At 46.9% G+C, this 57,671-nt stretch carries 52 protein-coding genes and 1 tRNA gene; 30 read left to right on the top strand and 23 right to left on the bottom strand.

Annotated elements, in window-relative coordinates; translation table 11 throughout:
- Positions 1–853 precede the first annotated feature (853 nt).
- On the top strand, positions 854–1,786 hold the full coding sequence (locus NDI48_19895) for a hypothetical protein (GenBank protein ID MEP0833432.1): 933 nt from the start codon (positions 854–856) through the stop codon (positions 1,784–1,786).
- A gap of 86 nt (positions 1,787–1,872) precedes the next feature.
- On the opposite strand, the gene NDI48_19890 is transcribed toward NDI48_19895, so the two are convergent.
- On the bottom strand, positions 1,873–2,799 hold the full coding sequence (locus tag NDI48_19890; protein ID MEP0833431.1) for an NAD(+) kinase: 927 nt from the start codon (positions 2,797–2,799) through the stop codon (positions 1,873–1,875).
- A gap of 91 nt (positions 2,800–2,890) precedes the next feature.
- Positions 2,891–3,730 carry a DNA/RNA nuclease SfsA gene (gene sfsA / locus NDI48_19885; protein MEP0833430.1) on the bottom strand — a complete coding sequence of 280 codons (840 nt, stop codon included), beginning with the start codon at positions 3,728–3,730 and terminating at the stop codon, positions 2,891–2,893.
- Positions 3,731–4,461: 731 nt separating this feature from the next.
- Between sfsA and NDI48_19880 the strand changes: the two genes are divergently transcribed.
- Positions 4,462–4,845: a hypothetical protein gene (locus NDI48_19880; GenBank protein MEP0833429.1), complete on the top strand. Its 384-nt coding sequence runs from the start codon at positions 4,462–4,464 to the stop codon at positions 4,843–4,845.
- 112 nt (positions 4,846–4,957) lie between these two features.
- On the opposite strand, the gene NDI48_19875 is transcribed toward NDI48_19880, so the two are convergent.
- Positions 4,958–7,972, bottom strand: coding sequence for a PAS domain S-box protein (locus NDI48_19875; protein ID MEP0833428.1), 3,015 nt, complete (start codon positions 7,970–7,972; stop codon positions 4,958–4,960).
- Positions 7,973–8,172: 200 nt separating this feature from the next.
- On the opposite strand from NDI48_19875, the gene murJ reads away from it, so the two are divergent.
- Positions 8,173–9,771: a murein biosynthesis integral membrane protein MurJ gene (murJ, locus tag NDI48_19870; GenBank protein ID MEP0833427.1), complete on the top strand. Its 1,599-nt coding sequence runs from the start codon at positions 8,173–8,175 to the stop codon at positions 9,769–9,771.
- 294 nt (positions 9,772–10,065) lie between these two features.
- Positions 10,066–10,500: a hypothetical protein gene (locus NDI48_19865; GenBank protein MEP0833426.1), complete on the top strand. Its 435-nt coding sequence runs from the start codon at positions 10,066–10,068 to the stop codon at positions 10,498–10,500.
- A gap of 214 nt (positions 10,501–10,714) precedes the next feature.
- On the opposite strand, the gene NDI48_19860 is transcribed toward NDI48_19865, so the two are convergent.
- From NDI48_19860 to moaC, 3 genes are all read right to left on the bottom strand, one after another.
- The gene (locus NDI48_19860; GenBank protein ID MEP0833425.1) at positions 10,715–11,023 is read right to left on the bottom strand and encodes a DUF3181 family protein; all 309 of its coding nucleotides are present in this window, start codon (positions 11,021–11,023) and stop codon (positions 10,715–10,717) included.
- Positions 11,024–11,100: 77 nt separating this feature from the next.
- Positions 11,101–11,373 carry a 2TM domain-containing protein gene (locus tag NDI48_19855; protein ID MEP0833424.1) on the bottom strand — a complete coding sequence of 91 codons (273 nt, stop codon included), beginning with the start codon at positions 11,371–11,373 and terminating at the stop codon, positions 11,101–11,103.
- Between the two features lie 63 nt (positions 11,374–11,436).
- Complete coding sequence (gene moaC / locus NDI48_19850) at positions 11,437–11,949, bottom strand: cyclic pyranopterin monophosphate synthase MoaC (protein MEP0833423.1); 513 nt, start codon at positions 11,947–11,949, stop codon at positions 11,437–11,439.
- A gap of 60 nt (positions 11,950–12,009) precedes the next feature.
- Here moaC and NDI48_19845 point away from each other — a divergent pair.
- The 7 genes from NDI48_19845 (at position 12,010) to NDI48_19815 (ending at position 19,056) form a co-directional block, all read left to right on the top strand.
- A tRNA-Arg gene (locus NDI48_19845) sits at positions 12,010–12,083 on the top strand.
- A gap of 348 nt (positions 12,084–12,431) precedes the next feature.
- Entirely contained in the window at positions 12,432–13,922 is a 1,491-nt protein-coding gene (locus NDI48_19840; protein ID MEP0833422.1) for a response regulator, read from the top strand.
- A 164-nt stretch (positions 13,923–14,086) separates the two neighbouring features.
- On the top strand, positions 14,087–15,163 hold the full coding sequence (hppD, locus tag NDI48_19835) for a 4-hydroxyphenylpyruvate dioxygenase (GenBank protein ID MEP0833421.1): 1,077 nt from the start codon (positions 14,087–14,089) through the stop codon (positions 15,161–15,163).
- A 147-nt stretch (positions 15,164–15,310) separates the two neighbouring features.
- The gene (locus NDI48_19830) at positions 15,311–16,933 is read left to right on the top strand and encodes an MFS transporter (GenBank protein ID MEP0833420.1); all 1,623 of its coding nucleotides are present in this window, start codon (positions 15,311–15,313) and stop codon (positions 16,931–16,933) included.
- Between the two features lie 71 nt (positions 16,934–17,004).
- The gene (locus NDI48_19825) at positions 17,005–17,640 is read left to right on the top strand and encodes a Uma2 family endonuclease (protein ID MEP0833419.1); all 636 of its coding nucleotides are present in this window, start codon (positions 17,005–17,007) and stop codon (positions 17,638–17,640) included.
- A gap of 183 nt (positions 17,641–17,823) precedes the next feature.
- Entirely contained in the window at positions 17,824–18,381 is a 558-nt protein-coding gene (locus NDI48_19820) for a Uma2 family endonuclease (GenBank protein MEP0833418.1), read from the top strand.
- Between the two features lie 222 nt (positions 18,382–18,603).
- The gene (locus NDI48_19815) at positions 18,604–19,056 is read left to right on the top strand and encodes a DUF4265 domain-containing protein (protein ID MEP0833417.1); all 453 of its coding nucleotides are present in this window, start codon (positions 18,604–18,606) and stop codon (positions 19,054–19,056) included.
- A gap of 52 nt (positions 19,057–19,108) precedes the next feature.
- Here the strand turns inward: NDI48_19815 and NDI48_19810 are convergent, their stop codons facing one another.
- Both NDI48_19810 and NDI48_19805 read right to left on the bottom strand, forming a co-directional pair.
- Positions 19,109–19,519: a hypothetical protein gene (locus NDI48_19810; protein MEP0833416.1), complete on the bottom strand. Its 411-nt coding sequence runs from the start codon at positions 19,517–19,519 to the stop codon at positions 19,109–19,111.
- Positions 19,497–19,892 (bottom strand): hypothetical protein, encoded by a 396-nt coding sequence (locus NDI48_19805; GenBank protein MEP0833415.1) that lies wholly within the window; start codon positions 19,890–19,892, stop codon positions 19,497–19,499. Before NDI48_19805 ends, NDI48_19810 begins: the two co-directional genes overlap by 23 nt.
- A 175-nt stretch (positions 19,893–20,067) precedes the next feature.
- On the opposite strand from NDI48_19805, the gene NDI48_19800 reads away from it, so the two are divergent.
- From NDI48_19800 to cax, 6 genes are all read left to right on the top strand, one after another.
- Positions 20,068–20,562: a hypothetical protein gene (locus NDI48_19800; protein ID MEP0833414.1), complete on the top strand. Its 495-nt coding sequence runs from the start codon at positions 20,068–20,070 to the stop codon at positions 20,560–20,562.
- 210 nt (positions 20,563–20,772) lie between these two features.
- On the top strand, positions 20,773–21,198 hold the full coding sequence (locus NDI48_19795) for a hypothetical protein (GenBank protein MEP0833413.1): 426 nt from the start codon (positions 20,773–20,775) through the stop codon (positions 21,196–21,198).
- A 181-nt stretch (positions 21,199–21,379) separates the two neighbouring features.
- Positions 21,380–22,702, top strand: coding sequence for a serine/threonine protein kinase (locus NDI48_19790; GenBank protein ID MEP0833412.1), 1,323 nt, complete (start codon positions 21,380–21,382; stop codon positions 22,700–22,702).
- 473 nt (positions 22,703–23,175) lie between these two features.
- Positions 23,176–23,961 carry a hypothetical protein gene (locus tag NDI48_19785; protein MEP0833411.1) on the top strand — a complete coding sequence of 262 codons (786 nt, stop codon included), beginning with the start codon at positions 23,176–23,178 and terminating at the stop codon, positions 23,959–23,961.
- Between the two features lie 360 nt (positions 23,962–24,321).
- On the top strand, positions 24,322–25,275 hold the full coding sequence (locus tag NDI48_19780) for a DUF1350 family protein (GenBank protein MEP0833410.1): 954 nt from the start codon (positions 24,322–24,324) through the stop codon (positions 25,273–25,275).
- 225 nt (positions 25,276–25,500) lie between these two features.
- Positions 25,501–26,607 (top strand): calcium/proton exchanger, encoded by a 1,107-nt coding sequence (gene cax / locus NDI48_19775; protein MEP0833409.1) that lies wholly within the window; start codon positions 25,501–25,503, stop codon positions 26,605–26,607.
- 19 nt (positions 26,608–26,626) lie between these two features.
- On the opposite strand, the gene NDI48_19770 is transcribed toward cax, so the two are convergent.
- From NDI48_19770 to NDI48_19760, 3 genes are all read right to left on the bottom strand, one after another.
- Positions 26,627–30,865 carry a PAS domain S-box protein gene (locus NDI48_19770; protein ID MEP0833408.1) on the bottom strand — a complete coding sequence of 1,413 codons (4,239 nt, stop codon included), beginning with the start codon at positions 30,863–30,865 and terminating at the stop codon, positions 26,627–26,629.
- A gap of 126 nt (positions 30,866–30,991) precedes the next feature.
- Entirely contained in the window at positions 30,992–31,858 is an 867-nt protein-coding gene (locus NDI48_19765; GenBank protein ID MEP0833407.1) for an aldo/keto reductase, read from the bottom strand.
- A gap of 98 nt (positions 31,859–31,956) precedes the next feature.
- Positions 31,957–32,739 (bottom strand): ABC transporter permease, encoded by a 783-nt coding sequence (locus NDI48_19760; GenBank protein ID MEP0833406.1) that lies wholly within the window; start codon positions 32,737–32,739, stop codon positions 31,957–31,959.
- A gap of 247 nt (positions 32,740–32,986) precedes the next feature.
- Between NDI48_19760 and NDI48_19755 the strand changes: the two genes are divergently transcribed.
- From NDI48_19755 to NDI48_19725, 7 genes are all read left to right on the top strand, one after another.
- Positions 32,987–33,352 (top strand): response regulator, encoded by a 366-nt coding sequence (locus NDI48_19755; protein ID MEP0833405.1) that lies wholly within the window; start codon positions 32,987–32,989, stop codon positions 33,350–33,352.
- 234 nt (positions 33,353–33,586) lie between these two features.
- Positions 33,587–34,189, top strand: a complete 603-nt coding sequence (locus tag NDI48_19750; GenBank protein MEP0833404.1) for a DUF1517 domain-containing protein — start codon at positions 33,587–33,589, stop codon at positions 34,187–34,189.
- Between the two features lie 132 nt (positions 34,190–34,321).
- Positions 34,322–35,197, top strand: coding sequence for a hypothetical protein (locus tag NDI48_19745; GenBank protein ID MEP0833403.1), 876 nt, complete (start codon positions 34,322–34,324; stop codon positions 35,195–35,197).
- 159 nt (positions 35,198–35,356) lie between these two features.
- A complete protein-coding gene (locus NDI48_19740; GenBank protein MEP0833402.1) occupies positions 35,357–36,457 on the top strand; it encodes a glycosyl transferase in 1,101 nt (366 codons plus the stop codon).
- Complete coding sequence (locus NDI48_19735; GenBank protein ID MEP0833401.1) at positions 36,454–37,092, top strand: hypothetical protein; 639 nt, start codon at positions 36,454–36,456, stop codon at positions 37,090–37,092. The genes NDI48_19740 and NDI48_19735 overlap by 4 nt, the downstream gene beginning before the upstream one ends.
- A 24-nt stretch (positions 37,093–37,116) precedes the next feature.
- Positions 37,117–37,701, top strand: coding sequence for a hypothetical protein (locus NDI48_19730; GenBank protein ID MEP0833400.1), 585 nt, complete (start codon positions 37,117–37,119; stop codon positions 37,699–37,701).
- Between the two features lie 53 nt (positions 37,702–37,754).
- Entirely contained in the window at positions 37,755–38,174 is a 420-nt protein-coding gene (locus tag NDI48_19725; protein MEP0833399.1) for a secondary thiamine-phosphate synthase enzyme YjbQ, read from the top strand.
- Between the two features lie 38 nt (positions 38,175–38,212).
- Here NDI48_19725 and NDI48_19720 read toward each other — a convergent pair whose 3' ends face one another.
- From NDI48_19720 to NDI48_19705, 4 genes are all read right to left on the bottom strand, one after another.
- Entirely contained in the window at positions 38,213–39,097 is an 885-nt protein-coding gene (locus tag NDI48_19720) for a WecB/TagA/CpsF family glycosyltransferase (protein ID MEP0833398.1), read from the bottom strand.
- The gene (locus NDI48_19715; GenBank protein MEP0833397.1) at positions 39,094–40,170 is read right to left on the bottom strand and encodes an NAD-dependent epimerase/dehydratase family protein; all 1,077 of its coding nucleotides are present in this window, start codon (positions 40,168–40,170) and stop codon (positions 39,094–39,096) included. The genes NDI48_19720 and NDI48_19715 overlap by 4 nt, the downstream gene beginning before the upstream one ends.
- Before the next feature lie 46 nt (positions 40,171–40,216).
- Entirely contained in the window at positions 40,217–41,377 is a 1,161-nt protein-coding gene (locus NDI48_19710; protein MEP0833396.1) for a glycosyltransferase family 4 protein, read from the bottom strand.
- Between the two features lie 174 nt (positions 41,378–41,551).
- The gene (locus NDI48_19705) at positions 41,552–42,448 is read right to left on the bottom strand and encodes a glycosyltransferase family 2 protein (GenBank protein MEP0833395.1); all 897 of its coding nucleotides are present in this window, start codon (positions 42,446–42,448) and stop codon (positions 41,552–41,554) included.
- 240 nt (positions 42,449–42,688) lie between these two features.
- Between NDI48_19705 and NDI48_19700 the strand changes: the two genes are divergently transcribed.
- Both NDI48_19700 and NDI48_19695 read left to right on the top strand, forming a co-directional pair.
- Positions 42,689–43,663 carry a hypothetical protein gene (locus tag NDI48_19700; protein ID MEP0833394.1) on the top strand — a complete coding sequence of 325 codons (975 nt, stop codon included), beginning with the start codon at positions 42,689–42,691 and terminating at the stop codon, positions 43,661–43,663.
- 386 nt (positions 43,664–44,049) lie between these two features.
- The gene (locus NDI48_19695) at positions 44,050–44,313 is read left to right on the top strand and encodes a DUF3146 family protein (GenBank protein ID MEP0833393.1); all 264 of its coding nucleotides are present in this window, start codon (positions 44,050–44,052) and stop codon (positions 44,311–44,313) included.
- A gap of 22 nt (positions 44,314–44,335) precedes the next feature.
- On the opposite strand, the gene NDI48_19690 is transcribed toward NDI48_19695, so the two are convergent.
- The 3 genes from NDI48_19690 to ntcA all read right to left on the bottom strand — a co-directional run bounded on the left by NDI48_19690 (position 44,336) and on the right by ntcA (position 47,132).
- Positions 44,336–44,752 carry a pre-16S rRNA-processing nuclease YqgF gene (locus NDI48_19690; protein ID MEP0833392.1) on the bottom strand — a complete coding sequence of 139 codons (417 nt, stop codon included), beginning with the start codon at positions 44,750–44,752 and terminating at the stop codon, positions 44,336–44,338.
- A gap of 24 nt (positions 44,753–44,776) precedes the next feature.
- Positions 44,777–46,351, bottom strand: a complete 1,575-nt coding sequence (locus NDI48_19685) for a DUF3084 domain-containing protein (GenBank protein ID MEP0833391.1) — start codon at positions 46,349–46,351, stop codon at positions 44,777–44,779.
- Positions 46,352–46,460: 109 nt separating this feature from the next.
- On the bottom strand, positions 46,461–47,132 hold the full coding sequence (ntcA, locus tag NDI48_19680; GenBank protein ID MEP0833390.1) for a global nitrogen regulator NtcA: 672 nt from the start codon (positions 47,130–47,132) through the stop codon (positions 46,461–46,463).
- Between the two features lie 580 nt (positions 47,133–47,712).
- On the opposite strand from ntcA, the gene fabI reads away from it, so the two are divergent.
- The 3 genes from fabI (at position 47,713) to NDI48_19665 (ending at position 52,929) form a co-directional block, all read left to right on the top strand.
- A complete protein-coding gene (gene fabI / locus NDI48_19675) occupies positions 47,713–48,489 on the top strand; it encodes an enoyl-ACP reductase FabI (GenBank protein ID MEP0833389.1) in 777 nt (258 codons plus the stop codon).
- A gap of 191 nt (positions 48,490–48,680) precedes the next feature.
- Positions 48,681–49,262, top strand: a complete 582-nt coding sequence (gene hisB / locus NDI48_19670; protein MEP0833388.1) for an imidazoleglycerol-phosphate dehydratase HisB — start codon at positions 48,681–48,683, stop codon at positions 49,260–49,262.
- A 226-nt stretch (positions 49,263–49,488) separates the two neighbouring features.
- The gene (locus NDI48_19665; GenBank protein MEP0833387.1) at positions 49,489–52,929 is read left to right on the top strand and encodes an NB-ARC domain-containing protein; all 3,441 of its coding nucleotides are present in this window, start codon (positions 49,489–49,491) and stop codon (positions 52,927–52,929) included.
- An 81-nt stretch (positions 52,930–53,010) separates the two neighbouring features.
- On the opposite strand, the gene NDI48_19660 is transcribed toward NDI48_19665, so the two are convergent.
- Positions 53,011–53,484: a GNAT family N-acetyltransferase gene (locus NDI48_19660; GenBank protein ID MEP0833386.1), complete on the bottom strand. Its 474-nt coding sequence runs from the start codon at positions 53,482–53,484 to the stop codon at positions 53,011–53,013.
- 7 nt (positions 53,485–53,491) lie between these two features.
- Entirely contained in the window at positions 53,492–53,761 is a 270-nt protein-coding gene (locus NDI48_19655) for a helix-turn-helix transcriptional regulator (protein MEP0833385.1), read from the bottom strand.
- A 21-nt stretch (positions 53,762–53,782) separates the two neighbouring features.
- Between NDI48_19655 and NDI48_19650 the strand changes: the two genes are divergently transcribed.
- A complete protein-coding gene (locus NDI48_19650) occupies positions 53,783–55,126 on the top strand; it encodes a damage-control phosphatase ARMT1 family protein (protein MEP0833384.1) in 1,344 nt (447 codons plus the stop codon).
- 22 nt (positions 55,127–55,148) lie between these two features.
- Here the strand turns inward: NDI48_19650 and NDI48_19645 are convergent, their stop codons facing one another.
- The 3 genes from NDI48_19645 to NDI48_19635 all read right to left on the bottom strand — a co-directional run bounded on the left by NDI48_19645 (position 55,149) and on the right by NDI48_19635 (position 57,485).
- Positions 55,149–55,712, bottom strand: a complete 564-nt coding sequence (locus tag NDI48_19645) for a Uma2 family endonuclease (GenBank protein MEP0833383.1) — start codon at positions 55,710–55,712, stop codon at positions 55,149–55,151.
- Between the two features lie 30 nt (positions 55,713–55,742).
- Positions 55,743–57,155 (bottom strand): ATP-binding protein, encoded by a 1,413-nt coding sequence (locus NDI48_19640; protein ID MEP0833382.1) that lies wholly within the window; start codon positions 57,153–57,155, stop codon positions 55,743–55,745.
- 132 nt (positions 57,156–57,287) lie between these two features.
- A complete protein-coding gene (locus tag NDI48_19635; protein ID MEP0833381.1) occupies positions 57,288–57,485 on the bottom strand; it encodes a hypothetical protein in 198 nt (65 codons plus the stop codon).
- Positions 57,486–57,671 lie beyond the last annotated feature (186 nt).

The following is a 57,671-nucleotide window of genomic DNA, read 5'->3' as shown; positions in this document are numbered from 1 at the left end:
CCTAAAGCAGCTTGCTTCTTTTTGCCATCTGCTTGTTTTTGCAAACGTGACACCTTAATCAAACCTTAAATTCATAAAATTTACTTTATCCGGAGTAATTTAATTTTAAATTAAAAAATCTTATATTGTGTTGGCTTTGGTGGATAGGCTAAATAGCCAAATCCCTGATGCCATCTGGCAAAAACCGTGAAACTCGCGAATTTTTCTAGGGGTAATCACCTATTTGGGGGTATGCGGATACCGTTGAGTTCAGTTAATATGCATAGGAGGGTTCAACAGAACGAACTAATGCAACAACCTCGCCATAAATTGCTAATTTTAGAAGTAGTTCCGAAACAATTTCCCCAAGGGTGGCGTCGGAGAGAGGAAAATACCTCCAATGTTTTTCGGAATCAAACTAGAATTTATCCTCTCATGAACACTCGTTTCAAGTATCTACCAACTGACTAACCCTTCTTACCTTCGACTCTTTCGTTCAACTCGGTGCTGTGGTTTTTGGGTTCAGTCGATTGTCCAAGCATGTTACTACCTTGTGAAAAACTAACTCTTTGTCAAGCATATTTAAGACCTGATTCTGCTTTTTGGCAGTTGTGTGTTGGATTAGATTAAGATTTCCAGCCAATGGTTACAGGCAACGCACAACAAGTACAGGTTTGGAAAAGATGAGTTCTGTCGGTAGTGTATGGCTAATAGTCCAATGGTGTAAGTCCTGACTCTTTCTTCTCAACGATTATTTGCGCTTAATTCACCAAATCCGGTTTTAAACCAGCACTGAAATTCATGGCTGGTAAGAATGTAGCGGCATGTTGTCTAGCAACAGTCAACCCTTACCCTAACAGGAGTATTTAGGATTATGACAGCTCTAACTCAAACGTCTCAAAATTTATGGGGCAAATTATTTGACTACTGCCAGAAAAGTTACCAGTGTCTGGTCTACAATCCTAAATTGTTTCTGATGCGGAAACTGGCTCGGCTTGAGGTCATTCGTAACTGGGTTAGCTCTTTGTATCAGTTCCGCCGTCCATCTTACGAGATGAGCCAGGAAACGCCTTCTATCCTAGATAACATCAATGTAGATACCCTGGTTTCAGGGATAAGAAGCGATAGCTATGCTCCAGGCATTAATCTTCCCCAAGCGGTGATTCAAGAAATACTGGAGTATGCACAATCGGCACCCTGTTATGCAGATAGAAACTCAGCCGCTAGCTTCTACTATTCACACAAAAAACAAGCCGAAACCTCACTGGGTAAAAAAATTCGCTTAGGTAGCTATTTCCATGCTCAGGGATGTGCAGCGGTAAGGAAGCTAGAAAACGATCCAACAATATTAGCGATCGCGGCTAAATATTTAGGAGCGCCTCCTGTACATGTAGCCAGTGAGCTTTGGTGGAGTTTTCCGGTTGGGGGAACACCCATGGAGCAACTCAAAGCAGCTCAGGTATTTCACTACGATCTAGACGATTATCGATTCATCAAATTCTTCTTTTACTTGACGGATGTTGACCTCTATAGTGGCCCTCATGTGTTGATTCGCGGGAGTCACAAAAACAAGAAGTTGTCCCATCAGCTTCTAGGTGTACGCTGCGCCAGTAAACCGGATGAAGATATTGTCGATTGTTATGGCGCTGAGAATTTGGTGACGATCTGCGGCCCAGCGGGTTTAGGATTTGCAGAAGATGCGACTTGTTTTCACAAAGGGACTCTTCCAACCCAGAAAGAACGCTTGCTGCTACAGATTGAATTTGCCATTAATAACTATGGCGATATCAGAGGCGCAGCATCCTAGAGTTGGGCAATGGGGCAATGGGGGATGGAAAACAAATGACTTTTGAGATAGACCTAACCCATTACCCATTACCCATTACCTATTACCTATTTCCCGTTGCGATGATTGTTACTATAAGGAATTCTGGCACCCGCCCATTGCAGCTTTTCTCGTAACGTCTGGTAATAGGAATAGTTCTCTCGCAAAATAATAAATTTTGCGTAACAATCCGCCATGCGAACATCTACGCGTTGTCCAGGCCAAATGGAAGTGCCTAAAACACCATCCGTCCAGAGTTTGGTATTGAGTTCGTAATCCCCTAGAGGCCAAATGCTAACCACAGAACCAGAGGGCAAAACAATAGAACGACTAGAAAGACTCAAGGGGCAAATTGGCGTCACCGTAAGAGCTTCCATACCATCGTGTAAAATTGGCCCATTGGCTGAAAGAGTGTAGCAAGTTGAGCCAGTGGGAGTGGCAACAATCAGTCCGTCACCTTGGTACTGATCGACGACTTCCCCGTCTATTTCCATCTCTAGAACAGAGGTAATCATCCGATCCGCTGAGGTGGGTTTAACGCACATTTCATTCAGTGCTAAAAAGCGATCGCTCATGGGTTCCAGGTTGGTGCGACTTCCCTCAAATACAGTCGCTTGAACCATCATCCGCCGCTGAATGGCGTAGCGATCTTCACTTAATCGATCCCAAATTTTCTCCGTCTCTTTAAATTCCTCAAACGGTTCAGTGAGAAACCCTAAGTGTCCACCCACATTGACGGCTAAAATCGGCACTCCTTCTGAGGCAAGATGTCTCGCGGCAGCGAGGGCTGTGCCGTCGCCGCCCAGTACTACAGCTAAATCGATCTGGCTCATGGCGGAGGCTAAAAACACAGGGTAGGGATTATCCTGTGCACCACTAGGGCCCATCAAAATATGGCACTGGCGTTTTTCCAATTGCCGAGCACATTTTTCTGCCCAACTGCGGCTGTTGGAGTCTTTGGCTTTATACGCAATGATCACCTGCTTTAGCTGCACGTTAACCTCATCTTCTCGCCCGTGTGATGATCGTCATTCTAGACTGCCAACTCAGTTATGAAATAGCGCGTTAAGAATCGGGTGTGAACCCCTATCCCAAATTTTTAGTCTGAGAACTCCTAAGAGGAACATCAGCTTTCGCCATCACTGGCGGTTGCATGGGCAGAAATTCAGCCAACCCCAAATAGCGAATTCCTTCAGGGGTAATTGCAAAACGGCAGGGTAACACTTCAACCCCCTGAAGTACGGCTTCTCGCAACAGTTGACCGTAGACAGGGTCATAACTATCAGCCGGAACACAGGAAAGACAGTCACCCCGATTAATAAAATAGAGCATTACTGCCCTTGATTGGGGCAGAAGTGCCATTAATTCTCGCAGGTGCTTTTGTCCGCGAGTGGTGACTGTATCGGGAAATAATGCCACATGCCCCTGAGATAAGGTGACACTCTTAACTTCTAAATAGATAGGAGGTTCAATGCGATCGCACAATGCGAGTTCTTCGGTGGCTGCCCTCAAGGGGGTGGGAGTAGTTTTGAGTAAAAAATCCACCCGACTTTTCAGTTCTTTGCCATAGGGAACCTCGCAGCAAATTTCGTTGTAGCTGCTGACTAACTCTGGAAATAAGCGTTGTTGCAAAGCTAACTTAATCACTCGATTGGGGAGTGCGGTGTTAACGCCAACCCAAGTTGGTTCGTTGTCCTCAACCTGAATCATTTCCCAGGTATAGGGTAACTTCCGCTTAGGACTATCGCTGCGGGAAACTTTGACTAAACTTCCAGGAGTGGAGACACCCGTCATGGGGCCGGTATTCGGGCAATGAGCGGTTATGACTTCCCCAGAGGTCAGTTGAATATCGGCAAAAAAGCGTTTGTAGCGCTTGAGTAAGACTCCGGTTTCTAGGGGCGGGTAACGATAAATCCAATTTTGCATGAGGATAATTTACCACCGAAGGCGCTGTTGTTGGCAAAGAGCGATCGCGCAAAGCCTATGGTTATTCAGAGCGACGCATTTTTCATTTTTGGTCTGAGTCTTGGTGGGAGGTGTGTTAACGTTGCTTCAAGCCGCCGTATTGTTGATGAGATGATGGGCGTCGCATCAGAAACTAGATTACTGTGAGATCGCATCCTGCTGATGGGTGAACCCGATGAATCAATCCCAATCATCCTCTGAGATTACTAGATTGGAGAACCTTCTTCTGGGTTGTCAACTATTAGGATGCGTATTACAAATTTATCAAGTAAGACAATAATCGTGATACTCTTACATAGGGTGCTAACTTGCTCTGATCTGCAATAAACGACCGACTACAGACGATGAGCAGGGAGTTACAAAACATAGGGCTTCCATTCAGCCACTTTGTGATTTGTCCTGTAAAACAGGCTGAAAATATCTCAAGCTATACGAGTCATTTAAAGGACTCAAATACAGGCACAAAAAAGGTTGAAAGCGCTAGAATTTGCTCCTAAACGGCTGGGGCTAATCGAGAAGTCTGAGCGTGGCAATCGCAAAAGCCTACTACAGTCTCCATAAGGGTTCCATCTACTCGTCTAAATTTGAAGCTAAGACAACAACAGAGGATATAACTTGTAGAGAACCTCCACAATATTCCTCTTCCTAAGTTTTATTGCAATTTGCAATGGCAGTCTAAAGGAACTTTTGCCATGAGTGTAAAATCAGACAAGTCTACACATGGAACTTCTATTAGCCACTTTCACGCTCTAGAAAGCCTGAGAGAAACGGAAAGCCAAATTTTCAGCAAGCTGTTGCTGGAAGAACTGCACAATGCACTATCCTGGCAAAAGCAAACTCTCGCCGAAGCGGCAATGGAAATTCAGAATTTGCTTAAGCAATTGCAGGAAACCCACCCAACTGCAACCGAAGCAGAACAAAAAGCGTTTGTCACAGCTGCTATTCCGCTAAAACGCCGAGAACGGTTTCTGAGTGCTTTGCAAGCTGGATGGAAGGAAGCGATGAGAGAGTTTTTGGATAAGTCCTACCTCCAGGTTGGCATTGCGACTCTTGAGGAATGGAAGCTCGCAGACTGATATCAAGTTGTAGTCAAAGATAGTAGATAGGGGAGACAAGGGGGAGGGAAAATACTACATATGAACGCAATTTGCTAGGATTAGCCCTGCGCGCTTCAAATATTGATAATAATTAGGATAACGGTAAAATGACGATAAATGTTGTCCCTTTGCCGACTTCACTGGTAAAGGTAATCTCACCTCGATGTAAATCCACGCATTGTTTAACAATCGCCAATCCTAATCCGGTTCCCTGAATTGTACCGACATTATTTGCACGATGAAAGGCTTCAAACAAGCGGGATTGATCGGCAGGGGGAATGCCAATTCCTTGGTCTTGAATTTGGAAGATTACTCGGTCATCCTTAGCCGTGAGGTCAAACTGAACCGTACTGCCTTCTGGAGAATACTTCAGGGCATTCGAGAGCAAATTGCCCAGAATCTGCCGTAGCAGTTTCTCATCCCATGCAGCCAAACCAGAGAGAAAATCGAATCTTTTCTGCTCGATTTCATCGGTATCTTGTCCGGCAAGAGTGCCATTGCTGCGATAAGTAAAATGAATCACCTGCTGTTCTTTGGCAGTGGGTTGCACATCTTCTACTAAATGGCGACAAAATTGTATTAAATTCAACGGTGTAGGGTTGAATTGAAGTTTCCCGGCTTCCGCTTCACTCATCAGAAGGATATCATTCAACATCTGAGTCATGCGTTGAACAGCCGATTTAATGCGATGAAGATGAGCTTGTTGTTTCTCTTCTGACAATCGGTTCCGGTAACGCTGCAACAAGTCAGTAGAAGAGGAAATCGCCGTTAGAGGAGTGCGGAACTCATGGGAAGTCATAGCGACAAAGCTGGACTTGAGCATACTTAGTTCCCTCTCGCGTTGGAGTACCTTATAACTTTCTATTTCCGCTTGTTTGCGGCAGGTAACATCCTCGGCAATTCCAGCGATGCGGTAAACTTGACCTTGTGCATCACGGATCGGAAAGCCGCGATCGCGTATCCAACGAATTGACCCATCCGGTCGCACAATCCGATACTCCACATCCGTAGATTCGCCACGAGACTCTTGCTCCACCTTGCCTATCAGGATCTCTCGATCTTCAGGATGAACCGCATCTCTCCAAGAATTAGACTGGTCATACAAACTCTGGCAAGAGCGACCCCATATCTCCTCATACGCACGGCTAACGTATAATCTTTTGCTGAAATCGGGGGTAACCATCCAGAATACTTCATTGATATGTTCGGTCAACTGGCGGAACCGCTGTTCACTCTCCCGCAGTGCCTCAATCGCCAGCTTATGGTCGGTGATGTCCCGCGTCATTCCCAACACAGAGATCAAATTGCCATCCGTCTCCATTTCGGGGACTAAGCGGGTTTGGTAGTACTTTAGTCCTTGGCTGGTGACTAAGCTAAACTCCAGTTGTTCTTCCTGTCCCGTCTCAAAAACCGTGCTTAACGCCTGCTCCCAAATCGATAAATTGGGTTCTGAGATGCCGAGTTCCCGATTGGTTTTACCAATAAACTCATTGGGTGATTTACCTGTAACGCTTTCAATGGCGGGGTTGACATAGAGATGACGTCCTTGTGGGTCAAACCGCTCAATAATATCAGGTGCGTGTTCCACCAAGGCTCGATATTCCTGTTCGCGTTGGTGGAGTGTGGCCTGAGCCAATATGCGTTCAGCAATCTCGCCAAAGAGTTGATTATTAAGCTGTTCTAACTCAGATGTGCGCTCTTTGACTCGATTTTCTAATTCTTCGTTCAGCCTGTGCAAAGATTCTTCGGCTAGCTTGCGCTCCGTGATGTCTGTGGTGTTGCCGTAGTAGTAGAGTACGCCCTCCTCATCAATCGGTCGCCCGATCACTTCAAACCATCGAGATCCTCGGTGAAGAGTGTGAAACCGATAAATAACTCGGTAGGGTTCGCCTTGGGTAATCGCTTGGCAAGCGATTCTGAGCGCCTCTTGCGACTCATGCCCCAAATCAACTCGATCATCCCAAATTTGAGGATTCTCCAAGAATGCCTTTGTGGAAATGCCACTGAGTTCAGCCATCATCTCGCTGACATAGACAAACTCGAAGCTGCTAGGGCAGAACTTCCAGACCAAACTGGGTAGCATATTAAAGATTTGACGAATCTCGGCAGCATTTCGCTGGGCTTGTTCTTCGGCTTGTTTGCGCTCGCTAATATTCAAGGTACTGCCGACTACACGCACAGCCCGCCCACTGGCATTTCTGATAATCTGTCCTCTATCCCAAATATGCAGGTACTGATGGTTTTTGTCGCGAATCCGATATTCAGTGGCAAAATCCCTGCTGTTGGCGAGGGCGTTGGAAATCTCCCGACGGACGCGTCGTCGATCATCGGGATGGATGAACTGAGTCCACCACTCCAGGGTCGGTTGGGCTTCTTCCGGAGGATAACCTAAAACCTCTACCAGACCCTGTGTCCTGTCAACGATGCCATTTTCCACGTTCCAGTCGTAGATAATGCCATCTAAAGCGTTGGCAGCCAGATGCAAGCGATCGTTGGCTTGCCGCAGTTCTAACTCTAGCCGCTTGCGTTCTGTAATGTCGCGCATCAGCCAACGTAAACCCATGAGCTGACCTTCCCAAGTGTGGATAGCCGCCACCCTCACGGCAGCAATCAGTGGTTTTTGATTGGGCGATCGCAGGCTCACCTCCCACTCCTGCACCCCCTCCACCTGACGCAGTTGATTGAGTTGATAACGAAAGGCTCGACGCTCTTCCTCAGCAACGTGACAGGCTAACGGATTGCCGACCAAGAACTGTTGCCCACACTTGAGTAGTGTGGCGGCAGCACGGTTGGCTTCTTGAATCACCCCATTGACATCGGTCACTAGGTAAGCATCAGGCGCAAACTCAAACAGTTGTTGATAGCGCCGGCGTTCTGCGATTAAAGCCTGTTGAGTAACTAATAACTCCTCATGTTGCTGATACAGTTCTTCGTTAGCGACTTGCAGTTCTGCAAAGGCGGTACTAAGTCCTTCAACGGCTGTTACGATAATTTCCTGCTGTTGTGGCGTTAAAGATGATTCATCCGTCAGTTGTTGCAGTTGGGCTAGGCGTTGGCACCAATCCTGTATTTGCTTGGCGAAGTCGTCCAGGTTTAAGCTAGTCATCTGATTGCGTTTTTAACTAGGGCTACCGCTTGCTATTGATCATAGTTAGTCGCTTGGATTGTGATCAGTATCCATTTGCAGCTAAGTAGTGCCTGCATGGGAGCGCAATGCGCCAATAAGCCCCAGGAAAAAAGACTCCAGATTGTTGGATAAAATTCAGAATTGAATATTATGATTCCTGAAGTAATTAATAATTATTTGTGTCGAAAACCCAGAAAACCGCTCGTTCCCTATCCGGAATTGCCGGCATCGTGGCGGTTGCCACACTGATTAGTAAAGTTTTTGGATTGGTGCGTCAGCAGGCGATCGCGGCGGCTTTTGGGGTCGGGCCAGCGGTTGATGCTTATAGCTACGCCTACGTGATTCCGGGCTTTTTGTTGATTTTACTGGGTGGGATCAATGGCCCATTTCACAGCGCGATCATCAGTGTCCTGGCTAAACGCGATCGCTCGGAAGCCGCTCCCATCGTAGAAACGATCACAACCTTTGTGGGAGCGATTTTACTGCTCGTCGTCCTGGTTCTGGTTCTATTTTCCGGCGTCTTCATCGACTTGATCGGGCCAGGGTTAACACCCCAAGTGCGTGCGATCGCCATTCAACAACTGCAAATTATGGCTCCGATGGCTGTCCTTGCCGGACTCATCGGGATTGGCTTCGGCACCCTCAACGCGGCTGACATGTACTGGCTCCCTTCAGTCAGTCCTTTATTTTCCAGTATCACCGTGATTGGGGGAATCGGGATTTTAGCTCTGCAACTAGGCAGTCAAATTACCGCCCCCAAATACGTCATGCTAGGCGGCATGGTTTTGGCATGGGGGACACTCAGTGGAGCCATCTTACAGTGGTTAGTCCAAGTGGTGGCTCAGTGGCGGGCGGGTTTAGGGACGTTACGCCTGCGGTTTAATTGGAAGCAACCCGGAGTGACTGACGTTCTCAAAATCATGGGGCCAGCCACCCTTTCCTCCGGGATGTTGCAGATTAACCTTTACACCGATTTGTTTTTCGCCTCTACCATCCCCGGCGCAGCGGCGGCTATCAGCTATGCAGGCTTATTAGTGCAAACGCCACTGGGAATTATTTCCAATATGATTTTAGTGCCGTTGATGCCAACATTTTCCCGACTTGCCGCTCCCGAAAATTGGCCTGAACTCAAGCAGCGCATTCGTCAGGGATTACTCCTTACCGCCATTACCATGTTGCCTTTGGGTGCCTTGATGATGACGTTGGCGGTTCCCATCGTACAAGTGGTTTATCAACGTGGAGCCTTCCAAAGCCAAGCTTCAGAACTCGTTGCTTCCTTGCTGGTAGCCTACGGGGTTGGGATGTTTGTCTACTTGGCACGCGATGTCTTAGTGCGAGTGTTTTATGCTTTGGGTGATGGTGACACACCTTTTCGCATCAGTATCGTCAATATCTTGCTCAATGCCGTGCTAGATTACGTTCTCGTGAAACGTTTCGGTGCTCCGGGTTTGATTTTGGCAACGGTGACAGTGAATTTTACTTCGACAATCGCGCTACTTTGGCTATTGAATCGCAAACTCCGAGGGTTACCGTTGCGAGAATGGAGCTTACCGCTCCTAAGTTTAATCGCTGGCAGTGTTTTGGCGGGGTTGGCTAGCTGGGGAGTCAATTGGGGTATTCAGCAAGTTTGGAGTGCTGAAGGATTGCTGGTTGGACTGGTGCAATTAAGTCTATCTGGTAGCGTGGGCTTAGGCATCTTTGCTCTGATTGCCACACGGCTCAACTTACCAGAAGTGGATATGTTTGCCTCTCGTATCCGCCGCAAGTTAGGGAGGTGATAAGCTCAGGACTTACGCAACTGGCTACGCTATCCGCTACATGTAGGGGCACGGCAATGCCGCGCCCCTAGAAGATGGTGTATTAACCCAGAAAATGCGTAAGTCCTGAAGCTGTGATGTATTTCTTTTAGCTGTTAAGGTCGCAGGGGAGCGGAGCCGGAACTCATACGAAGACGGGGGAGCGGAATTGACGCCTGTCCCATTCGTGATTCAAATCACATCTAAGGGTTGATCGGGTGCGCCCTAGCTTGTCCTGGAAATCACCTGTTTAGGTTTTAAATATCACCTAGTTTTATGACCTATTTCAAAGCATGTCTAGGGCTAAAAATTGTAGATTTAAACAGTCAAGCAATCCCGGTTAACGCCATGGCAGCTTTTGATTCCAGCAATTTTTATAACTCACAAATCTCTCCTGAAACCTTAGACAAAAAAAATTTCGGCACAAAAAAATACTTATTAAATCAACCCGATTTTAGAATATTTCCGAATTGGTCTTCCGAGAGTCGAACAGGGGATAAAAGTTGGTTGGATGACGAACACCTAGCCGATGAGCTCGCGCAACTGTTCATTAGAGATGAAATATTGGATGACGAGCAGTTAGCTGATGAACTAGCGAGTGTAGCGCAGTATTTGCTGGAAGCTCAAACGGTTTTAGTGGCTTGTCCCAAGAATATGCCCTCCTGGGAGAATGCTTGGTGGGGGGAAAATGTACTTAAAGAGTTAGGCTAATTTTCTCTAAGCGGCTTGTTAAAAAGTTTTGAACCAAACACGATAAAAGACAACTAAAAAATAGAGGCTAAAGCCTCTGTGAGTTGTAGGTTGTAACAAACAATGAAAGTTATTGTTGTTGAGGGTTGCTTCTTGCCTTTTACCTTTTGACTTTCCCGGCCGATGTCAGTCTAGGCGATTAGTGTCGTTTGCCTAACCCCTCATCCATTGGAGGTTAAAGGTTACGCTGATACTCTTCGAGTAAATCCATCAAATTAACCTGGCAACTGGTAGGGAGTAGGTCAAGTAACGAAACTTGTCGCTTACCACCACCCAACTGAACATGAATATCTTCTAGAATGCGGACGACTTCCCTTTCTTCTAGTGTGTTATTGGTTAGCAGGGGATAGACTCGTTCTGCCACAGTGGTATGCAGATGGGCATCCCTCAAGTAAAGGTGCCATTTGGCAATGTCGATGTAAATGTTTTCCCCAATCTCAGCCGCGAGGGCTTCGATGGATTCTGTGGTGTTGGTTCGACGCATAGGAATTAACCAATTTTACGGGTGTCGATGCCTGTGTGATCCATATTAATGGGGCATTTGGCGAGGTTGGTTGAACTTTAGGAAGATTTTGTGGGGCTATCCTTGGACGGTACGAGGGAATAATTGGCGATCGCAAAGATATAAATTGCATGTGCTAGCAAAATCAATGCCCAGGTTCCAGTCACCCAGGCCGCCCAACTCCAGTTGGTATGATATAGGGTTCTAAAAAACCAAATCCCAGAGTTAAAAGCCGCAAAAAGAGCCACATGTACGGCAAAGTTCATCCGGTCATCTAAGCGGCGATAGTCTGGGTCATTGCGATCGGGTTTGCGAGGCCAACGAGGAGGCATAGTATAGCTGTCAGTGGTCAGGGTTCAGTGGTCATTTCTAGCCACTAGCTTAATTCTAAGCCTCTAATTGACAACATCCTCCTCAAGGAGGTAATCCCCTGACTTGCCGCCTGTCTTGCTCAATAGGCGAATCGATTCAATCTGGATAGACTTTTCCAGGGCTTTGGCCATGTCATAGAGAGTGAGGGCTGCAACAGAAACGGCTGTCAGCGCTTCCATTTCCACACCGGTTTCGGCTTTGGTGGTGACAGACGCCTGAATCTGATATCCGGGTAACTGAGGATCGGGAGTGAGTTGCACTTCTACTTTGTGCAGGGGCAAGGGATGGCACAGGGGAATCAACTGGGAGGTTTGTTTAGCCGCCATAATACCCGCCAGTCTTGCTGTTCCCAATACATCTCCTTTGGGAGCATTACCCGCTTCAATCGCCTCAAACGTAGCGGTTTGCATCCTAACTTGGGCGGCGGCGATCGCCTGACGTCGGGTAGCTACCTTGCTGGAAACATCCACCATCTGGGCTTGACCCTGAGGATCTAAATGAGTCAGGGGTTGAGTTGAAAAATTTTCTTGCTGCATTTGAGTTAGGTGTGTTATTGTTATTAATCGGTGGGTGACTTAAACAAGTGACTCCATCAGGGGCTTGTAGCTCAGTGGACTAGAGCACGTGGCTACGGACCACGGTGTCGGGGGTTCGAATCCCTCCTAGCCCGTCCCAGAAGGCAGAAGATCCAGAATCTTCTGCCTTTTTTTGTTGTCAATTGACTCATTATCTGTCGCTTGGGAGACTTGTCTCAAGGGGAAACGCCAGCGTCAGCAGTTGGCTGAAAGTAATTTTGACAAAACTGGCAACCATAAATAGGGGGTGGGGGTTTACCTCCCCTCAGGTTGAGCTAGCTATCATAGATCCTATCAGGGAGCTTTTCTTGAACCTGTCGCTTTCCGAGTGCAGTTGGATACAAGATTTATGCCTTTGGTTCTGGAGTACGCTGTTGCGAGTGTCAGCGTCTCAGGAAACAAGAATCTGTTAGGTTGTCCAAAGATTATAGAGGAACTGATAAATGAGCCTTGGTAGTGACGAAAAAGGCGTCATTTTAATTGTTGACGACAACCCAGATACTTTGGATTTGCTATTCTTTGTTTTGAGTGATTCTGATTTTACCGTCTTATTAGCGAATAATGGCAAAATTGCTCTCCAGACCGTCGAAGAGGCTCATCCCGATCTGATTCTTTTAGATGTGATGATGCCGGGAATTGATGGGTTTGAAATCTGCCGCCGTCTGAAAGCGAATGAGTCAAGCCAAGACATTCCAGTCATTTTTATGACAGCGCTTTCCGATACAGAAGATAAGGTCAAAGGTTTTGGTGTCGGGGCAGTAGACTATATCACTAAGCCAATTCAGGAAGAAGTCCTGAAAGCGCGGATTACGACTCACTTAACGATCCGGAACCTAAATCGTAGCCTGGTTGAGCAGAATAAAAGACTGCAAGCGGAGATTAGGGAACGTCAGAAAAAAGAAGAGGAACTGCGACTCTCGAACCAAGCGATCGCCGCGAGTAGTGATGGTATTGTCATCGCTGATGCCAGAAAACCTGACATGCCCATCACCTATGTCAATCCGGCATTTGAACGACTAACCGGCTACCAAGCTGAAGAGGTGATAGGACGAAACTGTCGTTTTCTGCAAGGCAATGACACCGATCAACCGGCCCTCAATGAACTCCGCGAGGCAATCCGAGAAGGGAGGGGCTGCAAGGTTATATTATCCAATTATCGCAAAGATAAGACCCTTTTCTGGAATGAATTAAGTGTTTCACCGATCTATGATACAGAGGGCAACCTCACTCATTTTGTAGGGATTCAATCGGATATTACTGAGCGCAAGGTAGCGCAAGAAGCACTGCACTACCAACAGGAACAAACAGAGAATTTGTTGCTCAATATTTTGCCTAAGCCAATTGCCGAACGGTTGAAACTGGAGCCAATCACGATCGCTGATAGTTTTGAAGAAGTTAGTGTTCTATTTGCTGACCTTGTTGGCTTTACTGAGTTCTCAAATCGGCGCTCGGCAAAAGAATTGGTTGAGGTTTTGAATGTGATTTTCTCAGGGTTCGATCAACTCGCCGACAAACATGGTTTAGAGAAAATTAAAACCATTGGTGATGCCTATATGGTAGTCGCAGGTCTCCCCATGCCCCGACCGGATCATACCAGTGCGATCGCCCATATGGCTCTCGATATGCAACAATCACTGATTCAGGTCAATGCTAAAACGGGTGAATCCTTTAGTATGCGAATTGGCATCAATTCGGGTTCAGTTGTCGCGGGCGTGATTGGACTCAAAAAATTCAGTTACGATTTGTGGGGTGATACCGTCAATACTGCGAGTCGGATGGAATCTCTCGGCATTCCTGGTACCATCCAAGTTACGGCACAAACCTATGAACGATTACGAGACCAATTTATTTTTGAAGAGCGAGGTATCATCCCAGTCAAAGGCAAAGGCGAGATGACCACGTATTTGCTTAAAGGCAGAAAAAGTCAGCTATAAAAAGAAAAAATATAAAATAATGTGTCAACTAAAAACATCTATATCAAGGTATATTTTTTTAGGGGTTGCAATTATTATTCTTCTGCTATCGCCATCTTATCTCATGAATAGTTACCATGAATAATTTTTGCCCTATAAAGCGATTTGATCACATAGAATTCTATGTGGGAAACGCTAGACAGGCAGCGCTGTTTTATTCCCAGTTTTTGGGTTTCACCATTACGGCATACCGAGGGTTAGAAACAGGTAGCCGGGAAGTCGCTTCTTATGTAGTAGAACAAGGAGATATTCGATTTGTTTTAAGCACGGGATTGAGTCCCGAACACCCAATTTGCCAAAGTGCGCTGAAGCACGGCGATGGAGTTGCCATTATCGCATTGGAAGTGCCAAATGCAGTCAGTGCTTATAAGGAAACGACGGCTAGGGGGGCAGTCAGTGCGATCGCGCCTACAGAAGAAGAGGACGGATACGGACTATTTTGCTACGCTGCGATTCAAGGTTTTGGAGATACATTAATCAAATTTGTCGAACGAAGCGATTACCAAGGGATATTTGCTCCTGGTTTTGTACCTAGATATAGTAATAAGCCATCCAGCGCTAGTCTATCTTCAGGGATACGCTATAACAACGGAGTCGGACTGCTCAACATTGACCATGTTGTTGGCAATGTCGAGTTGGGAGAAATGGAGCGATGGGTGCAATTTTTTGCGGACACGATGGATTTCCGCCTCTTGAAACATTTTGATGACCAGACCATTTCTACTGAGTACTCGGCTTTGATATCCATCGTCATGCAAGATGAGACTGGCAAGATCAAAATACCCATTAACGAACCAGCCAAAAGCAAACGGAAATCGCAAATTGAAGAGTACCTAGAATATAACCACGGCCCAGGAGTGCAGCACATTGCTTGCCGAACAAATAACATTATCGAAACCGTTTCTCAGATGCAGGCAGCGGGAATCGAATTTCTTCGCATACCGAGAAATTATTACGACGACTTGGAAGCACGGCTAGGAAAAATTGATGAGCCAATTAATAAGTTAGCGGAACTGGGAATCTTGGTGGATCGGGATGAAGACGGATATTTACTGCAAATTTTTACCCAACCCGTGCAAGACCGCCCGACTCTGTTTTTTGAGATAATTGAACGGCATGGGGCGGAAGGCTTTGGTGAGGGAAACTTCAAATCTTTGTTTGAAGCGATTGAACGGGAACAAGCCATGCGGGGAAATTTTTGAAATTTTGAGTGACTGCATTACCTCAAACGACTCAGTCGCCTCTCAACAAGGAGCCAGATAAGCAGTTATTCTAATTGAAACCTTCGTTAGCGATCGCCCCTCCATAGGAGTGCCGCAGTTGTTCACGTCCTTCACTCCCAAGGTTTCATGAACGCATCAACAATTACGCCTACATCTACCTGGAGTCCTTTACGTCAGCCTGTGTTTCGTGCCCTTTGGATGGCATCTGCGGTGTCCAGCATTGGCACTTGGATGCATGATGTGGGGGCTGCATGGCTGATGACTTCTCTCTCGCCTTCACCCTTTTTAGTGGCACTGATGCAGGCGGCATCAAGTTTGCCGTTTTTTCTACTCGCATTACCCGCTGGTGCGATCGCAGATGTGGTGGATCGGCGCAAGATGCTGTTATTCACCCAAGGTTGGATGCTGGTTGTAGCCGCATTGCTTGGAGTATTAACAGTTACAGGTATCACTACTCCTTGGATACTGCTAGTACTCACGTTTGCCCTCAGTGTCGGGAGTGCGATGAACATGCCCGTCTGGCAAGCGATTGTCCCGGAATTGGTGGCGAAAGAGGAACTTTCCTCCGCCGTCACCTTAAGTGGGATTGTGATTAATTTATCACGTTCCATTGGCCCGGCTGTAGCGGGGATAGTGATTGCGGCGACAAGCACGGGTGTTGTTTTTCTGTTAAATGCGGCTTCATTTGTGGCGGTAATGCTGGTGCTTTATCGTTGGCAAAGAACCACCCAAACCAGTGCCTTACCCGCCGAACGGTTTGTGGGAGCGATCCAAGCAGGGATTCGTTATGCACGCTTCGCTCCCCTGCTTCAGACGGTGTACATTCGTACAGCCGCTTACATTATGTTTGCAAGTGCATTGTTTGCCCTATTACCCCTTTTAGGACGCCGAGAATTAGGTCTGGATGCATTAGGATATGGTATAATACTAGGCTTTTGGGGAATCGGTGGGTTAACGGGAGCGTTTATTATCCCCAAAGTGCGGCAAAAAACGTCCATTGACCATTTGGTTGCCGGGGCATCAGTGTTGATGGGTGCGATGATGCTCGTGTTAGCCTCTGTCCGCAATGTCTACCTGATATGTGGGGTAATGTTCGTGGTGGGGATTGCGTCCCTATCTGTGATGGTGAGTTTGAGTGTGTCGGCTCAAACGGCTGTTCCGACTTGGGTACGTGCCAGAGCGATCGCAACTCAGATGTTGGTGTTCCAGGGATGTATGGCAGTGGGGAGTTTATTGTGGGGTGCGATCGCGCAACGGACTGGAATCTCCACTGCCCTCACTGCCGCTGCCGTAGGATTGATGGTGTGTGTGGCACTGACGACTCGCTATCGTCTGCGGTGTGTAGAGAAATTCGACTTATCAGCCTCGCTACACTGGAATCAGCCGGTTCAGGTTTTTGAGCCTTGCCCCAATGACGGGCCGGTCATGGTTACACTGGAGTATCGCATTGATGCCGCTAATGCTGAGGAGTTTACCAAGGCGATGCAGGCACTGAGTTTAATTCGTCGTCGAGATGGGGCGATTCAATGGGGATTGTACCAAGATTTATCTGACCCTGGTCGGTTTGTGGAAACGATGGTTGTGGAATCTTGGGCGGAACACAAACGGCAATTTGAGCGGGTGACGAATGCAGATCGGGTAATTGAAGATCGTGCGCGTGCGTTTCATGTGGGGGATACGCCGCCGAAGGTTTCGCAGATGATTTATGCGGATTATGTGGAGGGAAGGGGGATGCGGCAACCTTGTTGAAGTTGAGCGTTGCGAAACCGAACATTTAGTAAAGATCCATAATTGTTCTTAGCTGATAAACAAGGCTGCCGATGATTAACGTGATCGTCAAACCTAATACCATTGAGTTGCCAGCAGGAGCAGTGGTAAGAGTCCCTGGAACCTGGCAGGACTATCAAACTTTGCTTGAACATTTAGGCGATCGCACTTCCCCCCGTGTAAAGTACTGCAATGGAGAACTGCTGCTGATGGTTCCTTTGCCCGAACATGGCAAGCAACTGGATATTATCGTGGACATGGTAAAAGTGTTGCTACGTCATAGAGGACTGAGGTTCGACTCTTACCATGAAACCACGATGGATTTGCCAGAGCATAGTGGTGTCATTCCTGACCATTTTTTCTATATTGGTGAGCTACCTGTGGTGGGAAAACGTCGGATTGACTGGAGTACCGATGCTCCACCGGACTTGGCGATTGAGTGTGATGTAACCTCATTCACCAGCGTTAATGATTATTTGCCTTATCGAGTTAGGGAACTTTGGATCGTTCGCCGACAAAGGATTGAAATCTACCAGTTCCAGGATGAGCGCTACATTCTCGTTGAGCAGAGTCAGTTTTTCGGTGGATTTGACCTGAATGACATCTTTTCTGAGTGCATCGCTGATGCATATCAATTTGGATCGGGCGCGATTGATAAATTGAGCGATCGCTTTCCTCGTCAACTTTGAAATGCCATAGTCGCGAAGCGAACCGCCTTCGGCATCGCACCATTTGTCGTAGGGAAGCAATGCTCCTACTCCAGCCGCTAAGCTAAAACACAGAATAGAATACGGTTGGTTTAAGCTCATGTTGTGGGGATATAGTCTAAAGAAAGGTAGCGATCGCCGCTAACCCTAGGCGCGAGGCACACTATGACTACTGCTGCTCAAACCCTGAGCTTAGAGGAGTTCCTCAAACTCCCAGAAACCCAACCAGCATCAGAATTTATTAATGGGGAAATCATTCAGAAGCCAATGCCTCAAGGTAAGCACAGTTTAATTCAGTTTGAATTGTGCGAGGCAATCAATAAAGTTGCTAAACCCCAAAAAATTGCTTTAGCATTCCCAGAACTACGCTGCACTTTTGGGGGTGATTCAACGGTTCCCGATATTGCCGTATTTCGGTGGAAAAGAATCCCTATAGAGCCATCGGGTCAAATTGCGAACCGCTTTGAAACACATCCTGATTGGGCGATAGAAATTCTTTCCCCAGACCAAAGACAAACCAAAGTCCTCGGCAAGCTGCTTCATTGTTCGCGTCACGGCACTGAGCTAGGATGGTTAATCGATCCAGAAGAAGTAAGCATCCTGGTCATCTTTCCCGGTCAGCGAGTGGAATTGTTAACAGGAGCTACACCTTTGCCAATTCTAAATGGAGTTGAGTTAGAACTTACTGTGGAGCAGGTTTTTGGCTGGTTGACGCTGGGTTGAAGTGCGATCTGCCCAAAGCAGCAGCACTGGACTACGTCCCGCTTCGCTAACGCTATCCTCGTTAACGTTGAAGTGTGAATGCTGCATTTGGCGTTGATGTTGGACGGGAGGAGATGTTGGGTAACAAGAGCGTCATCCTAACCTACGGCGATGGACGATCGCACTCAGTAAATTGTTAGGCTAGTTTAGGTAGCTGACTTATGTGATCGCAAACTTCTCTCCATGAGCAATGATGAATCCTCACGGCTTACTAAGGTTCGGATTGAAACGCCCAGCCAAGAAGATCGTTATCAACTAAACAAAGAAACGGTGTTGGCAATTCCTTTAGGTAAGCAACTCTACCGTTTGGAAAATGTTCCGTTCTATCCTTTTGACTTGAGTTTACATGACATTGTCCGTTGTCACGAATCAGACGATGATATGCCTGTTGTCACTGAGTTAATTCAAGCCAGCGGATGTAAAACATTGCGGGTTATCTTTTGCGAGGAAACATCTGAAGAAAACTGTGTTGACATTATTTGGGAACTTCGTCGCAAAGGAATTGATAACGAGAAATTCTATTTCAAGTGTTATGGTTTTGTAGTTGAGCCTAACCAGGATTATGAGGCAGTTCGCAATTACCTACAGATAAAAGAAGAAGAAGGGTACTTGTGGATCTACGAAAGTGACGAATAGTTACTGTGAACTAAGTAATGCTAGGTCACTGTGGATTAAACAATATTCCGCCCTACTCTTCCTCGTCGTCAACTTCATTTTCATCGTCGAGCTCTTCGCCAGTCTTAGCTTGCAACTCGCCATAGAGACGTTCAAGCCTCGCCCTTCTGGTGCTTAGCTGCTTGAGTCGGTTGTTATGAAACTCTATTTGCGAACTGTGATATGCCGTTAACTCATCATTTTCATCAAGCAGTTCGCGGATAATTCCCCCAGCAGTAGTTCCTCTGTGAGTATCGCTGAATCGATCCGTATCTCTCCCCTGGCTAACCTCTGCACTAACTGAGATCTGGACATCCCTAGAGCTTTGGCTTTCTGACGGAATAGTTCCCAGTCCCTCGGCTCGACGCGCAAGGTCACTGTCTTCGTGTTCCTGTCTGATTTTGGTCTGCCGCGCTTGTTCGTCATTCCCCTTCCTCGTCTTCAACCTCATCTTCATCGTCGAGGTCTTCGCCAGTCTTTACCCTTAACTCTTCAAACAGTTCTTCAAGCTGGCGCTGCCTTCTTTCCAGCCTTTCTACTTCAGACTTGTAATGAGCCAACTGAATGCCGTTCTCCTCAATCAGTTGGCGAAGGATTCCCCCAGAAATCGTTCTTCTGCTAGTTCTGAAAGGTTCCCCTGAATCTCCCCTCTGGCGAATCGCTCCACCAGTTCTGATCTCGTCATTCCCAGTTGCTGCGCTTGAGATTGCAGAAGCGTCCACCCCAACGGAGTGATCATCAGCGATACGTTTTTCGCGTTTTCCCTGGCTGACTTCGGTCTGCCGCGCTTGCTCGTCATTCTTTTTTGGCTCTGCCATAAACTATCCCTAAATTATCTCATATATGTAAATGTGATATTGACTTTTGATTATTGCATACATAAAATACAAATAGCTGATTTTCACATATGTCAGTCAATAAAGTTCCTTACAGGCGATCGCTAATCAGAGCGCAGCGATCGCTCTTTTTGAAGACACTACCCAGATTTTGACAATGAAACACTCCGACTGGCTTCGCCTTCAAACAGAGGGCGACAGAATCTGTGCAACCATGCGCCAACAGGGATACAAATGCCAAAAACAGACTCGACGCCTATCCTGGAAGCTTTGCAAAGAGGATCAGGACGATTACATTCTCACATTCGCACCAGCACCCGTCAGCGATTGGACTTTAATCCCCAACAATACCAACCCAGAACGGCAACAGCTTTGGCAACTGATTGAGCGCACCTTAACCAACATCAGGGGAGAACTTATGAAAACGCCCCAAGAACGTAGTTTACAAATTGAAGACTACTCCCGTCCTTGGGCAATTATCCGACTTCTACCCAATGCCCGACGGTATACAGTTGCGCGGTTTGCCAATCGTCAAGATGCAGAAGATCATCGACGATTTCTCAACCGCTTCATCCCGGCGGCTAAATTTGAAATCCTCTTTGATGTTCCCAACGAACAACTGCAACAAGCAACTTACCAACAAGAAGATTAAGCTTCTTGCCCAAATGCTATACCCCTCCCCAACCCTCCCCTTACTAAGGGGAGGGAGCAAGAATCAAAGCCTCTCTGGGCTAAAAAAAATTATCCGCTTCCCTCTCCTACAAGGAGAGGGTTAGGGAGAGGTGGAGAGAGGTTTGGAGAGAGGTCAGACTGTATCTCATTGCATCGAGAAGGGCTATATTAAACACCAAATAAAACACCCATGACCCGATTATTTCGCCGCATCAACCCCGCCCAAAAATTCCGCATCACCAAACATCAAATTGCCAAATTATTGAGGATTCCCGAATCACTCATTGTAAAAATCCAATCCTGGCTCTATGTCGTGTTTGTCCACCGCCTCGACAAAGGAGGACAATTTATCAGTTACCGCCAGATTGAACACTGGAAAAATGCCGTTGCCTGCCAACTCCAAAAATGCTTGACTCAAGAACAGTTACAACAGGTATGGAATGCCGTTGAATTTGACCACACTAAACATCAACAACAATACGCCGATTCTTTCCTCCCATTCCTGACAAGAATTAGGGCAAAATGTCAAGAAGCTATTTCTACAAAATCACAAATAGATGCAATACCCATTGAGCAAACAAAAAAACGCGATCGCCTAAGACACCAGCAAAACTGAACACCAATGGCGTAGCTGTATTCAGGAACGTCTATACTTCAAGTGTTAAGATAACAATCATCTAAATTGCAGATTTCAAGAGTAGAGAGTTCTTGTAGGATGGGCATCCTGCCTGTCCGAGTCATGCAAGTTACAGGTACAACAGCTTATCGTTTTAACTTTTCGCTGGAGTAGCTCCAAGATGCTACAAGTAGGACAGGTACTGCGCGATCGCTATCAACTCAAAGAGCAATTAGGACAGAATGCCGGTCGTCAGACTTGGTTAGCAGACGATTTAGCGCAACAACCACCTGAGCCAGTCATTGTCAAGCTCCTGGCCTTTGGTGACCAAGTTCAGTGGGATAACCTCAAACTGTTTGAGCGAGAAGCCCATATTTTAAAACAACTTAACCATCCCAAAATTCCCAAGTACCGCGATTATTTTTCGATCGATGACCGCATCCTTTGGTTTGGTTTAGTCCAAAATTATATTCCCGGTTCTTCCCTCAAAGAATTGCTGATTCAGGGGCGAAGATTTTCGGAACAAGAGGTGCGAAACATTGCTACAGATGTATTGCAAATTTTGATGTATCTGCACCAACTTAGTCCCACTGTCCTCCACCGCGACATCAAACCCAGCAACTTAATTTTGGGAGAGGATGAGACGATTTATTTAGTGGATTTTGGTGCCGTGCAAGACCGAGCCGCCGTTGAGGGGGCGACGTTTACCGTCGTTGGCACTTATGGCTATGCTCCAATGGAACAGTTCGGAGGTCGATCTGTTCCTGCCTCTGATCTTTATGCCTTGGGAGCAACTTTAATTCATCTACTCACAGGAACTCCACCTGCTGATCTCCCACAGCGAAATATGCGAATTCAGTTTAGCGATAAAGTCAGTCTAAGGCTTGATTTTGTGCGCTGGATTGGAGGACTAACAGAACCCGATGTTGAGCAACGATTTACTACAGCTCACCAAGCCTTAGAAGCTCTCAACAGTCGCCGTATTCCTAATTCTTTTCTCCCCGTCCACCAACCCTATGGGAGCCGAATTCTATGCCAAAAATCTCCGAATCAGCTCGATATAAAAATTCCAGGGCGAGGAATCAAAGCATCAGACACATTCTTACTCTTTTGGGTACTCGTGTGGTACGGTGGAACTTTCCCAATAGGATTGTTGGGTTTCAATGTAATTATATTGCTATTTTGGATAGCTGGTTTATTGCCACTGGGTATGGTGCTATTGCCAGCTTTCGGGGAAATTGACATCCGTTTCTACCGTGATTCCTTTGTCATGAAGTGGAAATTATTGGGTCTATGCTATCGACAAATCCAGGGAAAAACGTCAGCAATCCACCGTGTTCGCAAAAGTGATGAATCGATAACCATTAATGGTAATCCCCTGGCTACAGTTGTTCTTCAAGCAGGTGTGCAAGAATACAAATTTGGTGCCATTGCTCCACCTCTGGCTGAACTAGAACGTGAGTGGCTGGTTCAAGAAATTAAAGATTGGTTAGGACTCAGATAGGCACAGTTGAGAAGCGCATTGAGCATTAGAGCATCAGGAACCTGCGATCGCTCCAGTCGCCAGCGTAACAGCCTTCTGTAAAGTACCAAGCACCCGATTTAGGGTTTTTTCTAATACTGTAATCGTATTGTGCGATTCGCTTGGCAGAAGGCTTGCCAATCAGCTGCTCAAGTGATTGCTCTCCGGTAGCAGATAACGAAGCGAGGGTTATCTACAGTGAAAGTACCCTTCGAGGGTACTGTCAAAGCTAAGAAGCCTAGGGCAATCTTGAGTTGTAAATGTTTTGTTGAAGAAACCTGAATTTGAAGAGATAGATAGGACGTAAGCACTCACACTCTATAAAGCAAACAGCTATTCGTTAACACCCACATATAGCGTTTGCACTCTTTCAGGATGTAAGTCCTAATCAATACTTCATCAGCGTTTTGTTCTTCAACTCACTTATTCCCATCAAATTTTGGAGTTCGATTCTCATGGCTGTATCCACAGTTGTTTCTAGCTTTGAGCTTTTGGTTAAGCCACTTGTGCAACCTAGTGCTGACATATTAGGAGCTGGTCGTACTATTATCCAGGGCTACTTTTTGACCATCTCCAATCTCAATACCACTACCCCCGTCCAATTGAGATTAAATTTTACCGCTAAGTCTCCAAACTTAAACACCCAACCTCTACTCGCATTTTTTGACATATTAAATGTGAATAGTCCCTTAACTCCAATCAGCACCCCAACGAGCCAAACCTATTCGATAACAGTTGGCGCGGGAGATACAGGATTGTTTCTTTTCCAACCAGATGTCACCAACCAGGCGGTTGTTACCAATGCCAATACCGAGCTACGTGGATATGTAACTCTCTCCCTAGCAGCTCCCTTTGGTTCTAATTCCTTTGACTTGTTGCTAACACCTCAGCAGCGGGGAACATTCTTACCCAAAGATTTCCCTAACAACAAGTTAGACTTTGACCAACTTGCCTATGGTCTTCCCACTGCTACGGGTGGTGCGCGAGTTACCCTCGCCCAGATTCAATTCCGACCTTTCCCTATAGCTGAACTGCCTTCTGAAATCGTTAACCTTGACCCTGGGTTAGCTCAACTTATCCAAGACAATCCCAATGTACTAGTCAATGGCGATTCCCAGAGCCTTTCAAATACGGCTATCACAGCCCAAACCAATGGCTTGCAACCAGTTTTAAACTCAATGCTCCAACGTCTTGAGGCTATAGAAAACCGTCTGGGAAACGTTCAACCCGTCAGAGCTTAGTAGGGTAAGCAATCCCTTCATTTCAGTAACAGCCTAGGGTTACACAACAACTAGCTAGCACCTGGTTGTTCCCTAGGTGTAGCGCACGACAAAAACTCGATCTTCCCAGACGAGGACGGCGCAAGACTTGACGCTGGTCAGTGGATTATAGCGATTCTCACGAGCATGAAACACACGGGTTCTAGTTGGGGACAAAGTTGTACTGCACTCAACCGAGAATCGCTATAGAAATTCACTGAGAATGTGATGGGCGAACACCACCGATCAGCTACTCTCATCAGCTTTCCCTTACTTACTGCTCAGAAGGTGCGCTAAATATGCTCTTTTATTCCTTTTCATACAAAGCAGAGGTTCATTTTTATGAAAACAAAATTCAGGTTTCAGCCGCTTTCATTCAGTTGGGTTGCTATTCATCCTAATCCTAAAGGTGTTGTGCAATTTATAGGAGGTGCTTTTTTTGGAACTTTTCCGACAGTTTTTTATCGATATTTTCTAGAGAACTTATTTGAAGAAGGTTACACCATCATTGCTCTACCATTCAGATTTACATTTCGCCATTGGCCAATCGCTATTAGTTTGTTAAAGGAACAGGCTGTGCTCGCCGATGAAATTTCCCAAATAGCCAAACGATTAAATTACTCAACTGATATCTATGCCGATCCTAAAAAATATTTTTGGATTGGTCATAGTTTAGGATGTAAATATATCGCCCTTCTAGAATTTATGAGTGGCGATATATGGCGGAAACTTTTAGCAGAATGTAATCAAGATGGCAAAAGTCAAATTCAACAAGTGGAAGAGGGTATAAAAAGTATTCCTGACCCACGACGCACTATCAAAGGTCAACCGTCTTTACTGATTGCACCTGATATTAGTGATACGCAAAGTGCCATCCCTAAACCTCTAGCGTTCATCGCCCATTTCCTTGACAAATACAACCTTGGGGTACTTCCGACCAGAAAACAAACGTTATGTTACATTAATAACAGTCAATTATTTAATTTAACAGCACTTATTTCTTTCGATAGGGACACAATCGCAGGAAGTGAGAACGACAGAGTGAAGCCCCCTGAAGAAAGAGAGAATAGTGACGTGCTTTGGCTAATTGAGCATTTAAAGCAGGGTAAATTTAGCCTGCTTCACAAAGAAATTTCAGGCAAGCATTTAGAGCCTGTTGGGATCAAAATTGGAGATTATGTAGTTGACCTCAATCCCTTGGATAAATTCCTTGAACCTATTAAAGCTAGGCAGCTAGAAGGGTTGACCATCCAATTTTTGGAGGAGCTCAGGAAGCGGGAAGAGCAACTCCGTTGAAGAAGTTTGCAGACAGACTTTAGTTTATTGTTCTGCATATCAGTCTGTTGGAACAGCAGCAGGATAGATCATGAAGAGTCAAGCGGGAACCCCTAGCAAAGTTAGAACTGATGAATTGACAAAATTCATCAAATGTGGAAGCAATCATTAATGATGCCAAACTTCATACTGGATGGTTCACTAACCCACGGTCAGGGTAAGGTAAATCTATTCTCGCAGAAGACTATGGCACTCAAAACCCTTATTCCACTCGTTCTTTTGATCTTTGTACCCATTTCCATCGCGGCTGAGCGATTGCATTGGGGCGAAGAAGCTGTTTTTCTAACTTCCGTACTCGCTATCATTCCCCTGTCGATTTGGCTGTCCACGGCGACGGAGAAGGTGGCGGTGGTGACGGGGCCGTCCGTGGGAGGCTTAGTGAATGCCCTGTTTGGCAACGCAACGGCACTGATTATTGCCCTCATGGCGCTGCGTAAAGGACTAGTGGATATTGTCGAAGCAAGTATCACCGGTAGTATTCTCAGTGCGCTGCTCTTGCTGTTAGGTTTAGGGATGCTTACGGGGGGTTTGCGCTACAAAGAGCAGGAGTTTAAGCCGATTTTGGCAAAGGTGAATGGTTCATCCATGACACTGGCAGCGATCGCAATTGCCCTGCCGACGATGGTGATTGATACCTCCAATATTGTTGATGCCACAGCGATTCGCAATCTCTCTCTCGTGGTTTCGGGGATACTGATTGTAGTCTATGGTTTGACGCTGCTGTTTTCCCTCAAAACTCACAGCTACCTCTATGATGTCGGATTAGCCGAAGAAGAGATGGAGGAGAATGCCACTTTTCCCGAATCGGAATCATCCCAAAAGAAGAGTCGCTCTAAATTATGGCTGTGGATTGTTGTTCTGCTAGCTTCCACTGTTGCGGTTGCGTTTGAATCCGAAATGTTTGTCGGTGTCATCGAGTCTCAAACCCAGCGTTTTGGACTGACTCCCTTGTTTACAGGTGTGATTTTACTACCGTTGATTAGTGATGTGGCAGGGTATGTCATCGTTGTGAGACTGGCGCTGAAAAATCAAATGGATTTAACCGTTTCGACGGCAACGGGTGATAGTCTATTGGTGGCTTTATTTGTTGCTCCTGTATTAATTTTTGTGGGTCAAGCGACGGGTCAACCCATTGACCTCAACTTCAATTCCTTTGAAGTAATTGCTTTAGCGATCGCTGTGATGGTTACCAATATTATCTGCTTTGGGGGACGGTCAAACTGGTTGGATGGCACTCTGTTGTTGGCAACTTACCTGATTCTGGGAGTGGCTTTTTACTATCATCCCGCTTGAAGTTGAAAGCACCCATGCCTTAGTCAATCCACCCATTTTCAACAAAAGCCTTAACCCGCTCCAACTGGCTTTGCAAAGCTTCAAGTTTTTCTGCCGCTCCTGTCAAGTTTTCGTCTCGCGCCTGTTGCTCCAATTGAGCGGCTACCTCTGGCATCAAACGCACACCCACATTCGCACTAGCCCCCTTGAGTCGGTGAGCTTGCTGCACAATGATTTCAAAATTATTCACTGGGATAGCAAGGCGTATCTGTTCTAATCCCGGTTGAGCATTGTTAATGAAAGCTTGTACCAGTTGCTGTTGAAATTTCAGTTTGCCACGAGAAATAGCCTTGAGGCGTTCCAAATCCAGGGGGATTTCATCTACACTCAGTGTTGAACGTTCAGGATGGTGTTTAATTTCAGAGTTTGTATCCGCCACTGTAGGCTTTACCGTATGTTTTGTCCATCGTTCGATCATCGCCCCTAAGGCTTCTTGTGCGATCGGTTTACTGAGGTAATCATCCATGCCTGCAGCTAAACACTTCTCGCGATCATTGTGGAGAGCGTGGGCCGTCAGAGCAATTATAGTCGTATGGCGCTCTGAGCCTTCGCGACGTCGGATCTCTTGTGTTGTATCATAGCCATCGAGGATGGGCATCTGACAATCCATTAAAACCAAGTCATAGTTCTGTTGCGCTAATTGAGCGATCGCTTCCTCGCCATTCCCCACACAGTCGGCTTCAAACCCCAGCATTGCTAACTGGTTCAACGTCACCATTTGATTGACTTCATGGTCTTCTACCAGCAGAATTTTCAAAGAAGACTGGGGCGGTTTCGGGTTTTGGGCCGTCGCCTCTTCTAGCTCACACAATACTTGACCTTCATTCTCCTGTTCTTGAGGAGCTAAGGCACTCACCAAACAATCCAACAGCCGCGAAGCTCTGACTGGCTTAATCAGGTAGCCAGAAATAGCCATTCCCTCTAAATCTTGTACCGTATCCAAGCGATCGCTAGTTGTCATCACAATCAGCTTCGTCTGAGCTAGCGTGGGATCGGAGCGAATCATCGGTACTAGTAGCGCCCCCTGAGGCTTGGGCAGTTGCAAGTCTAGAATTGCCACATCATAGGGATTTCCTTGAGCCACACTCGATCGCAAGGCCTTGAGAGTTGTGAGAGTGTCTACGGCTTCATCCACTTGCATCTCCCAACTATCGGTGAGTAACCCGGCTGGCGAAGTAGACTCATTCAACCGAATACTGCGGCGAATTGCGGCGCACAAGGCTTGGCGTGTCGTTGTCTGAGCAGAGACGACTAATAGTTTGAGCTGATGCAAAACCAGGGGACAAGCCATTGCCTCCACTACCGTCGGAGGGTCAAACGACGCTGTAAACCAGAACTTAGAACCCTGATTTAACACACTCTCGATACCAATTTCACCCTCCATCAACTCCACCAATTGCTTGCAAATAACCAATCCCAATCCAGTCCCACCATATTGCCGGGTTGTCGAGGCATCGACTTGGGAAAAGGATTGGAATAGTTTTTCTTGGTTTTCAGCGCTAATACCAATTCCTGTATCGATGACTTCAAATCGGATGGGAGTCGGTAATGGGTGATGGGTGATGGGTAATTGCGTTTCAGCGGCGTCTTCCTCTGTTGCCAGTCCCCGACTCAGCGACACTTTCACCAAGACTTGACCCACATCGGTAAACTTAACGGCATTCCCCACCAAGTTGAGGAGAATCTGACGCAGGCGATTGGGGTCTCCTTTTAACAGTCTAGGAACGTCACTCGAAATCCACATCGCCAACTCCAGCCCTTTTTCATGAGCCTGTGCGGCTAAGACATCCACCACTGAGTCGATGCAGCTATCTAACTCAAAATCGATGTTTTCTAGCTGCATTTCACCCGCTTCCAGTTTGGAAAAGTCAAGAATATCGTTAATCACCGTCAGCAGGTGTTCTGCACTGCTACAGATGGTACTGGCATATTCCAACTGTTGAGGCGTAAGCGGCGTCTGCAACAATAACCCCGCCATCCCCAATACACCGTTCATGGGGGTGCGAATTTCGTGACTCATGTTGGCGAGAAACTGGGACTTGAGCCGCGTTGCTTCTAGAGCGGCTTCTCGTGCCTCCACCAATTCGTTAATCCGATCTGTGGCAATCACAATGCCGCCGACTTCACCGTCGGGAGTGTACCAAGGATGAATCGCCCAACGCAGGTAAATTTTTGTCCCATCGCTGCGCTCCCAGACATCTTCACTGATAGAGATGACTTCTCCTTGCAAAGCTCGCTGGTGTTCAGCTTGCCAACGCTCTGGAAGGTCTGGAAAGATGTCGTAGTGGCTACAACCTAGAATGGATTGTTCCTCCAAGCCTTGCTCCGTGATCCAAGTTTGAGAGTAGGCCAGATAGCGCATTTGAGTATCAAACATCGCCACGGCAAGGGGGGCACAGGCGATGATTTGCCGCAGTTGTTGACGCTCTCGTTCTAAAGCCAACTCAATCTGCTTGCGCTTGGTGATGTCCATCAGGGTACCCGTCATACGAACGGCTGTACCATTCGAGTTGCGGATCACCGCTCCTTTACTGGCAATCCAGCGAGTTGCCCCATTGAGGTCAATCAAGCGAGCTTCCACATCATAATTTGTGCCTGTCTCGACGGTACGCCTTAGGGATTGAATCACGGTGGGTCGGTCATCGGGATGCAGATACTTTAAACAAGCATCGTAGCTACCTTCCAAGGCTCCAGGCATCAGACCAAACAAGGTTTCTGTGCCTTCCGACCAGGTCATGCGATCGCTCATCAGATCCCAGTCCCAAGCACCCATCTGAGCTGCACAAAGCGCTTGATTCAGCCTTGCCTCACTTTTGCGGAGCGCTTCTTCGGCGAGAGCACGCTCTTGAATTTCCACCAAGAGATGGTCATTCACCTGCTTTAACTGTGTCGTTCGCTCTTCGACTTGCACCTCTAAATCTTGTTTGCCTTTTTTCAGGGCATCTTGGGCGGATTTGCGGTCGGTGATGTCTCGAACAAGGCCGATAATGGCTTGAGGCTGTCCCTGTGCATCTCGAATTAAGGAGGCACTCACTTCCGCCGGGAAACGGCTACCATTTCTCCTGAGCATGGTGTACTCCACATCTCGGATACTGCCGTGCTGGAGAACCTTCTCAAGACATAGATCGGCAATGCTGCGGTTTTCCGGCGCAATTAATTCACAGGCAAATCGTCCCAGGATTTCTGTCTCACTTTCATACCCATGTAATACAGCCACTTGGCGGTTACAGAAGAGGAGTTTACCGTTCAACTCACTAACCGAAATCGCATCGGGCGAGGTTTCTACCAAAGTTCGATAGCGGGCTTCACTTTCTTTGAGTGCCTGTTCGGCACGGGTACGTTCTGTGACATCTAAAGCAAGTGACAGGATGGATACGAGTTCACCCGAAGAGTCCCACAGTGCCGAGTTGTACCACTGACAATAAATAACCGAGCCATCTTTGGTATAGTTACGATTTTTCCCCACAATATGGGGTAAACTTCCATCGAGTAAAAGGCTCATGTCTTGTTGGACTGAAGGCAAGTCTTCCTCAAACACAAATTGCCCTTCCTCTAGGCGATGGTTCAACACCTCCTCTGCCTGCCAACCAAAGAGTTTTTCGGCCTGTTTCGACCAACGCTGGACTCGAAACTCATGGTTCAACTCAATCACCGCTAGGGGTGAGTTTTCTACATGAAAGGTCAACCGCTGGAGTGCCTGTTGCAATTGAGTGGTTGTCGCCGCATGTTCTCGAATTTCCGTTTCTAAATGACGATTAGCCACTTCTAACTCGGCGGGACTCGGCAACGCCAAGGCTTTAGGAATTAACGGCACCAATAGCACGGCTGTAGTGACAGACACAGCCGCCGTCATCGCTTTGATCAATCCACTCAACCAATATTGGGGGTGCCACAGTGTCCACACTTCCATAACGTGGGTTGTGCCACAAGCGACGATGAAGGCTCCAAATAAGAGGAAGATCCAGCTAAAAGGCAGGTCATGTCGCTTGCGAACAAAATAGATCAGCGTCAGGGGAATGGAATAGTAAGCCAGAGCAATGAGAACATCGGAGACTAAATGGAGTCCTACTAGTCCTGGCTTCCACAGGTAGCAATGTCCATGAGGAATAAACCGTTCTAAAAGCAAGTTCGCTAACAGTGCCAACATATAATTTTTCTGGTGCCCTGCCCAAGGCTTGATCGGTAACCATTCGCCATCCGATTGCGAAATAATTTGCAACGCTCGTGGTGTTCACCCACTAGCCTAGCAAGGCGGAATCAGTCTGAGGTTGAGCACCAATCACAATGCAGTCGGAAGGATACAGTGGACGCAAACGCTACCTGGGTTCATACTTAAATCTTTCGTTCAGACTCCTGCGTCGATGCGTGTGACTTCTGATTGAGATAACTTAACCTCAACAGCAGCAACCGAGTCATCGATACTCGATATCTTACTGGCTCCTGGGATGGGTACAATGCAGGATGACTTCGCACGCAGCCACGCTATGACAATCTGATAAACAGAGACTCGTTTTTCCTGGGCTAATTGAGCGATCGCAGAAATTCCTTGCAAACTACTCACCCGACGGCTACCCCCCAATGGACTCCACGGGAAAAATGTCAACCCTTCCGCTTCGCAATATTCCAGAACGCCATCGGTTTCTGGCTGTCGATGCCAGGGGTTGTATTGATTCTGCACAGAAACCACATCCACCACGTCACGCGCCCGTTGGATTTGCTCAACCGAGAAATTAGAAACACCCACGAATCGAATCATACCGCCCTCTACAGCTTCCTTCGCTGGTTGGAGAGCTTCCTCAATCGTGTAGTCTGGGTCAGGGGCGTGATATTGCCAAACATCAATGGGTTTTGACCCACCTAGTGCTTCAAAGCTAATCCGGATAGTTTCCCGCAGGTGAGAAGGGTTGCCGTTGCGTGTCCAACTGCCATTGGGTCGCATTAAGCCCCCTTTGGTTGCCACTATCACTTGACTGCTATCACCCCCATAACTTTGCAGGGCTTTGTGGATCAGTCGCTCATTGTGGTGCTTGTCGGACTCATCTTGACAATAAGAGTCAGCCGTATCGATCAGTGTGACGCCTAAATCGAGTGCCCGATGAATCACCTCAATCCCTTGTGCTTCCGGAGGTCTACTACTCAAGGATAGGGGCATACCACCTAGGCCAATGGCGCTGATGTTTACACCCGTATTACCAAGTTGTTTTGTTTCCATGTGTGTAATCTCGATAGCTATCTTCCTGTCTTTCCTCCGCCTCATCTGTCCTTGGAGTGGTTCGATGCAGACAACCCCAGCCAACTACCTCACCCAGTTTAGCTAGAAGCACTCGTATAAAAACGCAGGGCAAAGCGCCAAAAGATACGAGAAGCCAAAAGTAACCCCAGTGCCAAAGCCGCAGCACCCACAACCCAACTTACCTGACTTCGACCCAGCATGACTTCGGCGGGTACCGTCGTCAGGAAGGCGACGGGAACCACAAACGTAAAGAAGAATCGATACGTAGCCGGATAGGCAACCATGGGGTAACGACCGGCTTCCAGCAAACCTCGCAGTACTTCTGTGACGTTATAAATTTTGACAAACCAAATACTAGTTGCTCCTAACATAAACCATAGGCTATAAAGGCTGATGATGCCACAAATCAGGGGAATCACACTGAACAGGTAATTCTCGGTCGCTAAACCCAGGCGTCCGCCAGCATAGGCAATCAGCACGCCGGCGAAGATTAAATCCGGCATTCCCCAGGGGGAAATCGTGCGGGTAGACAGCCAAAACTGACTGCTGATGGGTTTAAGCAAGACAAAATCCAGTGTTCCCTGTTGGACTTGCTCGACAATGCGGTTGAGGTTGGGGACGAGAAAGGTAGCTGAACAGCCCTGAAGTAAGGTAAAGACGCCCAGGATGATGAGAGCTTGCTCCCAGCTCCAGCCTTCAAAGGTATAACCTGTACGGTAAAATAGAAAGAGTCCGAATAAGCTGCCGATCAGGTTGCCTAAGCTGCTTGTTGTGGCAATCAGAAAGTTTAGGCGATATTCAAGTTCAGCCGCGATCGCAGTACTCCAGAACAGATTTAATACCCGTAAGTATCGTTTCATCGGTTGGCTCGCTCTTTGAGACTGAGATAACACATATTATTTTCTGCTCATTGGTGTTGGAAATCACTCCATTAGGGTGTTTTTACTCTTCCCTTGCACCTTGCTAAAGCGATAGTCTTTACCTGACAATCGCAATGAGCCGCCAAATACAGAGTTAGACAGATGTTGCTTCCTCTCCATAGTGGACTTAGCTCTGGGGTCAGGTTTAGAACTCTGCTTCCTCTAGATAGTGAGAGCCGAACGGATTATGAAAAAGATTCTGGTGATTGAGGACGAAGTTTTTATTCGCGAAAATCTGATCGAACTCCTGGAAATTGAAGGATTCGATGCTTTAGGAGCTGAAAATGGTTTCGCGGGTGTGCGGCTAGCGAAAGAATATCAACCCGATTTGATTTTATGCGATGTCATGATGCCAGAACTTGATGGTTATGGTGTCTTAAATGCACTGCGCGAAGATACTGGCACTGCCACGATTCCCTTCCTATTCCTCACGGCTAGTGCGGATCGCAGCAATCTCCAGAAAATTAGAGAGATGGGAATGAATGATTATATTCTCAAACCGTTTAATGTGGATATATTTTTAACGGCAATCTCTAATCGCCTAGAACCCTAATCTGTACTAGATCAACATTATAGGCCAGGAAGTTTCTATTCCAGGCACAAAGCTTCGTGTTTGCAATTCTCTGCGCTTGATTTACCCAGCCTCCCATGAGTATCGGTTTGAGCGGGAGCCGTTGACACTGAGGTCAATCTGAGGGTAGAGGGTGCTGCACAAGACATTGACTACAGTAAGATATAGAGCTTAATTTACATTAATAATTGTTTGCATTAATAGTAGAGGAAGTGAATGAATTCTTGGCGCGATCGCCTCAATAAACTTGGTGGTCGAACTCGATATATGGTATGTCGTGTATTTATCCATTTAGCGGGTGAAGAAGTGGCACCGCTATTGGGAGTTCTCAACCGCAGTGCACGGGAAGCTGTTGACGCAGATGGAGACCTTGACGTTTTAGGACAAGGATTAGTAGAACTTTGCCAGAGCTTATTACAATACGACGTCTATTGGCAATCAGCGGCGAATGAAGGCGATGTGTTCTGGAGTGAGGGTGAAGCCGGAGACTATATCAATGAGTTATTTACAGACTCAGCCGAGCGGTACCTGAGTGAACCTGACTACCATCAACCCCTTGGGCCGAATGACCAACTATCCTTGCCGGTTACGCGTAACTTGGTGGTGATGATTGCCGTTGCCTGTACCGGAGAAGTCCCGGAACTGGAAACCAATTTAGCCAGTATGGAAACGCTCAAAGCAGGTCTGAAAGCCTTGATTAATCTCCACTATCAGGAAAGACTCGAAGCGATTCAGGTTCATTTTTCCCCAGCCCAGTTTGGAGATGAACTGACGAATGATCAACTCATCGTCAATTTTCCTGAACTGATTCCCTTGTAAAGAAGAGGGGGAATAAGGAGAGAAGATACACCCAGAAGGTTTCACTTTCCCTATCACCTTATCCTGAGCCTCTTGATGTCCTTCCTCTCTCTGATCGCAATAACCGAATTGGATTGCCTTAACTTTTGACTTATGATGTGGCGTAAACTCACAATTGTTCTATTATCCCTAAGTTTGTGTTGGACTACCTTAGCCTGTAGTTCTCCCAACTCAACCCAGTCTTACCCCAATCAGAGCAACAATACCTCAGCCCCTCGTAACCAGTTGAGTCAGGGGCAATATGCGGTGCAACAGGCAACTTACAACGATGCCAATGGAGAATACTCCGTCATGTTGCTCAATACACCAGCGGGCACTCCCCCGGTTTACCGCACGGAAAATTTACAGATGGCGCGTCTGACTGATGCTGAAGTTGCGGAAGGAAAGCAGACTTATCTGGAGATTAATGGGGGTCAGGCCGCGATGCACCTGACACCCGACTTCAAGATTGAATATGTCCACAACGTAACGGAAACACAGACTAATCCCCAAACGGGTCAACAAGAAACGGTGATCGTGCGTCAGCAATCTGGCTTCTGGGCACCTTTTGCAGGCGCGTTGGCGGGTCAAGCTTTGGGCAGTCTGCTATTTAGACCGACTTACTACGTACCCCCTGTGTATCAGCCTGGGGGAATTATGAGAGGCTATGGTGGATACGGCAGCAGCTACAACGAGGCTGTCAATCGATACCAAACTCGCTACCAAACGCCACCCCCAGCGGTGAGAAATCGTCAAACCTTCCGTACAACTGGAGGCTTAAGGAGACCCTCAGCTAATCGACCGAGTGTGGTTCGCCCAGCACCCAACAACGCGAATCGCTCGTCCGGATCAGGTTACGGTACTAGTCGGTTACGCCCTTCTAACCAATCGCGTCCCAGCCGTACCAACAGTCCTAGTCGATTTGGCAGCGGTACACGGAGTCCTGCGCGCAGATCAGGAGGAGCCTTCGGCAGTCCTAGGCGGCGCTAAAACAGGCGTCTGCGTGGTGAATTGAGTGAGTAGGGGCACGATATATCGTGCCCTTATTTTGTCGTTGTTAAACCTCTCCCAGTCGAGGCTATCCGTCTGGCTAAAGGGTATCATTGACGCGTTACAAGCCTTAACGTTAACCCTTACCGACGCCCTAACATGTCTCGCCCTGTTCTTTACATTGCCATCACCAACCACGGCTTTGGTCATGCTGTACGTGCCTCCTGCGTAGCGGAGGCAATTCAACAACTGTGTCCAGAAATCTTACTGGTTCTCGTCACAACCGCACCGCGTTGGTTGTTAGAAACTTATATTCCAGGTGATTTTATCCAGCGTCCACGGGCTTTGGATGTGGGTGTGATTCAGTCGGATAGCTTAAATATGGATCAAGACGCCACCTTGGAAAAATTACGCCAGATTCGCAAGTCGGCAGGTTCCATTGTTGCAGGTGAGGTGAATTTTATCCGCACCAACCGGGTAGGGCTGATTTTAGCGGATATCCCCCCCTTGGCGGCGAGTATTGCCAAAGCGGCGGGGATTCCCTGTTGGATGCTGAGTAATTTTGGTTGGGACTTTATCTACCGCGCTTGGGGAGGAGAATTTGTGGAGATGGCGGATTGGATTGGGGAGTGTTATGGAATGTGCGATCGCTTATTTCGCCTGCCCTTCCATGAACCTATGAATGCCTTTGGCAACATCACTGATGTAGGGTTAACCGGTGGAACGCCACGCTACACGGTAGACGAGTTACGAAACAAATTTAACCTGACGCTGCCATCAGAAAAAACAATTTTACTCACTTTTGGTGGACTCAATCTCCAGGAAATTCCTTACCAGACTCTAACTCAGTTTCCGGACTGGCAATTCATTACCTTCGATCAGCAAGCCCCTGACTTACCTAATTTATTAAAGGTTTCCGGAAAAGACTATCGCCCGGTTGAATTTATGCCCTTGTGTGGGCGAGTCGTTTCTAAACCGGGGTATAGTACCTTTGCCGAAGCTGTACGCATCGGAATACCGATCGCGTCTCTCATGCGCGAGGGCTTTGCAGAAGCTCCCTTGCTGCTGGAAGGTATCAAAAATTATGCTTATCATCAAGTAATAACACCCGAAGACTTTTTCCAGGGCAAATGGGACTTTTTATCCGATTCGCCCCAGCCACCGAGGCAATCTCAACAGGTGGCGAAAAATGGAACAGAAGCGATCGCCCAATCCGTCATCCATTATTACCAGACTCACGGATACATCTCCCTGCAATGACAGCCGCCGTCAATTTCCTGCCCGAAACGCCGCACAAGCTCCCTGATACGCCCAAGACAGCAGAAGCCAAAGAGAACCAAACGCTAGAAACAGGAGGAGAAGCCCGACAAAACAAGGCATCAGAAACACAAGATAGCAAAATCCCTGAAATACGAGAAAACCGGACTATTTCAACCCTAGAGCTAGCCGCTAAAGATGTCCGTATGGTTATCGAGCAACAAAGGGAACGGAGTCAAACCCTAACCACAAAGCTTAATATCTTGTTTGTCACCAACGGCGCTCTTTTGACGAGTCTAATAATTTCTCGGCTACTGTTTTTTCCGAGTCCCTTCAGCATTGCAGAAATCCTAGGATTTCTGCTAAATTTCACTTTATTAATTAGCGCTTTTCTGCCAAGGCAGGTGGCTGTCAGCCCGAACTTAGAAGATAAAAAATTCTTAGAACGCTATTTAGTTTTGTCACCTGAAGAGTATCAATTGCAAATGCTCGTTAATCTAGCCGAGACCTATAATGCAAACAGGCAACGATTGGAGGATGTTTCTTTATCATTGAAGTATTCGGCCTTTGTGACTTGGGGGATTGCAATCATTCTGTTAATGCATGTAGTAGCATCATATTTTGTGCAATTGAGCTGAGTAGAGTTGGCTAAACTCAAATTTATGGATTCCAAACCTGTTGACACTATAGGCTCCGGTGAACATTTAACGCTACCGGAACCCGATCCAGACAATATAACGGTTTTAACGCGCAACCTGCCTAACACGCCTATTCTTCCTTGGAATCATTACGATTCTCCTTGGAGTGAACCAGAAGCTGAGACAACTGAGCCAGAAGCTAATAACTCTGAGCAAGACACACAAAACCTGGAGCCAAACGCTGAAACTCTGGAGGAAGCCGCTCAGGCTGAGGCAATCACCCCTGTTGTTACGGCTGAGGGTGAGTTAGAGTCGGTACCCATAACTACCGAGGTTACTGAACCTGAGGGTGAGTTAGCTCCGGCACAAATAACCAGCGAGGTTACGGCTGAGGGTGAGTTACAGTCGGCACCCATAACTAGCGAGGTTACTGAACTTGAGGGTGAGTTAGAGCCGACACAAATAACCAGCAAGGTTACGGCTGAGGGTGAGTTAGCTCCGGCACCCATAACCAGCAACGTTACTGTTGAGGGTGAGTTTAATGCTCAGCGATTAATTGCCTTGCTCGATCTACCAGAGGAAACCGCAACCGATGAACTCACTGGCTAGGACGCTTTTAATCTGATCGGGTAATGATTGATCTGATCCATCTCCATTTATTTATGAGGCAATACCAACAATTTCTAAGAATTCAAACCACCGGTAAATCGTTCTCCCCAATTACCTCGAAAGTGCAATCCCTTGTTGCCGAGTCAGGTATCGACACTGGACTGTGTACAATTTTCTTACGCCATACTTCTGCCAGCCTGGTGATTCAAGAAAATGCAGACCCCGATGTTCTTAAAGATTTATCAAATTTTTTTGCCAAATTAGTGCCAGAGGATGGTAAAAGCTATATCCATGATGCCGAAGGGCCTGATGATATGCCGGCTCACATCCGCACAGCTCTCACCAAGACATCCGAACAAATTCCCATTGCTCGTGGCAGATTGGTCTTAGGAACCTGGCAGGGAATTTATCTTTGGGAACATCGGCAACAAAACCATCACCGTGAAGTGGTAGTTCACATCACAGGCAGCTAATCTTGTTTGACATTTGATAGCTATAGGATTCTCCCAACCTATCCATATCGCATGTCTTCTCTGGGAGGCTTGGCGTTGGCCGGATTGAAATAGACGACTTTAAAGAACTGCAAAATAAATAGCGAGATATAGAGAGGATTTAAGAAAACATAGCGCCGCCACAAACGAGTCGGTTCTTGCATCAGCCGATAAAACCATTCCAAGCCCCAGCGCTGCATAAAGACTGGTGCTTGTGATATTCGACCCGCGTGGAAATCAAAAGCAGCACCTACCGCCATCACGGGCATGGCTAAATCCTGGCTATATTCGTACACCCATACTTCTTGCCTGGGGCACCCCAAACCCGCAAACACCATCGCAGCACCACTTTGACGAATCTGTTCCACGATTTGCTGTTTTTCTTGGATCGAGACTTGGCGGAAGCGAGAGGGCTGAGAACCGGCAATGATTAATTTGGGGAAGCGATCGCAAAGATTCTTGCTCAGAGCTTCGAGGATTTCCGGACGACTGCCATACAGGTAAATCGGCAATCCTTCTTGAGCGGCACGTTCACAAATTTTTAGCATCAAGACAGGGCCACAAACGCGATCGGGAAGTTTCAGTTTATATAACAAATTGACCGCCCAACGCACGGGTTGCCCATCCGGACAGACGAGATCTAAACGATTGAGACGATAACGATGGGTTTCATCAAGAACTCCCGTCATCACGCCATGAACCGCTAGGGCTGAAACCGATAGCTTTTTTCCCTGACGGGCTGCGGCAATGATTTTATGGACGGCAGCCTCGTAATTTACCGCATCTACTCGAACGCCTAAAACATTGCGTTTGCCTTCATCAAGCTCTGCAATTGTTTTTGCGTCTAACTGGGTAGATTCTTGTTCATTGACCAGAATATTCGGATTACCTGCATCGGTCATCATAGTGCCCCTTTCGTCCATCGCTCGTAGTTACATTCGTAGATTTCCTGCAAGATCTGCGGGACATTGTACTTTAATTTCCAGTTTGGATAATGTTGAGAAAATTTTTGATTATTGCTAATCCACCAGATATGATCGCCAATGCGATTTTGTTCAGAGTAAGTCCACTTCATTTCCCGTGCGACTATCCTTTGACAGATTTCAATCGCTTCTAACATGGAGCAGTTGCTGTAGCGACCACCACCAGTGTTATACACCTCTGCTACTCGAGGTGCTTTAAAAAATTCATAGAAGGCTTGAATGAGGTCAGCGCTATGAATATTATCGCGGACTTGTTTCCCTCTATAACCATAAACCGTATAAGGCGTGCCGATCACCGCACATTTCATCAAATAAGCCAAAAAGCCGTGTAATTGAGTCCCGGAATGATTGGGTCCAGTGAGACATCCACCTCGAAAGCAGGCAGTACGCAGCCCAAAATAGCGCCCATATTCTTGAACCAAAACATCTGCTGCAACTTTAGAGGCACCAAATAAACTATGGAGAGTTTGATCCAGCGACATATCCTCTTGTATCCCCGATGTGTACGTATGATTGGGGTCAATTTCCCAACGAGTTTCGAGTTCAACAAGAGGCAAGCGATTCGGTGTATCCCCGTATACTTTATTGGTTGAAGTGAATATAAAAGGAGCCTCTGGACAGTATTGACGAGTTGCCTCTAACAGATTGAGAGTCCCATTCGCATTCACCGAAAAATCCATCATCGGGTCGCGTGCAGCCCAATCGTGAGAAGGTTGAGCGGCAGTATGAATAATCAGGACGATATTAGGAGCATATTTCCTAAAAATTTGGGTAATGGTTTCGTGGTCTCGAATATCGGCCTCTAGGTGAGTATATTGTGTTCCCAGAGTTTTTTCCAGGCGTTGTCGATTCCAAGTTGTAGAGGCGTCCTCGCCAAAAAATACGCGACGCATATCATTGTCAATTCCTACCACGTCCAAACCTTGCTCGGCAAAAAACGTTGTAGCTTCAGAGCCAATTAACCCGGCTGAGCCAGTAATGATAGCGACACTCACGTTTTACTCCCAAAATACAGATAGAACAAGCTAGACAATGGAGGTTTTATGACTCTTTCTCCAAAACTAAAGAAATAATCTCCACAAAAGATTGGGCGGCTGAAGATGGATTTTTCGCACTAATGAGTTTCTGAGATTGCTGGCTCATTGACTCAATTAGTTCTGGATGTTCTAGAAAACGGCGCATGGCGATCGCTAATTCCTCAGGTGCAAACGGGTCAAAAATATAACCATTCTTGCCCTCACTCACCATTTCTGCGGCTCCTGCCCATTTAGAACATAAAACAGGTTTACCAAAAACCATCGCTTCAAGCGCCACCATTCCCCATATATCTTCTAGGGTAGGAAATACAAAAACATCTGCCTGTTGGAAGTATTTACCTAGACGCCCATATTCTACCCAGCCGACCCACCTGACCTGATCTTCTAAATGTTGATTTTTAATAAAGATTTCTAGTTCCTCTCGTTGCTCACCTGTGCCAACAATGAGCAGCGAATAATCTAGATATCCCTGAGAGCGTAGGATAGAGCAGGCTTCTAAAAGGGACTTAATCCCTTTTCTGGGTGTAATACGTCCCACATACAGAAAAATTGGATGCTTGAGCGTTTCATCCACGCGTTCAGCGTTCTCAAAACTTTGCTGTAAAGTGGTTGCATCCGGCACTAAATACGTTTTGGTAAACACAATTTCGGGCTTTGCCCCCACCCCCTCAATCAGATAATCTTTAGCTCCGTAACTATTAGCCACAAAGGCATCCGCATAGCGAGACATCACTCGTCGAAACAGCGAACGCAGGGATGAATCTCGAAAATCTGAGTTGGGAGAGCTGCCATCATAAATAATGATAAATCGCCACTTTCCCCAAGGTTTTAAAAGCAGCGCTAACAGAGTCCACAACGAATAAGCTTGAGCCAAGATAACTTGTGGCTTAAATTGTATTAAGTGACCGATGATACCGGGAGAGAGTATCATCAGACGACGGCTGTAACCTTTCGTCTGAGTCATCTCTAGAGATTTCATCTCCCCAACAATTTTGATTACATTTGCGCCGGGAACTTCAGGAGCGAATCCGGGCCAAACCAAACCGGTGTAAAAAATTGTATTTTTAAATACCTTTGTGAATTCTCTCAATACAGGTTGCCAGTAAGCTCCCAGTTCTACCGAAGGTACTAACCAAGCAATACGGATATCTTTAATGTCGTCCATCGGGTTGACCCTGAGTTATACAGACCCGGCTATCTAGCCACTTTCTCACAACATGGGGATGAATCATAGGCGTTCCAGCAAAAATTTGCCTGAATCAATAACATGAGATTATCCGCTTTCTGACCACCACATAGCGGCTAGCGGCGCTACAATCCCACTAGTATTTTTACTCATTCAGCCGTTTTTTTCAGAACCACCGAGAGGTGAAATTCCCAATAATCTGCGATAGGGAATCAACCAGTAAATGGGCCAAAGCAAGCCGCCATGCCTCTGGGCAAATACTTTCCACTCCCAAAAAGGGTGAAGGACTTGTTCTTTTACGGGTAAACCCTTGGGTTGTCCAATTTTTTTGAGTCCCTCACCGAACGCTACGGATAAATCCGCCTCACTCCCTGGCTTGTAGTTCTGGGAACAAGTCCCGACATATCCAGGCGCGACCCAAACGGTACATCCCTGTCGCTGGGCGCGTAAACCGTAGTCCCAGTCACCGGCATAGTGGGTAAAAGCAGGCTCTAGATTCCCCACGACTTGAACCACTTCTCTGGGGATCAGAACACAGTTGCCGTTAATCGTGTCACAGCGCTGTGCGGACTCCCTAGGTTCTAGGAGGTCAAATTTAAGGGGTCGCCAACGGCTACGGCGCATTACCCCCCCATAAGTTGGGACTTGGGTTTGGGGATCGCAAGTCGAGCCGGCAACAAGAGGTCGAGGCTCACCTTGAGTCCGCAAATGCTCAAATGTTTCTAAGAGGTGGCTTAAGGCGTTGGGGTAAAGCAGGGTGTCATTGTTCAGCCACAGGTAGTAGTCGTAGTCGTCCTTGATGGCTTCAGCAAAGGCAAGGCGGGTTCCACCATTCCAAAATAAGCTGCCATCTCCTTTGAGAATCTTCACCTGGGGATAGGACTGGGCTACAGCCTCTGCGGTACCATCCGTACTGGCATCATCGACTAAATAAACATCAATTGTGATTTCACGCTTGATTTCCTGATTGAATAGAGCCTGAAGACAAGCCAAAGTCAGTAGCTTGCGGTTATGGCAAGTGAGCAGTGCAGCTAGGCGATCGCAGTTCATCGGTTCAAACGTGTTGCCTCTGGTTGCAATGAGTTACAGTCTGCTTAATCCGCATAGGGAAAGAACCTAGAAATTTTTCTGGCTTGAAATTTACATCCCATATCTCTAATCCAACGGATCGGGTTAGCTCTCATGGAGCCAATCCCTGACTAACGGCACAAAAGATGACAAGTTTATGCCTTGTATCGATAGAATTTTACCGTAACTTACGATCAACCCCTCAATTATCACTCCTCGAAAGTGAGACAAGTCATTATGGAAGATTTTGGCATCATTGTTGCCTGTTGTTACCAAGATTACTTATTTGCCAAGGGCTGTTGTGCCAGTATTAGACATTTTTTGGGCAATGTTCCGATCTGTCTGATTGTTGATGGAACGTTCTCGGTCAGTTCATTGGAAAAGGCATACAACGTTCGTATCCTCAATCACCATAATGTGACCCATGAGCTTCTCAGAAAAAGAAGCTTTGGTTGGGGGAAAACGAAGATGATTGCATTTTGGGAAAGCCCCTGGAAACATTTTCTCGTTTTAGATGCGGATACGAATGTGTGGGGGAATGTCCTCAAGTATGCCGACTTTAAAAAGTATGATGCAGTAATTGACAAGCCCCTTTATGGCTATCCCGACGACAAGGTTTGTGAATTTTTCTTTGAAATTTCAGAACTTGAGAAGTATTTCCCCGATTTTAACTGGCAAGCTCACCGCAATGATTATTTTTGTACAGGAACCTTCTTTGGAACACGAGATATCTTTAGTTTGGAGGAGTACATTGAGATTTTAGATTTCACGGAAAAGCATCCAGGAATCTTTAAATATGGTGAGATGGGTTTCTTGAACTTCATGCTCTTCCGGGCGGCAGATAAGGGAAAAATTCGCTTGGGGCAAGTGCCGATGCAACTCATTGTCCCCGATTTTGAACGAGAGGCACTACAAAAACGCTTTCCTGTGGAGGAAACGGGGCCAGTGGTACAGAATGAAGAGGCGATGGTGATTCACTGGTGTGGGCCAAAGCCAAGATTATCAACGTCTCAAGTCTACCCAGAACCCATGAGTTTTTGTCGGCGGCAGTTTCTCCACAATGAGCGTGGATATACTGGAACAACTGCTAATTTATGGCTGAAATTAGAAGATTATTCCAGCCTTGTGAACGTTTATAAGAACAAAATCATTCGCAAATTATCTCAACAGCGTCAAAGGATATTGACTCAAAAATAACCGTTATATAGCAGTCGCCAAGGCAACTCTTGACTCTCGCCAAATACTGAAACCTTGAGCCGTCAATATGCATCCCTTCTGCCTTGAAGCCTCCTCGTATGAGCTGCGGTACCTCCTCATTCTCACTAAAGCTCCGGTGCCTTTTGCTATAGCTCAGAAAAATCATCGTTTGTTGAGAATTGGCCACAGGGAATGGGGGATGGGTTTGATTCAGCTCCGATTGAGGCAGCAGCACTTGATTGTGACTGACTCCTTTCCCAGGACAAGATGATTGTAGGGGCAAAATCCGGTTTCCTCTTTGCCCAAAATCTACCGAGTGAGAAAGGAGTAGTTCTCTACGAATCTGCTACCCTAAGTTTTTAAACGCGTGAAGCCTTGTAGTTATTGTGAGTTCCATGAATCTGCCGGAAACGACTGCCTATGTCAGGATTACGCAGCACTCCTGGCAACAGGGCAAGATGGAAGGAGAAGTTCAAGCGGCAGAATATAAGTGGCAGTTTCAGTGGTGTTTCCGGAAGGGACAGTTATCTGTCAAACCCTCTCTAGGACGTGCTCTGATTCAAGAGCCACTTGGTCGTTTTTTGGAGCGCTGCGATTACCAATTGGAGCCAGGAGGAGATTATGCCTTTACGATTCGAGCCGAACTGTGATTAGAGGCTATCCGTTCATGCTTCAGCCTTCAGTTGACTCCATCCCCAATTCCTTCAGATAGCGTTCGATTAACAAGATGGCAACAATGTCATCAATGGGGCGAGGGGGTTCGCGCATTCCTTGAGGGATGAGGCGTTGCAGTCCTGTGGGGGGGTACATTTGCCAATAGCGATCGCGTGCTTCTAAACTGCTGTAACGCTCATCGACCAAAACAATCGGCAAGGATGCTGATAACTCGCGCTCAAGTTTCTGTTTCCACTTTTTTGCCGTCGTTTGATCGCCCATCACTAGGGTGGCAATGGAGAATTGCTGACACAACTGTTGAAGGGTTGCGATCGCATCAGCAGACGGCACAACCTGATGGTAAAGGAGCTGTTGCTGCTTACCCATTACGGCTAAACCACATTTATCGCGTCCTGGATCGAAGCCTAAAAGCAAGGAATTTCTTCTCTACTAAACAATTCATGTTTTAAAAATCACTTGTCCATTGTGCATCGCGACCAACTGTAATTTCAAGGGGCCAGCCGTAGGGGTTGTTTCTTGGGTGATCGCTTTAATATCTACCGATTGACCATACTTTTCTAGCTGTTCAATAAAATTAATCACCGTAATGATGCGACCATCTCCAATCTGAATACTACCCAGTATCCCAGCACGACGCGCACGGAACTGAGCGGCAGCTAGCAACTGATCGAGCCGCTGCCTGATTTCTTCATTGGTCATCGTTGAAGCATCGACAGAAATGGTAGCTAAGAGTTCGCCTGCCGGAAAGACGACTTGATTAGCGACTGCATCTGCAAAGACTTGTATGTCCTTTTCGCCCTCCACGTAGTTACCAACAGAGAGAATTCGCACCACATAGTCTTTCCCGTCTTTAATCTGATTAATTAACGACTCAACCTGTGATTTAGGAATTTTGACGAGAGGCTCATCGGCATCTGTTCTATTGGGGTGGGTGATTTCAACGGCTTTGCGATTCGCTTCCCGCAATAGCTGTTCAATGGCTTGAGGAGCAGCCTTTGGGTCAACCACGCGCACGACACCAAAGGCCAAAACTTGACCGCGAACCAGAGCGACATTCCCCTGACGCAACACTTGATAGTTCTGATAGTACTGTTCTAGTGTTTCTACTTCCTGTCGTAAAAAAGCGAGTTGTTTTTCTCGTTCGCCAAGTTGTTTTTCTTGGCCAACCAGTTGGTTTTCTTGTTGCGTGAGTTCTTGTTCCAGTTCTTGGAGACGAGCTTCGCGCTGGGTAATCGCTGCTCTTAATTTTTCTTCCCGTTCTTTGTAGCGAGCTTCGCGCTGGACGATCACTTGTTTAAATTCTTGTTCCAGTTCTTTGAGGCGTTCTTCACTTTCAGTAATCGCTCTGGCTTTCTCTTGCAGTTCCTGATTGCGTTCTTTGATTGTTTGATTCTTCCGGGTAAGTTCCTGATTGCGCTCCTCAATGGTTTGACCTCGTTTGAGGAGTTCCTCGTCTCGCTGAGTCACTGATTCTCTTAATTGAGCAACTTGAGTTTGAAGTTGAGTAATTTGCTCAGTGAGTTGATCTCGCTGCTGCAACAACTGCTGGCGTTCTGCTAAGAGTGACTTAATTTCTGAGCGCAGCACTGTAGCCTGCCCAGAGATATTTTTCAATTGAGTTTGAGCTTTCTGGAAATTTTGATTAATGATATCTAGACGCTTTTGAGCCTGAGATTGCTGGGTTCTGGCTTGAGTTAATTCACTCTCGACCTGCTGCTTCTGCTGATTAATAATCTGGATTTCACCACGAGCAATTCTCAGATTTTTTTTGATTTCGTCGAGTCGTAAAAGCCCATCTCTGATTGAGCCGCTTGTCGCAAACAAAATCCCTAAAGTTGTTGCAGAAATTAGGCTACCGGTAATTACGGTCACCAAAGTGGCGGTCTTGCGAGGGCGTAAATTAAATAAGCTTAACCGCGCCTTGCCTACTTTCGTGCCAATGCGATCGCCTAAGGTGGCGATTACCCCCCCCAACAACAAAATTGCCACAATTAGGATATAACCGCTGGTCATCGCCTACGCTTAGTCTGTCCAGATACAGCCTATCTCATGGCTGTAGGGCTTCATGTTCTTTTTTTTGACCAAGCACTGCGCCCATGCGGTCATTGATGGCTCAAGCTGGTTAGGTAAACTGCTGGCTCAACACCACTGGGTTGTGAACGGTGATTTTTTTCTTATGAATCGAAATCATTTGTTCTGAGCGCAAGTCTCCTAGTAAACGAGTCACGGTAACACGGGTTGAGCCAATGGCTTCTGCGATCGCTTGATGAGACAGCTTCAGGTCGATTGTGATCCCCTCGGCTGAGGGGACTCCGAAGTCACGGCACAGAATCAATAGAAAACTGACCAAGCGCGAACCCATGTCCCGATGAGCGAGTGTCTCGATCATCATTTCTGTTTGCAAAATCCGTGAGGATAGACCCCGTAACATCAACATGGATAGGTCTGGGTTGTCTTTGAGCGATTGCTCCACTTGGTCAATGGGCGCAGAGAGCAATTCCACGGGTGTAAAGGCAACGGCGTGATAAAACCGATCAGAGCGGTGACCTGTAATCAGCGACAGAACACCGAAAACACTATTTTCTCGTAACAGCGCTACGGTAATTTCTTCCCCAGCTTCGTAAACTCTAGACAGCTTTACGGCACCTTTGAGCAAGAAGTAAACCCTTTCTGCTGGGTCTCCTGGGAAAAAAATCGTTTTGCCTCGCTCGAACGTTTCAACCACCGGTGGAAATGCTCCACCGCCCATCTGACGGAACACTGCTGCTAACGGTCTATTTTGCGTAACGACCATAATTTATATGCTCTCTTGCCAACGCCCTGGCGACTTAGTGTCTATGAATAATTGCCGGGAAAGATTGAGACTCTGGAACCGAATCGGTGAAATCTCCTGAATGTATCCAAGAATACTTAATCTGAGTCCAAGCTAGTTTTTTGTACTAATTGCTACATAATCTAGGGAAGATTGGTGAAGTGGAAGTGTCATTTAAGAAGGCAGAAGGCAAAAGAAGGAAGACAGAAGGTACTAATTGGAAGGGGATTGTGACCCTTCCCAAGAGGACGCCACCAAATCAAAGATTTGTTTATAGGCTTCACCCCCTTACTCCTTCGGTTGTGGGCCAACTTCTCTTATGCTTCCTTCTGTCCTCGTATGATCTCCGGTCTGCCTTCTGTCCTCGTATGATCTCCGGTTTGCCTTTTCAGGTGAACCAATTGACCTGTCAAGTCGAAAGCCGAGCGTGGGGTCATCATACACGGTCATACTCTCTGTGACTGCATTGGATTGGAGTCATAATACACCGTCTTACCCTGTATAATCGCATTTGATAACTAGGGATTAAGTAATCATCCAATTAGCTTTAGGATAAAATATTATGCTTAATTTGGCTGGAAAAAACGCTCTTGTCACTGGTATTGCCAACAATCGCTCCATCGCTTGGGGCATTGCCCAGCAACTACACAAAGCAGGTGCAAATTTGGGTGTCACATATCTACCCGATGAAAAAGGACGCTTTGAGAAAAAGGTCAAAGAGTTAGTAGAACCCCTCGCCCCTAGTATTTTTTTGCCCTGTAACGTTCAGGACGATGCCCAAATCGCCGCAACCTTCGAGGCGATCGGTCAGCAATGGGGTAAATTGGACATTCTGATTCATTGCCTTGCTTTTGCCGGTAAGGATGCGTTATCGGGAGACTTTAGTAATGTTTCCAGGGCTGATTTTACCCAAGCTTTGGAAATTAGCACGTACTCGCTGACTCAATTGGCAGGGGCGGCTAAACCCTTAATGACAGAAGGCGGTAGTATTGTCACCCTCACCTACTTGGGGGGTGTTAAGGTGATTCCCAATTACAACGTGATGGGAATTGCCAAGGCGGGACTGGAAATGAGTGTGCGTTATCTAGCGGCTGAACTGGGGCCGAACAATATTCGGGTGAATGCGATTTCAGCAGGCCCGATCCGCACCTTAGCCTCGTCAGCCGTTGGAGGTATCCTCGATATGATTCATCATGTGGAGGAAGTGGCACCCCTGCGGCGGACGGTGACTCAACTGGAAGTGGGCAATGCGGCGGCTTTCTTGTGCAGTGATTTATCCAGTGGCGTGACGGGTCAAGTTTTATATGTAGACGCCGGTTACGAAATAATGGGGATGTAGATTATAGGGTTGAAGGTTGAAAGTTGAAGGTTGAAACGTTCAACTTGTTAACCTAACCAAGTTTCGACCCCACTCTCCGTTAAAGGCACAGGAACTCAGGTTTTATGCAGATCAGCGATAACCCTAAGGGGAATTTGACACAACACACAGGTTTCAATAGTCAAAACCAGGAGACTCGGTTCCCCACACGGATGGCAACCGTTAGCCGTACCACGGGTGAAACGGATGTGCAGGTTAGTTTGAATTTGGATGGTACAGGCGCTTGCACTGCCGCTACAGGCATCCCATTTTTAGACCACATGTTGCATCAGATTTCTTCGCATGGGCTGATCGATCTGGACGTGCAGGCCAAGGGGGACATTGAAATTGATGACCACCACACCAATGAAGATGTGGGGATTACACTGGGGATGGCGTTAGGGAAGGCACTCGGCGATCGCAAAGGGATTGTTCGCTTTGGTCATTTCCTTGCCCCCCTCGATGAGGCGTTGGTTCAGGTTACCCTCGACTTTTCCGGGCGTCCTCACTTAAGCTACGGCTTGGAGATTCCGACGCAGCGTGTGGGAACCTACGACACTCAGTTGGTGCGAGAGTTCTTTGTGGCAGTGGTAAATCACTCTCAGATGACGCTGCACATCCGCCAACTCGATGGGATTAATTCGCACCACATCATTGAGGCAACATTTAAGGCATTTGCACGGGCAGTCCGGATGGCAGTGGAAATCGATCCGCGTCGCGCTGGGATGATTCCCAGTTCTAAGGGCGTTTTGTAATAATCTCTACCACCAACCCTTTCTGGGTATGGTGGTGGATTGCCAACTTCACAACAGAAACGTCTTGGCTCCAAGGTACTTGTTTAGCAAGTAAAGTAAACTTGGCTCCGCTTCAATCCGACGGAACGTAGGAGAGCATAAATTCTTGCTCCAAGAGGGTACTGTCGCCAATTTTGGGAAGTGCTAGGATTCTGTCTAATCTTCTAGTCCCTATGGCTACTAAAAAATGGATCCCCTAACAATTGCCGCAGGTATAGTGGGCATCATTGCTGGTCTTGTAGGCATTCCTGCTGCCGTAGTGCAAATGCTCGACTATATCCAAAAGCAACGTGAGAAAAAGAGTGTAACCCAACAGGCAGCTGAATTACCGCAGGCTCAGAATCCTTCAAGTTCGATTCCTGTTGTTGCTACGCCTGAGGGGGGAACTGCAAAACTGCGTCAAGATTGGGGAGAGGCGGTTGATATCTCGGTTTTCTATGGACGCACCGAAGAACTTGCCAAGTTAGAACAGTGGATTGTGCAGGAACGCTGCCGATTGGTGGCACTGTTAGGCATGGGAGGAATCGGTAAGACAACTCTATCGATCAAGGTGGCACAACAGATTCAGGATGAGTTTGAGTATGTCATTTGGCGCAGTCTCCGCAATGCTCCACCCATACAAGAAATCCTGGCAGACATTATCAAGTTTCTGTCCAACCAGCAAGACACTGATTTACCCGAAACCGTAGGCGGTAGGATATCGCGATCGCTTGATTATTTACGCTCGAAACGTTGTCTCATCGTACTGGATAATGCCGAATCGATTTTACAAGGAAGCGACCATGCAGGAGAGTATCGAGAAGGCTATGAGGATTATGGTGAGCTAATCAGGCGAGTCGGAGGAACATCCCATCAAAGCTGCTTAGTCCTGACGAGCCGAGAAAAACCGAAAGAAGTTGCTTCCTCTGAAGGCGAAACACCCTCAGTTCGTTCCTTGCAGCTAAAAGGTTTGAAAGCGGTAGAGGGAGAAGAAATCTTTAAAGTCAAAGGTCTTTCTGGCTCAGAAGAGGAACAGATAAAACTGATTGAATTCTATAAAGGTAGCCCTCTTGCCTTAAAGATTATTTCAACAACGATTAAAGAATTATTTGATGGCAATATTGCTGAATTTTTAGCGCAAGGTTCTGTAGTTTTTGGGCAAGTGCGTGACCTTCTAGAGCAGCAGTTTAATCGGCTGTCAGATTTGGAGCGGGAGGTGATGTACTGGCTGGCAATTAATCGGGAGCCAGTTTCACTATCAGAATTGCGAGAAGATATTGTCTCGCTGGCATCGCCGCCAAAGTTGATTGAAGCGGTGCAGTCTTTGGTTAGGCGATCGCTCATCGAAAAAAGCAGTGCCCTCTTCACGCTGCAACCTGTTGTCATGGAGTATCTGAGTGACCGCTTGATTGAGCAAGTCTGTGCAGAGATTCAAACAGGGAAAATAGACCTTTTTAATAGTCAGGCTCTGATTAAGGCAACGGCGAAAGATTACGTAAGGGAAACTCAAGTTCGCCTCATTCTTAAACCCATTGCAGAAAGGTTGCTCACTACCTTAGGGGCTAAGGCTTCTGTGCCTCTACGAGAAATTATCACAACCCTACGGGAGCAATCTCCACATCAACCTGGGTATACGGGTGGAAATATTCTCAATCTACTTTCCCAACTCCAAACAGATTTGAGCGGCTTAGATTTTTCTAATTTGAGAATTTGGCAAGCCTACCTACAGGGCATGACTTTACAACATGTTAATTTCGCTCACTCTGACTTATCCAAATCTGTTTTTACTCAAGCCTTCGACAAAATTACAGCAGTGGAATTTAGCCCCGATGGAAAACTTTTAGCCACAAGTGATGTCGTTGGTCAGGTTCGGATTTGGCACGTTGGGGATGGTCAGCAAATTCTGACCTTTCAGGGACATACCAATTGGATATCATCGATCGCTTTCAGTCCCAATGGTCAACTGCTTGCCGTTAGTGGCAGTAGCGACCCAACCGTGAAGCTGTGGGAGATTAACACTGGGCAGTGTCTCCAAACTTTGCAGGGGCATAGCAATTGGGTAACGTGGGTTGCGTTCAGTCCCGGTGGTCAAATTCTAGCTAGTGGCAGTGATGACCAAACAGTGAGGCTGTGGGAGGTGAACACTGGGAATTGTCTACAAATTTTGCAGGGTCATAGGGATAAAGTGCGATCGCTTGCCTTCAGTCCCAATGGTCAAATTCTAGCTAGTGGCAGTGATGATTCAATAGTCAGGCTGTGGGAGGTGAGTACTGGAAATTGTCTACAAATTTTGCAGGCTCATACTCAAAAGGTACGATCGCTTGCCTTCAGTCCCGACGGTCAAACCTTGGCTAGTAGCAGTAATGACTCAACCGTGAAGCTGTGGGAGGTGAGTACTGGAAATTGTCTGAAATCTCTACAGGAAAATAATGACATCAGTAGAATTGCTTTCAGTCCCAATGGTCAAATTCTAGCTAGTGGCAGTGATGACTCAACAGTGAGGTTCTGGGAGGTCAGCACTGGGCAATGTCTCCGAATTTTACAGGGTCATACTAATAAGGTGCGATCGATTGCTTTCAGTCCCGATGGTCAAACGTTAGCGAGTAGCAGTGATGACTCAAGCGTGAGGCTATGGGAGGTCAGCACTGGGCAATGTCTCCGAATTTTGCAGGGTTATACCAATAGGGTACGGTCGGTTGCCTTAAGCGCGGATGACCGACTGATCGCTAGTGGCAGTGGTGACCAACAGGTGCGGTTGTGGGAGGTTAGTACTGGGCAATGCTTGAAAACTTTACAGGGTCATAGCGGCGGGGTACAGTCCGTTGCCTTCAGCCCCAATGGTCAAACTCTAGCTAGCAGTGGTGACCAAACAGTGCGGTTGTGGGACGTTACTACGGGTCATAGCCTCCATGTTTTGCCCGGTCATCACAGTTGGGTACAGTGCGTTGCCTTCAGTCCCGATGGTCAACTGCTTGCTAGTGGCAGTGGCGATCAAACAGTGCGGCTGTGGGAAGTCACTACAGGTCATTGCCTCCATGTTTGGCAAGATCATAGCAGTGAGGTGCGGTGCGTTGCCTTCAGTCCTGATGGTCAATTGCTGGCTAGTGGCAGTCGTGACGGAACGGTACGGCTGTGGGAGGTTAGTACTGGGCAATGCCTGCAAACTCTACAGGGTCATAGCGGTTGGGTAGAGTCCATCACCTTCAGCCTCGATGGTCAACTGCTTGCTAGTAGCAGTCTCGACCAAACGGTAAGGTTGTGGACAGTTGGCACTGGGCAATGCCTGCAAACTCTGCAAGGACAAAGCAGTTGGGGAGAGTCCGCCACCTTTAATCCTGACGGTCAAATCTTAGTTGGTAGCGGTGATGACCAAACAGTGAAATTGTGGGAGGTTCGCACTGGGCAATGCCTGCAAACTCTACGAGGGCACACTGATAAGGTTTGGTCTGTTGCTTTCAGCTCCGATGGTCAAACCCTGGTTAGTGGAAGCCAAGATGAGACCGTTAAGATTTGGAATGTCAAGACGGGTGAGTGCCTGAAGACGCTGATAGCTGCTAGACCCTATGAAGGTATGAATATCACGGGAGTTACAGGCTTGGCGGAAGCACAGAAAGCGATGTTGAAAACTCTGGGGGCGGTTGAGATTTGAGAATGGGGATAGTTGGGTGCGATGCGTCAGGAGAAAGCGCGATCGCAAGTAGGATTTACAAGTTAGCGATCGCACTCCCACTCACTCACCAAACCCTTGATACTGCATGAGGGTCACAGAAATCATCGGCAATAATTTAGACACCAATTGAGATAGGCCAAACTTCCACTTTAGGGATTGGGGTAACTCTTGCCAAGCAATGGGCACAAAACCAAAGTGAGTATAAAACGTTGCCAACCGACTGCCCAAACATTCCAGATACAGTGGTTCGGTTGCCTCCTGAATCAAATGCTTAACTAAAAAGTTCCCCAAACCTCGATTTCGCCAAGCCGATGCAACCACTAAACTCCCCAATTCTTGTGCCTGAGCAAAGCTACGCAACTGTCCACAAGCAACAACACTCCCCTCACATTCAATCACCCAAAACTTTGACCAGCGCACCTGAGTCGGATCGAGTTTGGCACTCAGCACTAATTTGCGAATCGCCCAGATATCCTGGGCACAAGCTCGACGCAGAATACACCCAATTGGTAAAATAAAAGGCTGCTCAGTCATTTGGCCTCTAGGATGAACGCTTTGGCGGACCGCAATCGTCCGGCAACGCATCGAGAGTAACACCCAACGCTCTACAAAACGCCTTCATTTGGGGAATTGTTAGTTCCGGTTGATATTCACCCCTCTCCCAAGCACTCACAGCTCTTTGAGAGATGGGTTTAGTTCCCGTTTTGTCAGGAATTTGCTGAGCGAGTTCAGATTGAGTTAGACCGGCCTGAATCCGTAGCCTTTTTAAGGGTGATATCGGCTCCTCTGGATTGAGTGGTGCTTGTGACATGATTGCACAGTTGGATTAGGGGTGAGTAAATCGGATTTCGATACACCTGTAAAATCATTCTCATCTGTCAAAACTGGTAAACCCGTGACTGAACAGGAAAATTTGCTTGGCTCACCATTTCGGCAGCCCCGATTACCCCTTCCCCCACCGATGATGATGTCTGAGGAAGGCTCTTTCGCCTACTTCACATTAACTCAGCGAATGCCAGCGATTGTCCAACGGGTGATCGATGAAAACGATTTTCCCACATCCATTGTGAACAACTTGGCAAGCCTGATTCAATCTTTGCCCAATGGAATTGTGCGTTCCCTCGACGACGAAGCGCCAGATTTGAGCGAGTGGAATCAATATCTTCAACCCTATATCGGACAGCGCTGGTTAGACATTCCCTGGTTTTTTGCAGAGGCATACTTCTTCCGTCGTATCCTTGAGGCAACCCATTACTTCCAAGCTGGAAGCACTCAAGACGTCGATCCATTTGCTCTACAAAAACGCAGGGGTTTGGAGACAACCCTGGTTTCCATTCGGGAACTGAGTACACGAGTCAATCACTGGATAGAGCAAGCAAAACATGATCAGGGCAACCTAGAGCCAAAAAGTTTGATTGCTCTACTCTATTCGGTTTTGTGGGGTAATCGGGCTGATATGAGTCTGTGGCCGATTGATGCCGGAGAATTGGATAGCAGCCAAGAAATTCACTTGGAACAAAATCACATCTTGGTCGATGATACGGCACTGATTGCTGAGCGAGTGGCTCGCTTTGAGGGGGTACGGATGGATGTGATCGTGGATAATGCAGGGTTGGAACTCGTCTGTGATTTATGCGTGGTGGACTTTCTGCTCACAAGTCACGCGGCTGAAGTGATTTACTTGCACCTGAAATCCCATCCCATGTTCGTATCGGATGCGATGATTCAAGATGTGCAAGACACGATCGAGTTTCTCGCCACTACCCGTGATCCGGATGTCCAATCCCTGGCGCAACGATTGCAAGATTATCTGGATCAAGGTCGTTTGCTCTGCCGTGAGGATACTTTTTGGACATCTCCCTTAGTATTCTGGGAAATGCCCGAACCCCTAAGGCAAGAGTTAGCTCAATCGACGCTAATTTTAATCAAGGGAGATGCGAATTATCGCCGATGCTTAGGCAATCGCACCTGGCCTTTTACAACGGCTTTTGCAGATATCGTCTGCTACTTTCCAGCACCCTTGGTAGCTCTACGCACTCTCAAGTCAGAACTGGTAGTGGGTTTAGGATTAGAGCAGATCGCAGCACTCAATCAGGAAGACTCAGAGTGGTTAACCAATGGGCAATGGGGTGTGATTCAATTTGTCGATCCAACAGCTATAACGGCTGCGCCCTAATCCTCGTTTTCTCAGATAGCCGTTACCTGTTAACAATTTTCAACCAACCAAAAACCTGCTCTGCCGTTAACTTTAACTTAGTGCTTTCAAGAACTTGCAAGCGAGCGCTCGCTCTATATACTTCAGGTTCTTGCTTGGGTTTAAACGTGAGGATAGAGTGATCGTCCGGATCGATGAGCCACCCTAACTGACAGCCATGTCGCAGACAATGCAGAATGTTGTCAATCACCCGGTTAGCCTTCTGTTCGGGTGAGAGAATCTCAATTGTCCAATCTGGGGGTTCGACAAAGTTGTCTTCTGGCTCTCCTTCCTCATCCAGCTGAATCCGGTTCCATGCCACCACTGCAACATCAGGTACAACAGAACGCCCGCCAAAGGTACAACGAAGTTCAGGAAGTGCCGTATAGTCTTCCGTGTGGCTATCAATGACAGCCAGTAGCCGCTTTTGTAACAGAGAGTACCTCGTTTTTGGCATCGGCTTCTGAATCGCATTCCCATTAATGTACTTCCATGCCGGGGATTCCTCGATATCAGGAAGCTTGAGAAAGTCTTCAAGGGTGAGGGGTTTAACCGATGCAGGCGTCATAGCTGTTTGGCGGTTGTTACTCTAATTTTCTCATGGAGTTCTTAAAGCGCGTTTTATCCTTTCAAAAATACTGATTGTGTTTTGTTTAAAGTCGTCTCGAATCAAGCCATTTTTATCTAGAAGTCCTACCACCTCAGCACGCTCACTCCGAGCAGGCTTTGTACGTACATCATCAGCAGGAATAACCTCGAATGAATAATGTGGGAATTGTTGCTCAAGTGAAGTTTGCATATAAGTCATATTTTTATCCAGAATACCAACAACACGCTCAAAACCTAACTCTTGCAACATAGAGGCAATAACAGGCATCTTAGGCGCTCCGCCAACGCCCCAGCCATAAAAATCACCAGATATTGTTATCTCCAGTTGCTCAAGGACTTTCGGAAAGAATATAACATCCTCCTGACCTTCAACCAGTATCACACCATCTTCTAAGAAGAAAACTTCACTTGCATCTAAGCCTAGTACATGGGGATTGTTGAGATCTCGAAGAAAGTTGCCTATTTTCTTTTTGGTTTCATTGGTCAGTTCAAAGACGACAGAGCGATCTTCACGCTTTCGTACTCTAATAATAGAGGCACCAGATGCAATTGCCTTCCCGTCTATTAGTTGAGGTGAATGTGTCGCAAAGATAATCTGTCTGTCCTTTGCCAAATCACATAGAACTTTACGAAGCCTTTTCTGAAAATAGGGGTGGAGAGATAATTCTGGTTCGTCAATAACAATGATATTTCCTGGCTTTGAATCATATAGTGCATCAACAATGAAGAAGAGACTTACGAGACCCTCTCCCATTCCGTCGCTCGTGTGGAATTCGCTACCAGTGCGGAACTTTAAGTAGTACTGTCCTGTATTACTTTGGTCTATGTACCAATCTGGTACAGGATTTATTATTTGTTCCAAGATTTTGTTGAAGCCTTCCCTGTTGTCTTGAATCTGAAATAAACGGTAGTGAAAGTTAAGTGCAGACCCCCGTGTTGCAGGTAGCTGAAAACTATCTATGTATTGTTCTCTCTTCTTAAAAATTACTTCTTTTCCAAAATATGGGTTGAAAGTTCGCCGAGACGGTAGGACAAATATTCGAGAATGAAGTGGCTCGATATCTGGCGAGTTCCACTGAGTCTCACTGCCACCTCTAGGCACGGTTGCGAGCTCTTTATACTGCCCTTCCGAGTTTTGAACTGTAAACCTGACCCGATCGCCAGCACGCTTATTTCGCTTACCCTCAGCAAAGCTCGGAGGAGTGTGGGGAGGACGCGATATAGCGTGAAGGGCTTCGATAATCGTAGATTTTCCAGCATTGTTGGGTCCAACTAGGATTGTTAGACCACTACCACGTTCATTGTTCGGAAGTGCAAAGTTTACAATCTCTGCCTCGGCAAATCCACGGTAACTATGAATCTCTAGACTTTTAAGCCAGATCATAAAGTAGTGACGGTACATGAGTACTAGCGTAACGCAGCGTTCACCGTAATCATCTGCTGCATTGCAATGCAATGCACTCTACGTCTGTCGTGTTAGTGAACGTAGTGAAAATTCGTTTCTCTAGTTGCCTTATCCAGTACAGGCTCTCTTTCACTCCACCACTACCCGTCCCAACCGTTTCAAAATCCGTAAAACCCCGCCTAACTCATGCCGCCGAGGAAACAGTGAAAATGTCCGCGATGCGTCATATTGTGGAGCATTTCCTTGACTTAGCTTCAAAAACACAAACTCATCACCGTTTGTTGCCATGCCGAATACCGGACGTTCGCTCTGCGGACTAGCCAACATATAAGCTAGTGCAGGCTGGCAGAAATAACCCACCAGTCTAAACCGTCTTTGGGTAGCCTTCGTACTTCCACTCAAATGGTTTAGCCAGGGTTCGGTTGAAATATTCAATAAATACCAAAATGCGATCGCTTAAATCTTTAGTTGAAGTGAAACTGGAGCGCTTGAGCAAGCGTCTCATCAGGATGC

Origin of the sequence: Microcoleus sp. AS-A8, from assembly GCA_039962225.1 — a bacterium.
GTDB lineage: Bacteria > Cyanobacteriota > Cyanobacteriia > Cyanobacteriales > Coleofasciculaceae > Allocoleopsis.
Note: the sequence above shows the minus strand (reverse complement) of the source record. Positions and strands in the feature narration are given on the sequence as shown.

Coding starts and splice junctions, on each gene's coding strand:
- NDI48_19760 (MEP0833406.1), bottom strand. CDS start 32,739: ATGAAACGATACTTACGGGTATTAAATCTGTTCTGGAGTACTGCGATC.
- NDI48_19645 (MEP0833383.1), bottom strand. CDS start 55,712: ATGACGCCTGCATCGGTTAAACCCCTCACCCTTGAAGACTTTCTCAAG.
- NDI48_19820 (MEP0833418.1), top strand. CDS start 17,824: ATGACTACTGCTGCTCAAACCCTGAGCTTAGAGGAGTTCCTCAAACTC.
- NDI48_19790 (MEP0833412.1), top strand. CDS start 21,380: ATGCTACAAGTAGGACAGGTACTGCGCGATCGCTATCAACTCAAAGAG.
- NDI48_19730 (MEP0833400.1), top strand. CDS start 37,117: ATGGATTCCAAACCTGTTGACACTATAGGCTCCGGTGAACATTTAACG.
- NDI48_19750 (MEP0833404.1), top strand. CDS start 33,587: ATGAATTCTTGGCGCGATCGCCTCAATAAACTTGGTGGTCGAACTCGA.
- NDI48_19735 (MEP0833401.1), top strand. CDS start 36,454: ATGACAGCCGCCGTCAATTTCCTGCCCGAAACGCCGCACAAGCTCCCT.
- NDI48_19800 (MEP0833414.1), top strand. CDS start 20,068: ATGAAACACTCCGACTGGCTTCGCCTTCAAACAGAGGGCGACAGAATC.
- NDI48_19780 (MEP0833410.1), top strand. CDS start 24,322: ATGAAAACAAAATTCAGGTTTCAGCCGCTTTCATTCAGTTGGGTTGCT.
- NDI48_19865 (MEP0833426.1), top strand. CDS start 10,066: ATGACCTATTTCAAAGCATGTCTAGGGCTAAAAATTGTAGATTTAAAC.
- NDI48_19895 (MEP0833432.1), top strand. CDS start 854: ATGACAGCTCTAACTCAAACGTCTCAAAATTTATGGGGCAAATTATTT.
- NDI48_19640 (MEP0833382.1), bottom strand. CDS start 57,155: ATGTACCGTCACTACTTTATGATCTGGCTTAAAAGTCTAGAGATTCAT.
- fabI (MEP0833389.1), top strand. CDS start 47,713: ATGCTTAATTTGGCTGGAAAAAACGCTCTTGTCACTGGTATTGCCAAC.
- NDI48_19635 (MEP0833381.1), bottom strand. CDS start 57,485: ATGTTGGCTAGTCCGCAGAGCGAACGTCCGGTATTCGGCATGGCAACA.
- NDI48_19815 (MEP0833417.1), top strand. CDS start 18,604: ATGAGCAATGATGAATCCTCACGGCTTACTAAGGTTCGGATTGAAACG.
- NDI48_19685 (MEP0833391.1), bottom strand. CDS start 46,351: ATGACCAGCGGTTATATCCTAATTGTGGCAATTTTGTTGTTGGGGGGG.
- NDI48_19805 (MEP0833415.1), bottom strand. CDS start 19,892: ATGGCAGAGCCAAAAAAGAATGACGAGCAAGCGCGGCAGACCGAAGTC.
- NDI48_19705 (MEP0833395.1), bottom strand. CDS start 42,448: ATGAACTGCGATCGCCTAGCTGCACTGCTCACTTGCCATAACCGCAAG.
- NDI48_19855 (MEP0833424.1), bottom strand. CDS start 11,373: ATGCCTCCTCGTTGGCCTCGCAAACCCGATCGCAATGACCCAGACTAT.
- NDI48_19765 (MEP0833407.1), bottom strand. CDS start 31,858: ATGGAAACAAAACAACTTGGTAATACGGGTGTAAACATCAGCGCCATT.
- NDI48_19655 (MEP0833385.1), bottom strand. CDS start 53,761: ATGTCACAAGCACCACTCAATCCAGAGGAGCCGATATCACCCTTAAAA.
- NDI48_19745 (MEP0833403.1), top strand. CDS start 34,322: ATGATGTGGCGTAAACTCACAATTGTTCTATTATCCCTAAGTTTGTGT.
- NDI48_19725 (MEP0833399.1), top strand. CDS start 37,755: ATGAGGCAATACCAACAATTTCTAAGAATTCAAACCACCGGTAAATCG.
- NDI48_19755 (MEP0833405.1), top strand. CDS start 32,987: ATGAAAAAGATTCTGGTGATTGAGGACGAAGTTTTTATTCGCGAAAAT.
- cax (MEP0833409.1), top strand. CDS start 25,501: ATGGCACTCAAAACCCTTATTCCACTCGTTCTTTTGATCTTTGTACCC.
- NDI48_19795 (MEP0833413.1), top strand. CDS start 20,773: ATGACCCGATTATTTCGCCGCATCAACCCCGCCCAAAAATTCCGCATC.
- NDI48_19830 (MEP0833420.1), top strand. CDS start 15,311: ATGAACGCATCAACAATTACGCCTACATCTACCTGGAGTCCTTTACGT.
- NDI48_19785 (MEP0833411.1), top strand. CDS start 23,176: ATGGCTGTATCCACAGTTGTTTCTAGCTTTGAGCTTTTGGTTAAGCCA.
- NDI48_19665 (MEP0833387.1), top strand. CDS start 49,489: ATGGATCCCCTAACAATTGCCGCAGGTATAGTGGGCATCATTGCTGGT.
- NDI48_19710 (MEP0833396.1), bottom strand. CDS start 41,377: ATGGACGACATTAAAGATATCCGTATTGCTTGGTTAGTACCTTCGGTA.
- NDI48_19875 (MEP0833428.1), bottom strand. CDS start 7,972: ATGACTAGCTTAAACCTGGACGACTTCGCCAAGCAAATACAGGATTGG.
- NDI48_19840 (MEP0833422.1), top strand. CDS start 12,432: ATGAGCCTTGGTAGTGACGAAAAAGGCGTCATTTTAATTGTTGACGAC.
- sfsA (MEP0833430.1), bottom strand. CDS start 3,730: ATGCAAAATTGGATTTATCGTTACCCGCCCCTAGAAACCGGAGTCTTA.
- moaC (MEP0833423.1), bottom strand. CDS start 11,949: ATGCAGCAAGAAAATTTTTCAACTCAACCCCTGACTCATTTAGATCCT.
- NDI48_19720 (MEP0833398.1), bottom strand. CDS start 39,097: ATGATGACCGATGCAGGTAATCCGAATATTCTGGTCAATGAACAAGAA.
- ntcA (MEP0833390.1), bottom strand. CDS start 47,132: ATGGTCGTTACGCAAAATAGACCGTTAGCAGCAGTGTTCCGTCAGATG.
- NDI48_19825 (MEP0833419.1), top strand. CDS start 17,005: ATGATTAACGTGATCGTCAAACCTAATACCATTGAGTTGCCAGCAGGA.
- NDI48_19740 (MEP0833402.1), top strand. CDS start 35,357: ATGTCTCGCCCTGTTCTTTACATTGCCATCACCAACCACGGCTTTGGT.
- hisB (MEP0833388.1), top strand. CDS start 48,681: ATGGCAACCGTTAGCCGTACCACGGGTGAAACGGATGTGCAGGTTAGT.
- NDI48_19660 (MEP0833386.1), bottom strand. CDS start 53,484: ATGACTGAGCAGCCTTTTATTTTACCAATTGGGTGTATTCTGCGTCGA.
- NDI48_19880 (MEP0833429.1), top strand. CDS start 4,462: ATGAGTGTAAAATCAGACAAGTCTACACATGGAACTTCTATTAGCCAC.
- NDI48_19860 (MEP0833425.1), bottom strand. CDS start 11,023: ATGCGTCGAACCAACACCACAGAATCCATCGAAGCCCTCGCGGCTGAG.